This is a genomic window from Geobacillus sp. YF-1, assembly GCF_052692335.1.
The window spans coordinates 570,001-626,233 of record NZ_CP199850.1; the positions used below are offsets into that span (position 1 = coordinate 570,001).

Sequence of the window (56,233 nt, forward strand, 5' to 3'; positions counted from 1 at the left end):
CCCGGTGCTGGAAGGTTAAGGGGAGCGCTTAGCGGAAGCGAAGGTGCGAACCGAAGCCCCAGTAAACGGCGGCCGTAACTATAACGGTCCTAAGGTAGCGAAATTCCTTGTCGGGTAAGTTCCGACCCGCACGAAAGGTGTAACGACTTGGGCGCTGTCTCAACGAGAGACCCGGTGAAATTATACTACCTGTGAAGATGCAGGTTTCCCGCGACAGGACGGAAAGACCCCGTGGAGCTTTACTGCAGCCTGATATGGAATTTTGGTATCGCTTGTACAGGATAGGTGGGAGCCTGAGAAGCCGGAGCGCCAGCTTCGGTGGAGGCGCCGGTGGGATACCACCCTGGCGGTATTGAAATTCTAACCCGCACCCCTGAGCGGGGTGGGAGACAGTGTCAGGTGGGCAGTTTGACTGGGGCGGTCGCCTCCCAAAAGGTAACGGAGGCGCCCAAAGGTTCCCTCAGAATGGTTGGAAATCATTCGGAGAGTGCAAAGGCACAAGGGAGCTTGACTGCGAGACGGACAGGTCGAGCAGGGACGAAAGTCGGGCTTAGTGATCCGGTGGTTCCGCATGGAAGGGCCATCGCTCAACGGATAAAAGTTACCCCGGGGATAACAGGCTGATCTCCCCCAAGAGTCCACATCGACGGGGAGGTTTGGCACCTCGATGTCGGCTCATCGCATCCTGGGGCTGTAGTCGGTCCCAAGGGTTGGGCTGTTCGCCCATTAAAGCGGTACGCGAGCTGGGTTCAGAACGTCGTGAGACAGTTCGGTCCCTATCCGTCGCGGGCGCAGGAAATTTGCGAGGAGCTGTCCTTAGTACGAGAGGACCGGGATGGACGCACCGCTGGTGTACCAGTTGTCCCGCCAGGGGCACCGCTGGGTAGCTATGTGCGGACGGGATAAGCGCTGAAAGCATCTAAGCGTGAAGCCCCCCTCAAGATGAGATTTCCCATCGCGTTAGGCGAGTAAGATCCCTCGAAGATGACGAGGTCGATAGGTCCGAGGTGGAAGCGTGGCGACACGTGGAGCTGACGGATACTAATCGATCGAGGGCTTAACCTAGAAAAGCGGAGGCCGCCCGCCGATCGGCGAAACGCGCTGGAGGGCCTGCGAGGAGGCTATACCGCCACAGCAGGACCGAAGCGTCGCGAGCCGATGGCGGCCGGAGCTAGACAGTACGACACGCGGCTTCTTCCGACGGTTATCTAGTTTTGAAGGAATGAAAAAGCCCTTGACAATCCGCTTACTTTCCTTATAATAAAATGTGTCGATAATAGCCTAGTGGTGATAGCGGAGGGGAAACACCCGTTCCCATCCCGAACACGGAAGTTAAGCCCTCCAGCGCCGATGGTAGTTGGGGCCAGCGCCCCTGCAAGAGTAGGTCGCTGCTAGGCGGATATTTATGGAGGATTAGCTCAGCTGGGAGAGCACTTGCCTTACAAGCAAGGGGTCGGCGGTTCGATCCCGTCATCCTCCACCACTTTCAAACATACAAAATTCAGCGCATCATTGAAATAAGTTCATCTTCTATCGTCGCGGGGTGGAGCAACGAGCATTTGCTTCATCGAATACGCTGCGAGTTGCCTCGACGCATCGAACATCTTTGAATCAGCTGGTAGAGGAAGAGGCAACAAATATTTCAATGATACTGCTCTTCTTATCGTCGCGGGGTGGAGCAGTCCGGTAGCTCGTCGGGCTCATAACCCGAAGGTCGCAGGTTCAAATCCTGCCCCCGCAACCAACAAGGTCCCGTAGTGTAGTGGTTAACATGCCTGCCTGTCACGCAGGAGATCGCGGGTTCGAGTCCCGTCGGGACCGTCTTTGTTTAAAAATTATGACAACCCTATATATTTTGGTTGCTTTCTTGGTAGAGACGAGCATCAGCATCATCGAGTTTGCTGCGAGTTGCCTCGACGCATCAAGCATCTTTGAATCAGCTGGTAGAGGAAGAGGCATAGGGCAATCAATGAGCGAGTTAAAAAATAACATATGGCTCGGTAGCTCAGTCGGTAGAGACGAGCATCAGCATCATCGAGTTTGCTGCGAGTTGCCTCGACGCATCAAGCATCTTTGAATCAGCTGGTAGAGGAAGAGGCATAGGCAATCAATGAGCGAGTTAAAAAATAACATATGGCTCGGTAGCTCAGTCGGTAGAGCAAAGGACTGAAAATCCTTGTGTCGGCGGTTCGATTCCGTCCCGAGCCACCATTCGCCGGCTTAGCTCAATTGGTAGAGCAACTGACTTGTAATCAGTAGGTTGCGGGTTCAAGTCCTGCAGCCGGCATCTTTTCTTTTGCTTGAGAGTATGCAAGTGTGTGCTTCACTAAGGACCACCATGAGTCATTCGCTCAGTAACGAGCAATACATCTTCGAGTTTACTGCGAGTTGCCTCGACGCACTCGGCATCTTTGAGTCGGCTGGTAGAGGAAGGGGCATCGTCAAATATTTGGGTGTATACCAAACCATGAGCCATTAGCTCAGTAGGTAGAGCATCTGACTTTTAATCAGAGGGTCGGAGGTTCGAGTCCTCCATGGCTCATCATGTTGCGGAAGTAGTTCAGCGGTAGAACACCACCTTGCCAAGGTGGGGGTCGCGGGTTCGAACCCCGTCTTCCGCTCCACTGCCGCCGGGGTGGCGGAATTGGCAGACGCACAGGACTTAAAATCCTGGGGTAGGTGACTACCGTGCCGGTTCGAGTCCGGCCCTCGGCACTTGCGCTCGTAGCTCAATTGGATAGAGCATCTGACTACGGATCAGAAGGTTAGGGGTTCGAATCCTCTCGAGCGCGTTTTATCGGGAAGTAGCTCAGCTTGGTAGAGCACACGGTTCGGGTCCGTGAGGTCGCAGGTTCAAATCCTGTCTTCCCGACCACTTTGGGGCCTTAGCTCAGCTGGGAGAGCGCCTGCCCCGCACGCAGGAGGTCATCGGTTCGAATCCGATAGGCTCCACTTTTTCATCCGTTTTGGCGGTGTAGCTCAGCTGGCTAGAGCGTACGGTTCATACCCGTGAGGTCGGGGGTTCGATCCCCTCCACCGCCACTCTTATCGGACCTTTAGCTCAGCTGGTTAGAGCAGACGGCTCATAACCGTCCGGTCGTAGGTTCGAATCCTACAAGGTCCACCATTATTGTTGTTTTTTTGGAGGAGTACCCAAGTGGTTGAAGGGGTCGGTCTTGAAAACCGAGAGGCGCCGCAAGGCGCGCGGGGGTTCGAATCCCTCCTCCTCCGCCATAAATAATCGTCTCATTTAGCTCCGTTGGCACAAATAGAATGAGACGGCATCAACTCGGTTTGAGCGTTCCGCTTTTTTCGACCAGTTGACTATTAGGAAAAACGATAAGCATTGCATAATATGGATTTATGCCGGCTTAGCTCAATTGGTAGAGCAACTGACTTGTAATCAGTAGGTTGCGGGTTCAAGTCCTGCAGCCGGCATCAACATCATGGCGACTATGGCGAAGTGGTTAACGCACCAGATTGTGGCTCTGGCATGCGTGGGTTCGATTCCCACTAGTCGCCCTTTTTCTTCTTAAAACCAGTAAGCTCTTGGTAAAATTGCAGCCACGAGCCTTAGCTTCACCGAATAGGCTGCGAGTAGCCTCGACGCATTCCGCTTCTTTGAATGTGCTGGTAGAGGAAGAGGCGCGAAATTGCGTGGTGAATGGTTGAAGAAATCGATGTGCGGGTGTAGTTTAGTGGTAAAACCTCAGCCACGAGCCTTAGCTTCACCGAATAGGCTGCGAGTAGCCTCGACGCATTCCGCTTCTTTGAATGCGCTGGTAGAGGAAGAGGCGCGAAATTGCGTGGTGAATGGTTGAAGAAATCGATGTGCGGGTGTAGTTTAGTGGTAAAACCTCAGCCTTCCAAGCTGATGTCGTGGGTTCGATTCCCATCACCCGCTTTTGGATGGGCCTATAGCTCAGCTGGTCAGAGCGCACGCCTGATAAGCGTGAGGTCGGTGGTTCAAGTCCACTTAGGCCCACTATTTCCCATTGCATATTGTCGGATGATTCGCTATAATAACGGTGAACCGTTGTCCCACCATTGCCGGATGGAGCAACGGTATGGTAGCCCGTAGGAAAACGGACATGGTGTTGAATCGTTCCGCAATAGCTCAGCGGTAGAGCAACCGGCTGTTAACCGGTAGGTCGTAGGTTCGAATCCTACTTGCGGAGCCATTTTCTCTGGAGAAGTACCCAAGTGGCTGAAGGGGACGGTTTGCTAAACCGTTAGGTCGCAGTTTTGCGGCGCGCGGGTTCAAATCCCGCCTTCTCCGCCATGCATGGCCCGTTGGTCAAGTGGTTAAGACACCGCCCTTTCACGGCGGTAACACGGGTTCGAATCCCGTACGGGTCACTGCTTATGGCACCAGGTTGCCTGGTGCCATTTTATCAAACTTGTTTTTGTCGAAAATTGCGCTTTTTCTTGCCGAATAGGCCATCATGAGGTATAATGGGTTCCATAGCAGAAAGATTGGGGACAACGCAGTGTTTCGTTTCGTCGATGAACGAGGCATTGCGTTTTTTTATTGCGATCCCCTCCCGCCTGCGATTCACCGAAGCGGGAGGAACATGTCATTCAAGCAGTTGAACATCCGCTTCGCCGCCATGGATTTGCGTGAACATCGCTTGCATGGCTTCGAGCTGGCGATGGGCGACGTCTTTGGCGATGGAAGGTGGAAAGTATACAATCTGTAAGGCGTTTTTGGTGTCACGAGTGACGGCCGTCCGTTCCGAATCGACGATCGGACTGCCGAATGGACCGTATGCATCTTTGCTGACAAGTTTGTTGGCAAAGTTGACCGTTCGGCCGTTTAAAGCGACATATTCGTCTTGTTCAGCACCGATGGTTACGGTCACGGTCCCGTGTATGCGGTCAAGGTCGTAGATGCCGAGCGGAATCTTATAATAGAGTGAAAAGAAATTGTTGACATCCACTGCTGAATGAATGGAAGGAAGAAAGTGCTTCTTTTGAATGCGCCGATACAGACTTTCACTCGATGGGCGATAACGAGCGGGATCCGTCCCGATTTGCTTGAATACGTGACGCCATTCGGCCAGTTCAGGAATGTCATGGATCGTTTTTTCCTGCAGTTCGATATAAATTGATTCCTGAAACAGTTGCAACCGTCCTTTTAGCATTTGGGGCGAATCTCCTACTTCGATGTGCCGGTAGCAGATGATTCCGAACTTTCCGGAAGGGAGACGCCGTTTCAGCTCTTCTGATACGATATAGTTCATGTCAATCACCTCGCGCTTTATTTTATCATAGGAGTCGAAAGGAGGGAAAACAATGGATGTTGTCGCCTTAAAACAAGAGTTGATTGCGTACAGCCGGACGATCGGTATTGATAAAATTGGATTTGCCAGCGCCGATCCGTTTGTGGAACTAAAAGAACGATTGCGACGCCAGCAAGAGCTTGGCTACCAGTCCGGATTTGAGGAAAAGGATATTGAAAAACGAACGAATCCCGATTTGCTGCTTTCTGAGGCCAAATCAATCATTGCCATTGCGCTCGCTTATCCGTCGAAAATGAAGCAGGCGCCGCGGGGGACAAAGACGGAGCGGCGCGGCCTTTTTTGCCGTGCATCGTGGGGCAAAGATTATCATGTTGTATTGCGGGATCGTTTACGGCAGCTTGAGGAGTTTTTGCTTGCCAAAGTGCCGCACGCCCGCGTTCGTTCGATGGTCGATACTGGAGAGCTGGCCGATCGCGCTGTGGCTGAGCGGGCCGGGATCGGTTGGAGCGGGAAAAACTGCTCGATCATTACGCCGGAATTTGGCTCGTACGTCTATTTAGGGGAAATGATCACAACCATTCCGTTTCCCCCTGATGAGCCGATTGAAAATCGATGTGGCACATGTACGAAATGCATCGATGCGTGTCCGACCGGAGCGCTCGTGCAAGGAGGGCAGCTAAACGCGCAACGGTGCATCTCGTTTTTAACACAAACAAAAGACTTTTTGGCCGATGAATTTCGCGAGAAAATCGGCAACCGGTTGTACGGCTGCGACACGTGCCAGTTAGTCTGTCCGGAAAACAAAGGGAAAGATTTTCATTTCCATCCGGAATTTGAACCCGATCCGGAGGCGGTCAAACCGAAGCTGATTCCGCTTCTTCAAATGAGCAATCGTGAGTTTCAAGAAAAATTCGGCGCCATGGCTGGTTCATGGCGCGGAAAAAAACCGATTCAGCGCAATGCCATCTTGGCGCTTGCCCATTACAAAGACCGAACGGCGGTGCCGCATTTGTTGCGGCTGTTGAAAGAAGACAGCCGCCCGGTCATCCGTGGGACGGCCGCATGGGCGCTCGGAAAAATCGGCGATGCCAGCGTGCGACCGCATCTCGATGAAGCTAGACGGACGGAGACGGATGAGGTGGTGCTTGCTGAAATTGAAAAAGGGCTGAAACTGTTGGAAGACAGCGTCAGAAGAGAAAGCTGATTCTGCAAGGTTTCTCTAATTGAGAAACTGGTGGGATAGTAGCATTTTACACGAAATCCCCGCCCTCCTAAAGTAACGGGAAGGCTGGTGAAAACGAGCTTCCGCTTCCCCTAGATGGCTGGTGAAAAACGGTTGTTTCTTTTGAACAATGGGGGAGAGTTTGAAAGACGATCCTGATGCGACAAGGCTCTTCTATTTGATAAACAAGCTTGATAAGCGGCTTGCTCCCTTAAATCCCCGCCCTCCTAAGCGATGAGGGAAACGGGTAAAGGGCGGGACGGATGCCGCAAAGAAGCGGGAAAGAACAGCCGCTTCCCCACATAAGGTAGTAACAAAAACGAAAGTGGGGAACGGCATGAAACAACGATTGCGCGAGCGGCTGAACGAGCGGGCCCGCTCGTTTGTGTCAGGAAACGGGTTAAAGGATGAAGAGATCACGAGAAAACAGAAGCTCTGCCAAAAACGAGGAGTGGAAATCGTTCGCTGTTCGATTCGTGGGCAAATCGTCGGACGACAGACGGTCGAACGGGAAACCAAACTGGTGTATGTGGCCCATCATCAGTTTTTGCTGAAACAAGGAGACGTTTTATATGTGGAAGAGCAAGTCGAGGAGCGGTGCGCGCGGTTTGTAAACGGCGAATGGGTTGCCGACGATCGGATCAGCCGGACGGGAGGGAATGTCGAGGCGCCGCGGGTGGAGCGTGAGCAATGGCGGGGAGAGCGGCTTTCCTATCAATATGACCGCGCTCAGGCGGTGCGGTACGCGGAAACATGGTGGAATCGTCACAACCCGGCGTTCCCGTCTTTTCCTGTTGATTGCACCAATTTTGTCTCCCAATGCCTGTACGCAGGTGGGGTGCCTATGACGGGTTACCCGAATCGGGCGCGGGGGTGGTGGTGCCAAAACGGGAGCTGGAGCTACAGCTGGGCCGTCGCTCATTCCCTGCGCTGGTACTTAAGCGGGTCGCGCATCGGCTTGCAGGCGGTGGAAGTTTCCGAACCGGGACAATTGATGGCAGGCGATGTCATTTGTTATGATTTTCAAGGGGACGGGCGCTTTGACCATTCGGCGATCGTAGTGGCCAAAGACCAAGAGGGGATGCCGCTTGTGAACGCCCATACTACCAACAGTCGGATGCGTTATTGGTCCTACGAAGATTCGAGCGCTTACACCCCAAACATCCGGTATAAATTTTTTCATATCATGGATCGCAAATAAACGATGTTGTTGAGGTGAAGAACATGCCGCTTCATGTTGTACTATACCAACCAGAAATTCCAGCCAACACCGGGAACATCGCCCGTACGTGCGCGGCGACGGATACGGCGCTCCATCTCATCCGTCCGCTCGGATTTTCGACGGACGATAAAATGTTAAAGCGCGCTGGCCTTGACTACTGGCCTTATGTCAATCTTTCCTATTACGATTCGCTTGACGAGTTGTTTGCCCGATTTCCGGGAGGCGAGTTTTACTTCATTACGAAATTCGGCCGGCAGTATTATGATTCGTTTGACTTTAGCGATACAACCAAGGATATTTTCTTTGTGTTCGGCCGCGAGACGACCGGATTGCCAAAAGACTTGCTCGAGGCCAATATGGATCGCTGCCTTCGCATCCCGATGAACGACAAAGTCCGTTCCCTGAACTTATCAAATACGGCGGCCATTTTAGTGTATGAAGCGCTGCGCCAGCAACGGTTTCACGGGTTGTCGTAGGCGCAAAACAAAAAAACGACCTTCGCGACGGAGGTCGTTTTTTTGGGCTTTATTTCACGCCGGGTTTGTCCTCATAGCCGGCGGTGAAAATGGCCGTTAAGAAAGCAATGATCACTCCGAGCACAAGCAAGGTGCGCATCGTTTGCCCCTCCTTCAAGGCGTTTTCCCCTTTATTATAGCGGATATGGCCAAGCATGTGAATGACCGCGTTTGGCCGTCAGGAGACAAAATTTTTTTGCGGCGAATGATACAGGACATCCTCGCATAAATTGTAATAATCTTTCTGTTAGACATCCGAGGGTGAGGAGGTCCTTTATGGATATTTTGCAAAAAATCGCTCGATATCGGGAAGAAGAAGAGAAGCTGAAATGGGAAGGGACGTTTGCCGAGTATTTAGAGATTTTAAAAGAAAAGCCGTGGGTGGCCCAGTCGGCTCATTCGCGCGTTTATCATATGATCAAAGACGCTGGAGTTGAGGTGGTGAACGGCCGAAAGCGGTATAAGTTTTTCAGCCAGCATCTGTTCGGGCTGGAAGAAGCGCTGGAACGGTTAGTTGAAGAATATTTCCACCCGGCGGCGAAGCGGTTGGATGTACGCAAGCGGATTTTGCTGCTGATGGGCCCGGTCGGCGGCGGGAAGTCAACGCTAGTGACGCTCTTGAAACGCGGGCTCGAGGAATATTCGAAAACGGACCGCGGCGCCGTTTATGCGATCAAAGGGTGCCCGATGCATGAAGATCCGCTTCACCTCATTCCCCACCATTTGCGCGACGATTTTTACCGCGAATACGGCATTCGCATTGAAGGGGAGCTGTCGCCGCTCAATATGATGCGGTTGGAGAAAGAATACGGCGGCCGAATCGAAGACGTGATGGTGGAGCGCATTTTCTTTTCGGAAAATCGGCGCGTTGGCATCGGGACGTTCAGCCCGTCCGATCCGAAGTCGCAAGATATTGCTGACTTGACGGGAAGCATCGATTTCTCGACCATCGCTGAGTATGGCTCGGAGTCCGACCCGCGGGCATATCGGTTTGACGGCGAGTTGAACAAGGCGAACCGCGGCATTATGGAATTTCAGGAAATGTTAAAATGCGATGAAAAATTTCTTTGGCATTTGCTGTCGCTGACGCAAGAGGGCAACTTCAAAGCCGGCCGGTTTGCGTTGATCAGCGCTGATGAGTTGATCGTCGCCCATACGAACGAAACCGAGTACCGGTCATTTATCGCCAACAAAAAGAACGAAGCGCTCCATTCCCGCATTATCGTAATGCCGATTCCATATAACTTGCGCGTCTCGGAAGAAGAGCGCATTTATGAAAAGATGATTCGCGAAAGCGATGTCGCTAACGTGCATATTGCCCCGCACACGCTGCGCATTGCGGCCATGTTTACGATTTTGACGCGGCTGAAAGAATCAAAACGACCGGATGTGGACTTGTTGAAGAAAATGCGCTTGTATGACGGAGAGATGATCGAAGGGTTCAACGAAGTCGATGTCGAGGAGTTGAAAAAAGAGCATCCGGACGAAGGAATGAGCGGCATCGATCCGCGCTATGTCATCAACCGCATTTCGGCCTGCATCATCCGTAAAGAAGTGCCGTCGATCAACGCGCTCGATGTGCTTCGTTCGCTGAAAGAAGGGTTGGATCAGCACCCATCCATCTCTAAAGAAGACCGTGAACGGTATTTGAACTTCATCTCACTCGTGCGCAAAGAATATGATGAAATCGCCAAGCAAGAAGTGCAAAAGGCGTTCGTCTATTCGTATGAAGAATCGGCGAAAACGTTGATGGACAACTATTTGGACAACGTCGAAGCGTATTGCAACAAAACGAAGCTGCGCGACCCGCTCACCGGTGAGGAAATGAACCCGGATGAGAAGCTGATGCGCTCCATTGAAGAACAAATCGGCATTTCCGAAAATGCCAAAAAGGCGTTCCGCGAAGAAATTTTGATTCGGATCTCCGCCTATGCGCGCAAAGGGCAGCGGTTTGACTACAATTCCCACGAACGGCTGCGCGAAGCGATTCAGAAAAAGCTGTTCGCGGATCTAAAAGATATCGTAAAAATTACAACATCGACGAAAACGCCGGATGAGCAGCAGCTGAAAAAAATTAATGAGGTTGTCGCCCGCTTGATTGATGAGTACGGATATAACTCCACATCGGCCAACGAATTGCTCCGCTATGTCGGCAGCTTGTTGAACCGATAGGCATGCCTCAAGCGCTGAGGCATGCTTTTTTATCACCGCGAAGAGTCGGGATGGAAGAAGCGAGACGCTTCCCGGCCTTATTTCTCAAATAAAGAAACTTTGTCGCATCAGGCATGCTTTGTGCACGTTCCCTCATGGATCAAGGGAGAGCTTGTTTTCATTAGAGGTCAGGGCGCTGCATCACAACGCGAGAGCAAACAAGCAATCGGGCTTGTCCGATCCCACTATTTTCCGCATTCATTTGGCAATTATTTTGAATTTTTGCATAGGATAAAATAAACCAAACCTAGTATCCGTGCTGCGTTTGTTTTGATGACGCCAACATAAGTATATGCGGGAAAGCGAAAAGTGTGAAACCATTTTGACAAAGGAGGGAAAAATTATGAAGGGGAATTTTGTTGTATCGAAAGAAGACTGGTCCCTCCACCGCAAAGGGCATGACGATCAAAAGCGTCACCAAGAAAAAGTCAAAGAAGCGATCAAAAATAACTTGCCGGATTTAATCACTGAAGAAAGCATCATTATGTCTAACGGACGTGATGTGATTAAAATTCCGATCCGTTCGCTTGATGAGTATAAAATTCGCTACAACTACGAGAAAAACAAGCACGTCGGTCAAGGAAACGGAGACAGCCAAGTCGGCGATGTCGTGGCCAAGGACGGAAGCGGGGAAGGACAGGGGCCAGGAAAAGGCCAAGGGGCCGGTGACCTGCCAGGCCAAGATTATTACGAAGCTGAAGTGTCGCTGATGGAAATTGAAGAGGCGCTCTTCAGCCAGTTGGAGCTTCCGAATTTGCAGCGGAAAGAGCTCGACCAACACGTTGTCCAACAGATTGAGTTTAATGATATTCGCCGCACCGGGCTGATGGGCAACATCGATAAAAAGCGGACGATGCTCGCCGCGTTCAAACGCAACGCCATGAGCGGCAAGCCGAGCTTTTACCCGATTTATCGCGAAGATTTGAAATTTAAAACGTGGAACGAAGTCATTAAACCGGAATCGAAAGCGGTCGTCCTAGCGATGATGGACACAAGCGGTTCGATGGGCATGTGGGAAAAATATATGGCGCGCAGTTTCTTCTTTTGGATGACGCGCTTTTTGCGCACGAAGTATGAGACGGTCGACATCGCCTTCATCGCCCACCATACCGAAGCGAAAGTCGTCAGTGAGGAAGAATTTTTCACCAAAGGGGAAAGCGGCGGAACGATTTGTTCGTCGGCCTACCGCAAAGCCCTTGAACTAATTGAAACAAAATATTCTCCGTCACGCTATAACATTTATCCGTTCCATTTCTCCGACGGCGACAACTTGACGTCCGACAACGCCCGCTGCGTCAAGCTTGTTCAAGAGTTGCTGAAAGTGTCAAACATGTTTGGATATGGGGAAGTGAATCAGTACAACCGCCATTCCACCTTAATGTCTGCTTACAAAAACATTAAAGACGAAAAATTCCGGTATTATATCCTTAGGCAAAAATCGGACGTTTTCCATGCGATGAAAACGTTTTTTCGCAAAGAAGAAAGCATACAGCTAGTTTGACCCTCTTCGCTGGCAAAGGGGGTTTTTCTTTTGGCGGCGGGAGGGCGATGGCCTCCCGCCAAACGATTATTGTCGTTGCAACGTGGCGACCATGGCAAGGACAGCGCCGAGCGCATCTTCGCCATCAGGAGCATGAACCGTAAGCAGCAGTGGCGATGGCTGAGCGCTGGCGATGACGTGGACGGTGACACCATCGGCTTGGGCGGTGTACCAAACGGCGTCTTGAAATGGGACAGGGAGCTGCGCGGCTTGCCGGCGCGCGGCGCTGATGTTGACCGCTTGGGCGTGTTCCTTGGCCAATTGTTCGTAGTCGATCTCCTTGTCATGAAGGAGACGGATGCGGGCGAATGTCTTGCCATGAAGGAGAACGTCGGCGTTCGGTTCCTCTGCATCAAGCGTCCAGCCGTCCAGGACATAGAGCGAGAAATGCTGGTTGTCGCTGACGGTCAACGTGGCTGTTCCGGTGACGATTTGCTTCCCTTTTTGGTAGGAAAGGGAAGTGGTTGGTCGGGAAGATGCCGGTTCACCCCCCGCCGTTTTGCCTTGTCCATTCCCGGTTGAGTGCTGCCCGCTAGCAGCGGTGGAGTTTTGGTTCGCAGGCTCTGTTGCTTGCGGATGAGTGCGGTGTTCGCCGGAACTTGCCGTTTGTTTGGTTTTTGCTTCGGCTTTGTCGGGCGGCGAGGAGTCCGCGCCGCAGCCGGCAAGCAAGATAGCGGCGGCAACGATGGAAATGAGCGATTGCCAATATCGAAACATCTTGATTCCTCCTTGCTTTCCATATACCATTCATTATAGCAGTTGAAACAGCGGAAACAAACGGGTTCACTTCCTTATTTTTTATGGTGGTTTGGCTTCTGTTTCTCTTTGGCGCTGAGAGCGACATGGGCTCCTCCCCAAATGATCGCGACAAGCAAGACAAGCAAGGCCAATCCATTGAGCATTGGCGTTCCACCTCCTGTATACTGAATGGCGAGACCAGCATAATGGATGAAACGCGTTTCAAGTCAAGCTGTTTTTCGGAAGGAGTGGAATTGTGGCGAACATCCGCGATTTGGCAAAAGAAGCGGGCGTGTCGGTGGCTACGGTATCAAGGGTGTTAAACGGGTATCCGTACGTGAGCGAGGAAAAGCGGAAAGCGGTTTGGGAAGCGGTCGAGAAGCTGAACTATACGAAAAACATTCAGGCTGTCCATTTGGCGAAAGGGAAGACGAGAATCGTTGGCGTGATGCTTCCGTACATTCATCATCCTTATTTTTCGGCGGTCATTGAAGGAATTTCCAAGGAGGCGCTTCGCTGCGGTTATCAGCTACTTTTGTTCCAAACAAACTACGAGGTAAAGAGGGAGTTAGAAGCGTTAGAGCGGTTGCGGATGAAGCAAATGGACGGGCTGATCGTCTGTTCTCACGAGGCCGACTGGGAGGTGTTTGCCGCTTACCGTGAAGACGGTCCGATCGTTTTATGTGAACGAGCCGTTGGACACGATTTTTTCACGGTGTATATCGATCATTACCAAGCGTTTGCGCAGGCGCTTCGCTATTTGTTGGACAAGGGGCACCGGCGGATCGGCTATTGCATCGGAAGAACGACGGGACCGAACAGCCAAGCGCGGGCAGCGGCGTATCGGGATGTGCTGGGCAGCGTCGGCGTGATTCCGCAACCGCAGTGGATTTTTGACGGCTGTCTATTTCTTGAAGATGGCAAGCGTGTGATTGAGCGGTGGATGGACATGAAAGAACGGCCGAGCGCCTTGCTTGTGACGAGCGACCAAGTGGCGGCTGGCATCGTGCTGCATGCGCAGCGCGTCGGCGTGCACATTCCCGAGGAGCTGGCTGTCATTGGATTTGATAACGATCCGTTGGCCGAAATGCTCGGCATGACGACCGTGGCGCTTCCCCACTTGGCGCTTGGGGAAAAAGCGTTTCGCCTTCTCCATCATTGGCTTGAAACAGGAAATGTGCCGCGAACGCAAGAAGAGTTGCCGGCGCGGCTGATTGTGCGAATGACGGGCTGAGCTACGTCCGCTTTAGCTGATAGCGGTTGACGGGGCGGCCGACGCCGCCATACTGCACATCGAGCATAACGTTTCCGCTTTTTTCGAGATACTCCAAATAGCGGCGGGCGGTGACACGGGCGATGCCGACTCCCTCGGCCACTTCTTCAGCGGAGACGGGGAAGCGGTGCTGGCGCAAATAAGCGATCACTTTTTCCAATGTCACTTCGTTTAATCCTTTCGGAAGTTCTGTCGTTGAGACGGCCGGCTGCTTTGGTGTTTGCCGCAGCGCATCAAGCTCCGCTTGGGTGAGCGACTCTTTTTCCGCCAATGATTGACGGAAGGCGCGGTAATTTTCTAACGCCTGTTTGAGCCGTTCGAATTTGAACGGTTTGACAATATAGTCAAAGGCGCCGTTTTGCAGGATGCGGCGCACCGTTTCGATGTCGCTGGCCGCGGTGATGGCGATCAGATCGACTTCATAGCCTTGAGCCCGGATTTGTTTTACGGTTTCAAGACCATCCAACTGCGGCATATAAATATCGATCATCGCGATATCAGGTTGAAGTTCACGGATGAGGCGAAGCCCTTCCTCCCCGTTTCCGGCGAGGCCGACAACGGTGAACCCGTCCACTTGTTCGATCATTTGCCGGTTGACTTCTTGCACCATAGGGTCATCTTCGATCAACAACACGCGGTACATCGCTTTTTCCTCCTTTGTTTTGGGCAGGTCACGTACGGCGGTCGCCCATGCATCAAGCCGGTGCCATCTCAAAGGTCATCGTGAAGACGGTGCCTTCGCCCTGCGCTGATTTGACATCGATCTGTCCGTTTCCTTTCTCGACAATTTGTTTTACCAAGTAGAGACCGATGCCGCGACCGTTCTTGCCTTTTGTTGAAAAGCCTTCGTCAAAAATGCGGTCGATATGCTCGCGGGCGATGCCTTGGCCGTTATCTTCAACCGAAAGCGAACAAATTTCGTCGTTTTGTTCGATGCTGATGTAGATTTCTTTCTCCCGGCCGGTGACTCCTTGGAACGCGTCGAAGGCGTTTTCAATTAAATTGCCAAGAAGAACGACAAAATCATGGTGATCAAGGTGCGGCGGGAGGCGGTGCAGCCGGCTGTGCCGATCGATCGTCACCCGAATGCCGAGCTCCTTGCCGCGGCGGATTTTGCTTAACAATAGCCCGGAAATGCTCTCATCCTTGATGTTGCGGCTTAAAAACTGCGTGAGTTCCGCTTGCTCTTCGGTCACTTGAAAGACGTATTCGAGCGCCTTTTCAATATGGCCGAGCTGGATCAGGCCGGCAATCGTATGGAGCTTGTTCATGTATTCATGGTTTTGCACGCGCAAGGCGTGGACGAACGCTTTGACCCCCGTCAGTTCTTCAGCGAGCCGTTTCACTTCGGTGCGGTCTTGGAAAATGGCGATGGCGCCAACCGTCTTCCCGTTGACTTTGATGGGGATGCGATTGCTCCAAATCGTTAAGTTGCCAAGCTGCAGTTCTTTGTTGTAAATCGGTTTGTTCACTTCCAAGATTTCCGGAAGGTACGTATCCGGAATGACGGAACGAATTGGCCGCCCGATCACGTTCCCTTCGACGCCCAGCATTTGCTTCGCCCGGTCATTAAAAATGGTGATGTTTTCATTGCTGTCGATGGCGATGACGCCTTCGTGCATGGCGTTAAACGCTTCCGTCCGCTCCACGAGCAGCTTGGCGATTTCATGCGGCTCAAGCTCAAACATTTGTCGCTTGATGTGGGAGGCGAGCAGCCAAGCTCCGCTCCCGCCGGCGGCGAGCGACAGAACGACCGCCATGGCGATTTCTTCTTTTAACGTATCGATCGCTTCCCAAAACGTTGGCAATCGGTAAGCGGCGATGGTGACGCCAATTTGTTCATGATCGCGATTCATGATGGGGACGAAGGCGCGCACCACTGTCCCGATTTCTCCGCGCGCTTTTGATGTGTACGTATGCTCCGCGAACGCCGGCCCTTCATCGGCTCCGCGGGAGACGGTGCCAATCATGGCCGGAAGCGGATGGGAAAGGCGGATTTTGTTCATGTCAAGCACAACAATATAATCGGCGTTATGAACGACCCTTACCCGCTCGACGATGGGATTCACGAGCGCCCGGCTTTGCTTGGACCCAACGATGTGCTGTCTCACTTCCGGCAATTCAGACACCGTGCGCGCCGTCAATAAGGCGCGCTGCCGCAATTCGTCTTCTTTGGTCTGGAAAAAATCACCGATAATGAACAACCCGCTTAGCGACATTGAAAAAGTGACAATGACAAAAATGAAAATGGTAATCTTCCAACGAATCGGCAGCCGGTTCATAGCATGGCCCTCTTTCTCGAACAAACGTGGATGATGATTTATTTTAGCATGTTTACGGTGTATGATAAAAAGGAACAACGATCGAAAAAAGGAAATGGTGTTGAGCATGAAGCGAAAATGGAAGTGGTGGAGCCTGTTTTTCCTTCTCCTTGTCGTTCTTGTCGGCTGGGTTGTCAGCCGCCAGGCCGTAAAGGAGCAAGTCGTGTATGACGATGAGCAAAAAGGGCTTGAAAAGCAAATTATCGTTTATTTCAGCCACGTGGTTGCTGAAAATACACCGAAAGGGCTGGCGGCGCAAAAGTTTGCCGAGCTTGTTGAGCAAAAGACAAACGGCCGCGTCAAAGTGGAGGTGTTCGCGAACGGTTCGCTTTATTCGGATGGAGAAGAGCTGGACGCCTTATTGCGCGGCGATGTGCAAATGATTGCTCCGTCGTTTTCGAAAGTGACGGAGCTCATCCCGGAATGGCAAGTGCTTGATTTGCCGTTTTTGTTCCGCGATGATGACCATGTGCGCCGCGTCTTGACCGGCGAGGTGGGAGAGGAATTGCTGCGATTGCTCGAGACAAAGGGGATCAAAGGGCTGGCGTTTTGGAGCAACGGATTCAAGCAAATGATGAGTACGGCACGCCCGCTCATCAAGCCCGATGACTTTCGCGGGCTGCGCTTTCGCATTATGCCGAGCGAAGTGATCGAGAAGCAGTTTCGCTTGCTTGGCGGCGAACCGGTCGCTGTTTCGTTTGATCACGTGTACCGGGCGTTGGAGCAACATGAGTTTGACGGGCAAGAAAACACCATTTCCAATTTATATTCCAAGGGGTTCTATAAGTTTCAGCCATATCTCACCATTAGCAATCATGGCTATCTCGGCTATGTGGTGATGGTGAACGAGTCATTTTGGGATCATTTGCCTGCGGACATTCAGCGAAACATCATGGAAGCGATGCGGGAAGCGACCGAATGGAACTGGCAAAAGGCAAAAGAGCAAAACGAGAAGGAGCTCGCCCAGCTGCGAAGACGCCAAGATGTTCATGTCTACTGGTTGACGGCACAAGAAAAAGAGGAATGGGAGAAGAAATTTTCCCCGCTGTACGAGGCGTATACACGACAGTTTGGCTCGCGGTGGCTCGATGACATTCGCGAGCCGAAATAAGGCTTGGCCGACGATGCTTTTTTCGAAGGCTGATGGCGGGAGAGGAAATTCTGTGCTCCAACAGGGGTGTCCCGAGGATCGGGGCACCCTCGCTTATCGCTTATCCATCAGCACCGGCCGCTTCCCTGTCACGGGATAGGTTGTGTCTTTCTTGAGGGGGGATCGCCTTTTGGGTCAGCTCCTCGCTTATCGTTTATCCATCAGCACTGGCCGCTTCTCTACCACACCTAAGGGAGGGATCCTCTCTCTTATTTGCTCTATCTACGCGCTGGCGGCTGCTGTCACACCGTATGCTGTGCCGGCTTTTGCAGATAGGCAAACTTTCCGGTCGACCCGTGAAACCTCACATCTTGTCAATCGAGCGAACTGGTTTTTCGCCAGCTTTTTGCGCTTCAAGACCAAAATGACCAAAACGACCATTATCACCATAATATTTTTATTTCCCTGACTTTTCTTTATTATAATGTTGAAAACGTTATCAAAAAGGGGAAGGAGCGAGGGGAATGCGGGGCAAACTGAAAAATTTGACCGTGCAAGTCATTCTTGGCATTGTTTTCGGGATTATTGTCGGATTTTTATTTCCAGAGTTCGGAACGAAATTAAAAGTGCTGGCCGATGGCTTTATTAAGCTGATCAAAATGGTGATTACCCCGATCATTTTCTTTACCGTTGTCATCGGAATCGGCAATATGGGCGACTTGAAAAAGGTGGGCCGCATCGGCGGCAAGGCGCTCATTTATTTTGAAATTGTCACTACGTTTGCGTTGGCGATTGGGATTGTGGTCGTCAATCTTATCAAGCCAGGGGTTGGGTTTAACACTGACGCGGTAAAAGGCGGCGACATTTCCCAATATACGAAGCAAGCGGAAGAGACGAGCCACGGGTTTGTCGATTTCGTGCTCAGCATCATCCCGGACAACGTCGTTGCCGCAATGGCGAGCGGCCAATTGCTCCCGGTGCTGTTTTTCGCCGTCCTGTTTGGGTTGGCAGCGGCCGGTTTAGGGGAAAAAGCCAAACCGGTGCTTTCACTCTTTGAACGAATCGCTGACATTTTCTTTGGTGTGGTCAACCTAGTGATGAAAGTGTCGCCAATCGCAGCGTTCGGCGCTATGGCGTACACGATCGGCACGTTCGGCCTTGGTTCGCTCGTGTCGCTCGGCAAACTGATGGGGTCTGTTTACATTACGATGGCGCTCTTTATTTTCGTCGTGCTCGGCGGGATTGCCAAGCTTTACGGATTTAACATCTTCAAGTTCCTTGCTTATATCAAAGAAGAGCTGCTGCTTGTCCTTGGCACTTCTTCGTCTGAATCGGCGCTACCGCGGCTGATGGAACGCCTTGAAAAATACGGCTGCTCGAAGTCGGTCGTTGGTCTTGTCGTTCCAACCGGATATTCGTTTAACTTGGATGGCACATCGATTTATTTGTCGATGGCGGCCATTTTCATCGCCCAAGCTTATGGCATTGATTTGAGCATCTGGCAAGAATTAACCTTGCTCGGTGTACTGATGCTTACTTCGAAAGGAGCAGCTGGAGTTACGGGGTCCGGATTTATCACGTTGGCAGCGACTTTGGCTGCGTTTCCGATGATTCCAGTTGAAGGCATCGCCTTGCTGCTTGGGGTCGACCGCTTCATGTCGGAAGCGCGGGCGATTACGAACATTATTGGCAACGCTGTAGCTACGGTCGTTGTGTCGAAAATGGAAAATGAATTTCACCCGAATCGGAATGAAGCCGAGTCTGCCCGTATGACCGCCGTCCAATAAGCGGGGCAGTAGCCAAAGGAAAAAATGTCAGGCATCCCATCCCGGGGCGCCTTGGAAGACTGGTGAAAAAAACCGCTCATTCCCTTCCAATAGGGGAACGCGGGAAAAGCAGAACTGATCAAACAACGTTTTTCTCGTATTGCCAAGCGGTATTTACGATTAAATCACTAGCCTCTCCGACCGATGCTCAAAACGAGCGTTCCCCCCGTCCGCCAAAGGCGGGGAAGGGGCAGCAAGGAGCTGGGCTCGTTTGGAGAGGGGAAGATGGGCGCTTTCTTGCCGCAAATGAACCGAGCGCGGCAGGGAAGCGTTTTTTTGGGAAACGAGCGGCCGAGCTCCGGTTCCTTTTGATGGTGAAGAATGAAATAAGGTGAAGCGGAAACTGTAATAGGGAGCGAGGGAGCGCGTCCTCGCTTTTTTGGCGGCAGCGGATCAGGAATGTTTGGGTGCATATATTTTGCGTTTTCTTCACCGTTTTTCCATAATAAAACTATACCGATGTTGGAGGGGGAAGCGACGTGAACCATTTGCAAGATTGCGCGGTATTACATAACGGCGTGCGCATGCCGTGGGTTGGCCTTGGCGTCTACAAAGTCAAAGAGGGCGAGGAAGTGAAACGCGCGGTGCGCACCGCGTTGGAAATGGGCTATCGCCATATTGACACGGCTGCTTTTTACGAAAACGAAGAAGGGGTCGGGCAAGCGATCCGCGAATCCGGCATCCCACGTGAGCAAGTGTTTGTGACGACGAAAGTATGGAACACCGACCAAGGGTACGAAACGACGCTAAAGGCGTTTGACAAAAGCTTGAAAAAGCTCGGTTTCGATTATGTGGATTTGTATTTGGTCCATTGGCCGGTGAAAGGGAAATACAAAGAGACGTACAAGGCGCTTGAAAAGCTATATAAAGACGGGTATGTGCGCGCCATTGGCGTCAGCAATTTTCAAATCCATCATTTGCAAGATGTGTTGGCTGATTGCGAAATCAAGCCGATGGTCAACCAAGTCGAGTACCATCCGCGCCTGACGCAAAAAGAGCTGCACGCGTTTTGCCGGGAAAACGGCATCCAGCTTGAAGCATGGTCGCCGCTCATGCGCGGAGAAATTTTAAACGAACCGACGATCGTGGAGATTGGGAAGAAATACGGGAAAACGCCGGCACAAGTCGTGCTGCGCTGGGATTTGCAAAACAGCGTTGTCACGATTCCGAAATCGGTGACGCCGGCGCGCATAAAGGAAAACGCGGATCTCTTCGATTTCTCACTGTCCGATGAGGAAATGAAACGAATCGATGCATTGAACGCGAACAAGCGGATTGGCCCTGACCCGGACCATTTCAATTTTTAACGAAATGATCGTCTACACAGCGCCCGTGCCGGCGCTGTTTTTTTGGTGAGGAACGAAACCAAAGCGGCATGTTTGACGTATGAATTGATGAACAAGTACAATAAATAATAGTATACACATTTGATCATCATTGAAAAAACGGAGGGGCTGCGATGCTATTCCATCCGATGGATATTTTCATTTTTATCGCTTTCTTGATCTCGCTTTGGGCGCAGTGGAAAGTGTCGAGCAACTTCAATGCTTGGTCCGAAGTCCCGGCCTCATCGGGCTTAACAGGGGCAGAAGTGGCGCGCCTGATTTTAGACCGTCACGGCTTGCACCATGTGCCGGTGGAGGTCGTGCCGGGGCGGCTTTCCGACCATTACGATCCGATCTCTCGCACCGTCCGTCTCTCGGAACCGGTGTTTTACGGGCGATCGATCGCTTCCATTTCGGTGGCCGCCCATGAAGTCGGGCATGCCGTTCAGCATCAGCAAGGGTACGCGGCGCTTGTTCTCCGCCACCGGATGTTTCCCGTTGTGAACTTGGCTTCCGGCGTGGCTCCGTTTTTGCTGCTCGTTGGGTTTTTGCTCCATCAATTTTCATTGATCGGTCTCGGCATTTTGTTCTTCTCGCTGGCGGTGGCGTTCCAAGTCGTTACGCTGCCGGTCGAGTTTAATGCGAGCGCGCGGGCGAAACGGTTTATGCTCGCTGAAGGGATCATCGCTCCAAACGAAACGCGCGGCGTGAACAAAGTGCTCGGCGCGGCGGCGTTGACGTATGTGGCGGCAACATTGATCTCGGTATTTGAGCTGTTGAAGTATGTGCTGATTTTTACCCAAGGGAGCAATAATGAAGAGTCGTAAGTGATGGGCCGCCTGTTGTTGGCGGCCTAACGTGGCATCAGTGTGCTGTAGAAACTTTACTGTGCAGGAGGTGTAATCTGGGCGCTTCATCCGCGCTCGGAGACGAATTGGACATAGCCAGTTTGCTGTTGGTGGCATTGCTGATCGCTTGCACCGCCTTTTTTGTCGCTTCCGAATTCGCGATTGTCAAAGTGCGCAGTTCGCGCATTGATCAGTTGGTCAATGAAGGGAACAAACGGGCGGTTGCGGCGAAAAAGGTGATTTCGAACTTGGACGGCTATTTATCGGCGAACCAGCTGGGCATTACCCTTACTTCACTTGGCCTTGGCTGGTTGGGGGAGCCGACGGTGGCGCGGATGTTGCTGCCGCTGTTTGAACGCCTCCACTTATCGGAATCTGTATCGCATTTTTTAGCATTCATCATTTCCTTTTCGCTCATCACCTTTTTGCATGTCGTCGTTGGCGAATTGGCGCCGAAAACGTTCGCCATTCACAAAGCGGAAGCGATTACGCTGTTTACGGCTAAGCCGCTCATCTGGTTTTATAACATCATGTATCCGTTCATTTGGACGCTCAATCATTCGGCGCGGCTGGTGACGCGTCTGTTCGGCCTCAAGCCGGTGGCGGAGCATGAACTGGCCCACTCGGAAGAGGAGCTGCGTCTCATTTTGTCGGAAAGCTACAAAAGCGGGGAGATCAATCAGTCGGAGTACCGCTACGTCAGCAACATTTTCCGCTTTGATGACCGCGTGGCGAAAGAAATCATGGTGCCGCGCAAGGAAATTGTCGCATTAGATCTTAACAAAAGCGTCAAGGAAAACTTGGAGATCATCCGCGAGGAAAAATATACGCGTTATCCCGTCATTGATGGCGATAAGGATCACGTACTCGGCCTTATTAACGTGAAAGAAGTATTTACGGACTTTATCGCCAATCCGTCAAACGAAAAACAAATGAAAGATTACATCCGCCCGATCATTCAAGTCATTGAATCGATTGCGATTCATGATTTGCTTGTGAAAATGCAAAAAGAGCGCATCCATATGGCGATTTTAGTGGACGAATATGGCGGTACGTCCGGACTTGTAACAGTCGAGGACATCTTGGAAGAGATTGTTGGGGAAATTCAGGATGAGTTCGACATTGATGAGACGCCATTGATTCAAAAAATGGATGAGGGATTTGTGCTCGATGGCAAGGTATTGATTAGTGAAGTCAATGATTTGCTGGGCTTGGAGATCGACGATGATGACGTGGATACGATCGGCGGCTGGATTTTGACGAAGCATTATGACATTCAAACCGGCGACAGCGTGGAAATCGATGGTTATTTGTTTACAGTGAAAGAAATGGACGGCCATCATGTGAAGACACTGGAAGTGGTAAAAAAAGAGCCTGAGCAGCCAGAGCCGGGTCAGGAAAACGGGGAGCCGGCACGGGCGGAAGAAGAGCCATTGCATTGGTAAGGCAGAAAAGGCAGACGGAAACGCCGTCTGCCTTTTGCCGTTCTGCCGTGCAAGCGAAATCTAGAAGGGCGGTGATTTCGTGCAAAATACCGCTGAGTTCCACCCATTTCTCAATGAGAGAAACCTCGCAGAATCAGCTTTCTTCTCTGAATGAAAATGCCGCCAATTGGTGTGTGACAGCAGTTTCTCACCAGCCTTCTAGAGGGGCGGTGATTGACTCGCGCAACCGCTTCTCAGCATCATTTTTCAAATAGAAAAGCCTTGCAATAATGCATATTTTTATTCATCGACCAAAGGAGACCAATCGCTTTCATCGACCTTATAGAAGGCGAGCCGGCCGTGATGGAAAGAGCTGCTTCGCCGTTCCCCTCAATTTGTGAACGCTTTGGGGAGCGGCTCTCGTTTTATGGCCTCCGCCGGCGGTGAGGTCCCATCGCCGCTTTTTCACCGCTCTATTCGCGAGCGAGGGGCGAGAGATCAACCGGAAAGTCGCTCGTCGGCGCGAGGCAAACGACTTCTTCGTTGGTAAACGGGTGGCGGAATGTCAGTTTAACAGCATGGAGCGCATGGCGATGGAACGATGGCTGACCGCCATACAGCACGTCGCCGACAAGCGGGTGGCCAAGATGCGCCAAATGGACGCGAATTTGGTGCGTCCGCCCGGTGTCGAGGCTCAGCTCAACGAGCGAGGTCGACGGGAACGTTTTGAGCACGCGATAGTGGGTCACCGCCACGGCTCCGGTTTTTGAGACGCACCGGCGCGTCGGATGATGGCGGTCGCGGCCGATTGGGGCGGAAATAGTCCCCGATGTTGGTGACAAATGGCCGTGAACAAGGGCGACGTACGTCCGCTTAATGGCGCGGCGGGCGAGCAGTCGATCGAGCGTCGCTCCGGCAAGCGGATGTTTGGCAAATAAAATCGCTCCGGAAGTGTCGCGGTCAAGCCGATGGATATGGCGGACTTTGGTCAAGATTCCTTGCGATTGCAAATAAAAAGCAACGGCGTTGGCGAGCGTGCCTGTCTGTCCCGGTTCGGACGGATGAACGTCTAGGCCGGCTTCCTTGTTCAAGACGAGCAAATGGTCGTCCTCCCATAACACGGAAAGCTCCCGGTATTCTGGAATGAGAAAAGACGGCTCCGGTTCGTAGGCGTAAAGCTGCAGGCGGTCGCGCTCTTTCAGTTCCGTCCGCCATGAAACCGCTTGGCCGTTCAGTTTGACTCCCTGTTCCATTCGCCACCGATGGGCGAGTTTTTTCGAGGCAGCCCATACCTCTTTCAGCAACTGTTCAATGGTCAACCCGCTCCAGAAACGCGGGATCATGCATTCGAGCCAGTCCCCTTTTCGTTTCCACAAACGTTGTCGCACCTCCCAGTTCCCTGTAGTCGTGGAAACACTTTCTACCTCAATCCCCGCAGCGAATATGATACACTCATAGTATCCGTCTGAACGATGGAAAACGCAAGCATGGCGGCGAGAAAAGGTGGGATGAACGTTGAAAATGATGTATGCGGTAACTCCAGAGCAAGAAAACTACATGCATTATTTGCTCAACTACTTTTACAGCGGGATTTTCCCTTATTACTTTGATGACGAACAAATCCGGCAATTCGAGGAATGGGGCATTCTTTCGCTGGACCACGAGCGTGTTACATACAACGGGACGATGAAGGAAGCGTTCCACATCATCTCGGCATTGCAGTCGCTCATTACGGTGATCGAGTGGATCGGGGAGCGAGGGAAATGTGAGCCGTATGAATGGTTGTTTGTCCGCAATCAAACCATTCTGGCCCGTTATGGCATCACGTTCCCTTTTCAAGCGAACCAATTCGCCAAAAAGCGCGCGTTCCCGTGCAGCCAGTACGTTCCTGCGGCCAGCGAGTGGGTGATGTAAACGGACAAGGAGCTTAGCCGAAAGGCGCAGCTCCTCTTTATTTTGACCGGGAAATGGAGGAGAAAAACTCACGGAACGTTTGCTCATCATGGTACCCTTCGATTCGCTTCGTCTCTTTGCCGCCCTCGTAGTGGACGATCGTCGGGGTCGCTTCAATGCGGTAGTCGTCCCAACCTTCTTCGAATTCAAGCAAGTTGAACAGTTGCAAATCAATGCCGAGTTGTTTGGCCAACGGCACGACAATGGGAGTCGTCCGCTGGCAATGCGGACATAACGGGCTGTAAAAGTAGACGGTCAGCGACTTGCCCGCGGCCAACTCCCGTTTGAGCTCGGCGGGCAAAATGATGTTGCGGTAGTTTGGGTCATCAAGCTGATCGACGGTGGCCGGATGCAAACGGCTTTTATGGAATGGATTTCCTTCTGCTTCTTCTTTTTGCTCCAGCTTTGTCATCCAAGCAATAACAGCAAACAAAATAGCGATCAACCCACCCCAGATCACCAGTTTTTTCAAACGTTGTTCCTCCTTTTTTGCTGGCGCATCACGGCAACGCTTAGCAATGCGATGATCAAAAAAGCGGTAAGGGCCAGAAACGGGATGGTAATGAAACCTAGCCAGTTCATGTATTGCCCTGTGCACGGGATGCGGCCGCATTGGATGGCGTAATGCTGAAAAACAGGTATTTTTTGTAAAGCGTAATGATAGAGCGAAATCAAGCCACCGATCACCGATAACGCCAAACTGTAACGGGCGGTGGAAAACTCCTTGCGGACGATGGCGATCCCTAAAATGATGACTTGCGGATACATGAATATGCGCTGAAACCAACATAAGTCACACGGAATAAAGCCGAGCACTTCGGAAAAATACAAACTCCCTAGCGTGGCGACCAGCGCTGTCACCCAAGCGGCCAGCAGCAAGTTTTCCGCGCGTGTCTCCTTTTTCACTCCCGTTCACCTTCTTTCGTTCGCGCGCAAGAAATGCGGTTCACCTTTTCCTTTGCGATTGCGGCTCAGCTTCATTATAATCGACCGAAATCGACGCGTCCATCAACAAGAAAGGGGAGAACGGCATTATTTTCTACCTATATCGTTCGGCAAACGAGCCATACTAATCGGTGAAAGGGGAGGATCACATTGACGAACAACAGCGGAACGAAAGTGCAAGACATTATGACGAAAAACGTCGCGACCATTTCGCCGAATCAAACGGTGCAAGAAGCAGCGCAAATTATGAGCCAAAAAAATATCGGCGCGCTTCCGGTTGTGGAAAACGGGCAAGTGAAAGGGATGATCACCGACCGCGACATTACGTTGCGCGTATCGTCCCAAGGGAAAAACCCGGCGACCGTCAAAGTCGCTGAGGTGATGACGAATCAAGTCGTCACCGGCACGCCGAACATGAGTGTTCAAGATGCCGCTAACGTCATGGCGCAGCATCAAGTTCGTCGCTTGCCGATCGTTGAAAACAACCAGCTTCAAGGCATCGTTGCTTTAGGGGACATCGCGACGAACAGCGTTTCGAATGAAGCGGCGGAACAAGCGTTGACCAACATTTCTGAGCCGTCGCAGCCACAAGGATAGCCGTAGAAAAAGGATGCCTTTATTGTCGAGGCATCCTTTTCCTTTTGGCAGGTATATTGTATGATGGGAACGAATACATAAACAGGAGAAAGAAAAGCGGGAGGGAAAATGGATGGAATGGAGACAAAAATACGAACAGTGGCTCCGCGAACCGCAGTTGCATCCGGAATTGCGGCAACGCCTAGAGCAGCGTCGCGACGATGAACGGTGGCTTGAAGATTGCTTTTACAAAAATCTCGAGTTTGGCACCGGCGGCATGCGCGGGGAACTTGGCCCCGGAACGAATCGCATGAACATCTATACGGTCCGGAAAGCATCGGAAGGATTGGCCCGATACATACAATCGTTTGGCGATGAAGCGAAGCGGCGCGGTGTCGTGATCGCTTATGATTCGCGGCATCAATCGCCGGAATTCGCGATGGAGGCGGCGAAAACGTTGGCCACAAACGGCATTCAAGCGTATGTGTTTGACGAATTGCGCCCGACGCCGGAGCTGTCGTTTGCCGTTCGCCATTTGCGGGCGTTTGCCGGCATCGTCATCACCGCGAGTCATAATCCGCCGGAATACAACGGCTATAAAGTGTACGGCGAAGACGGCGGACAACTGCCGCCCGCTGTCGCCGATGAGGTCATCCGTTATGTCAATGAAGTCGAGAATGAGCTCGCTGTTTGTGTTGAGGATGAGGAAGTATTAAAGCAAAAAGGACTGATTCGGATTATCGGCAAAGAAATCGATGACGCGTACATTGACGCTGTCAAAACGATTTCGCTGCATCCGGAGCTGGCCAAAGAAACAAAGATGACGATCGTGTTTACGCCCCTTCACGGCACGGCAAACAAGCCGGTGCGTCGCGCGCTCGCCGAGCTCGGTTACCAAAACGTCTTTGTCGTCAAGGAACAAGAACAGCCGGATCCGAACTTTTCAACCGTCGCTTCGCCCAATCCGGAAGAGCATGCAGCGTTTGCCATGGCGATCGAGCTTGGCGAACAAGTGAACGCCGATCTGCTCATCGCCACTGATCCGGACGCGGATCGGCTCGGTATTGCGGTAAAAAATGGGGAAGGGGAGTACATCGTCTTAACCGGCAACCAAACGGGCGCGCTGCTGCTTCATTATTTACTGTCGCAGCGCAAAGAAAAGGGGTTGCTTCCACCCAATGGGGTCGTCTTAAAGACGATTGTCACGTCCGAGTTTGGGCGGGCGATCGCCGCCTCGTTCGGTTTGGAGACGGTCGATACGCTGACCGGGTTCAAATTCATTGGGGAAAAAATCAAGGAATACGAACAGACGGGACAGTATGTGTTCCAGTTCGGGTATGAAGAAAGCTACGGGTATTTGATCGGCGACTTCGTTCGCGATAAAGATGCCGTGCAGGCGGCTGTTCTGGCGGCGGAAGTGTGCGCCTTTTACAAGCAGCAAGGGCTGTCGTTGTATGAAGGGCTTCTTCAATTGTTTGCCAAATACGGCTACTATCGTGAAGGGCAACAATCGCTCACGTTAAAGGGGAAAGAAGGAGCGGAGGCGATCGCCGCGATTTTGGCTTCGTTCCGGCAGCAGCCGCCGGTGGAGGTCGCGGGGAAAAAGGTGACGGTGATCGAGGATTACAAAACAAGGGAGCGGACGAACACAGTCACCGGAGAGAAAACGGCGCTCACCCTTCCGGCTTCGAACGTGTTGAAATACGTATTGGAGGATGGCTCGTGGTTTTGTTTGCGTCCGTCAGGGACGGAACCGAAAATGAAAGCGTACTTTGGTGTGAAAGGGACATCGCTCCAAGACAGCGAGGAGAAGTTGGCCGCGCTGACGGGTGCCGTCATGCGGCGAGTGCACGACGTCTTGCGCGCGGTGTCGCCTTCTTACGCTCCGTAACGGGCGGACAAACAGCGGCGGGGAATTGGACGAAAAACCAATTCCCCGCTTGCTTTAGGAGTAAAAATGGGCGTACGCCTCCGTCCCCATTTGTTGTTCGCTGACTTCAAGGGCATGATCGATGTAGCGCAACAGAGCGTGGAGCCGCTCTTGAATGATCGAGTAATCATGCTCGAAATTATAAGCGTGAAGGAACTTTTCGATTTTTTTGGATAGCATATCATCGGGCGTGCGCACCATTAAAATCAGCAAATTATCCCACTCCGAGCGATGCGTGTAATAGAGCGCTTTATCGTAGTCGACGGTGTTCAAGCGGCATGCCTCCTTTATCGGGAAGGAGTCATTGTTAGTGTATGACGCCCTCCGTTTTTGTTGCCCTGTAAATGTTGTGACAGAAGGCAAAATATAAATTATACCCGAAACGGAGGAGAAAAAAGAAAAGAAAATATTGCAATTTTGTGACAAGAATAGTATCCTCTAAGTAAGGGGATGATGAGATGAATCAACGACATGAAGGACAACAAATGACCAACATGTGCAAATGGATGGCGTCCGTCGGCTTAACGGTCGGAACAGCGCTTTTTTTGCTCAGTTTTATCGCAAACGCTTACAACAAAGACTTTTTTCTTACCATTGTCAGCCTTGGAATTATCGGCGCTTCGATGGTGATGTTCGGGTTCGGCTTGTTCATGGGCCTGCTCATGGAAACGTATCGCCGTGATTCGACTAAACACGTATAGCAGGAGCCGAAAAACGAAAAACACCGGCGTTCAGTCCGGTGTTTTTCGTTTTTGCTGCGCCCGCCACCAGAAGAGGGCGAAGCTGAAAGCGATCACGAAGGCGAGAAGAAAAAACGGGCGATAGGCGTGGAGGTATTGTTTGACGGCCGTCCAGCGGCTTTCAAAATAAGCGCCAATCGTCAAAAACACCGCCACCCACACCATGGCTCCGCTGTAGGCAAATAGGGCAAACTTTCGCCATTGGTAGGCGTTCGTCCCGGCCCAAAAAGCGGCGAGATGCCGAACGCCGGGGATGAAATAGCAAATGAACAGGACAGTTGGACCGAGTTTCACAAACAGCGCTTTCGTTTGCTCGAGCCGTTTTTCCGTTACGTGGAGCTTAGGACCAAATCGGTGTAAAAACGGTAACCCAAGCGTAATTCCGAGCGTGTAGCTGAGCGAGATGCCTATAACGGCGCCAAGCCAGCAAAAAAGGAAAGCGAGCGGATAGGAAAACGAACCGGTCGATACGCGGTAGCCGGCATAGGTCAGCAGCAATTCATCAGGAATCGGCAGCCCTACGATGCCAAGCATGAGCGCGATCATAATGCCGATATAGCCGAAATGGTCGATGAGATGGTGCAAATAATGTTGCAAATAACCACCACGCTTTGCCGCAATTTCTTGTATATGACCATTATAAGCCAACGGTCCCCAAATGAAAATGGGGCGCTGCGCGTTCATGCCAAACGATCGAACGTATCAAACCGCCGTTTCCCTCATACATTGTGGTAAGAAGAAAAGGGGGGATTGGATGCGGCAGGACGAGCTGAAAGAGCTGGAGCGGGCGATTGCGGAGATTACGGAAATTGCCGAAGGATTTGGCCTTGATTTTTATCCAATGCGCTATGAAATTTGCCCGGCGGACATTATTTACACGTTTGGCGCCTACGGCATGCCAACGCGATTTTCCCATTGGAGCTTTGGCAAACAGTTTTACAAAATGAAACTGCATTACGACTTAGGGTTAAGCAAAATTTACGAACTCGTCATCAACTCGGACCCTTGCTACGCGTTTTTGCTTGATACGAATACGCTGATCCAAAACAAACTGATCGTCGCCCATGTGTTGGCGCATAGCGACTTTTTCAAAAACAACGTCCGCTTCAGCAACACAAAGCGCGATATGGTGGAAAGCATGGCGGCGACAGCAGAGCGAATCAAGCATTACGAACATCAATACGGAAAACTGGAAGTGGAGAAATTTTTAGACGCCGTCTTGGCGATTCAAGAGCATATCGATCCCTCGCTCTTGCGGCCGAAACTGTCGTGGACGTGGGAAGATACGGAAGTGTACGAAGAGGAAGAGGAGGCGAAAGCGTCAACGCCGTATGACGATCTCTGGTCGCTTGATGAACGAAACAAGCCAAAAACGCCGCCGCGCAAAAAACGGCGCAAGTTTCCGCCGCAGCCGGAAAAAGATGTGCTGTTGTTCATTGAAGAATACAGCCGTGAGCTGGAGGACTGGCAGCGCGACATTTTGACGATGATGCGCGAAGAAATGTTGTATTTCTGGCCGCAGCTCGAGACGAAAATCATGAACGAAGGCTGGGCGACGTATTGGCATCAGCGCATTTTGCGCGAGATGGACTTGACGAGCGATGAGGCGATTGAATTTGCGAAACTGAATGCCAACGTCGTGCAGCCGTCGCGCACCGGCATTAACCCGTACTATTTAGGGTTGAAAATTTTCGAAGACATTGAAGAACGTTGGAACAACCCGACCGAGGAGATGAAAAAATACGGTGTCAAACCCGGATCGGGGCGGGCGAAAATTTTTGAAGTGCGCGAACTGGAGTCGGACATTTCGTTTCTGCGCAACTATTTGACGAAAGAGCTCGTCATGCGCGAAGATATGTATTTGTTCCAGAAACAAGGAAAAGAATATAAAATCGTCGACAAAAACTGGGAGACTATCCGCGATCAACTCGTCAGCATGCGAGTCAACGGCGGATTCCCGTATATCACAGTCAATGACGGCGATTATATGCGCAACGGCGAGTTGTATTTAAAACATTGGTATGAAGGGATCGAACTCGACTTGAAGTATTTGGAAAAGGTGCTCCCGTACATTTATCAGTTGTGGGGCCGTCCAGTTCATATGGAGACGGTCGTCGAGGAAAAGTCGATGTTGTTTACGTATGACGGGAAAACGGTGCATCGAAAATATTTGTGACAAAGGCAGGGGCATCCTGCTTTTTTGTTTGTCACGATGAATATGTGAAAAACGACACAAATTATTCGAAATTAGTTCATACAGTGCCCATCATTTTATGAAATAATAAGCAGTAGATGATTTTGTGAAACTTATCACAAATTCTTTATTCATTGATGGTTTGTCGGGAGGATGGATATGTGGAAGCGACACGAAAAAACGCTTGCGTTCGTTAGCTTTGCTGTTGCAGCTGTTGTCTTGCTTTCCTTGATTGGCCGTTTGTTTTCGTAAGGGGGGATAAATCGTGAACGGCTACGATCCGGTGCTGCTTAGCCGTATTTTGACGGAATTGACGCTGACGATTCATATCATTTATGCCACGATTGGTGTTGGAGTTCCGCTGATGATCGCGATTGCCCAATGGATTGGGATTCGCAAAAACGATATGCATTACATTTTGCTCGCTCGCCGCTGGACGCGCGGCTTTGTCATCACCGTAGCGGTCGGCGTGGTGACAGGAACCGCGATCGGTTTGCAGCTGTCGCTTTTATGGCCGAACTTTATGCAGCTGGCTGGCCAAGTGATCAGCTTGCCGCTGTTTATGGAGACGTTCGCCTTCTTTTTTGAAGCGATTTTCCTCGGTATTTATTTGTATACATGGGATCGGTTTGAAAATCAGAAAAAACATTTGCTTTTGCTTATCCCGGTGGCGATCGGCTCTTCGGCATCAGCGATGTTTATTACGATAGTGAATGCCTTTATGAATACGCCGCAAGGGTTTGAGGTGAAAAACGGCGAGCTTGTCAACATCGATCCGATCGCGGCGATGTTCAACCCAGCGATGCCGACGAAAGTCGCCCATGTGCTGGCGACGGCGTATATGACGTCAGCATTCGTGCTTGCTTCGCTCGCCGCTTGGCATTTATGGAAAGGCAATTGTCACATTTATCATCGCAAGGCGCTTCATTTAACGATGAAAACGGCGTTTATTTTTTCGGTAGCCAGTGCATTGGTTGGTGACTTATCGGGCAAATTTTTAGCCGAATACCAGCCGGAAAAGCTGGCGGCCGCCGAATGGCATTTTGAAACGGGCTCCCATGCGCCGTTGATCCTGTTCGGTGCGCTTGGAGAAGACGGGGAAGTGAAATATGCCTTGAAAATTCCATACGCCCTTAGCATTTTGGCTCATAACCATCCCGCGGCGGTTGTGACTGGGTTGAATGATATTCCGGAAGATGAGCGTCCGCCGCTATCCATTCATTATTTATTCGATGTGATGGTCACGATCGGGGTGTTTTTAATGGTGGTCGCAGCCGCATATTGGCTCGGATCGATGTTTCGCTGGAAATGGACAGTGAAAAAATGGTTTTTTGGACTGTTGGTGGCGGGAGGGCCACTGGCGATGGTCGCGATTGAGGCGGGATGGTACTTAGCGGAAGTCGGGCGGCAGCCGTGGATTTTGCGCGGCTATATGAAAACGGCGGAAGGAGCGACATCGTCTGCGCATGTTGATACGATGCTTGTGTTGTTTTGCCTTTTGTATACCGTGTTGGTGATTGCAAGCGCAACAGTGCTCGTCCGTATGTTCCGCCGCAACCCGGTTGAGCGGGAGCTGGCAGAGCGGGCCAATAACGGGGAGGTGGCGCCATGACGCTCGAAGTCATTGGCATCTCGGTGTTATGGCTGTTTTTGTTCGGGTACATTCTCGTTGCTTCGATTGATTTCGGGGCTGGGTTTTTTAGCGCCTATAGTCATTGGGCAAACAAACAGCATCTTTTGCACCGCATCATTCAGCGCTATCTTTCCCCTGTCTGGGAAGTGACGAACGTCTTTCTTGTCTTTTTCTTTGTCGGCATGGTCGGCTTTTTTCCGAAAACGGCGTATTATTACGGTTCTATTTTGCTTGTCCCGGCGAGCATCTCGATCATTTTGTTAGCTATTCGCGGCTCGTACTACGCGTTTCATACGTATGGGGGGACGGAACGGAACTGGTATTTAATCGCTTATGGATTGACAGGGCTGTTGATCCCGGCCTCGCTGTCTATCGTGCTGACGATTTCCGAAGGCGGGTTTGTAGAGGCAGGCGCTTCAGGTGTTGCGCTTGATTATGGGAAGCTGTTTGCAAGCCCGTTGTCATGGAGCATTGTGCTGTTAAGCGTGACGAGCGTTCTTTACATTTCTGCCGTTTTCTTAACGTATTATGCGGACGCGGCCAAGGATGAACGAGCGCGGGCGCTGTTGCGCCGCTACGCTCTTCTTTGGAGCGGGCCGACGATGTTGTCAGCGCTGCTCATTATTTATCAGCTCCGCTACCATAATCCCGAACATTACGCCAACCTATGGAACGTGGCGTGGATGCTGGTCATTTCCTTTTTGTTTTTTGTCATGACCGTTTGGCTCCTTTGGCGGCAAAGGCGATTCGGCTGGGCGTTTATTGCGTTGTTGTTTCAATACGCGTTCGCCTTTTACGCCTATGGCATTTCACATTATCCGTATTTGCTATACCCGTATTTGACCATTTATGACGGGTTTACGAATGAGACGATGGCTATGGCGTTGATCGTTGCGTTTCTTGCCGGTCTATTGTTGTTAATTCCGTCACTTTATTTGCTTATGCGTCTCTTTTTGTTTAACAAGGCATACGTGAAAGGAAAATGGGAAGGAGGGAAAGGATGATGGAAACATTTTTGCTCATGTATGCGCCGATGATCATCGTCGCCCTGTCGATCGTTGCTGCGTTTTGGGCTGGTTTGAAAGATGGGCACGTAAACGAGTAAACACCATTTTTTCGTTCATGCATAGTTTGCCGCCGATCGCCCACACTAGCGGATGACAAGACATCAAGAAAGGATGGGCGATCATGAAAGAAGTGTTGCAACGGGTAAAAGAGCAGCTGGAACAATCGTTTCACGAACCGCAATCGACAAGCCTTGACGGGGCGATTCATGAGCTTGAACGGTTAAAAGCGAGCGCCGGGGACAAGCGGCAAATGATCGAAGATGTCATCCGCGCGGTGACTCACGCGCGCAATGCGCGAATGGAGCTCGCCGCGGCAGGAGATGAATCGGCGACGAACGCTTTCGCTGAAGCCTATCGGGCGCTCGACCAAGCGATTGAGTCGTACAGCGATGTGGATAACGATCCGGTATGAGGCAGGTGGGCATGTCCCATCTGCTTTCTTGCTATAAGGGAGGTCCGATCGGTTCAATCAGTGGCGGATTGGCCGCAAACATGGTACAATAACAGGCGGAAAAAACGAAGAAACAGGTTTTCTAGGGTTCCGCGGCTGCTTTGCGGCCGGCCTGCGACCGAGAGAAAACGCGCGGCATCGCCGCGTACACGGAGGGACAAAAGCCCGGGAGGAGTATCAGTGGATATTTCTCACGGCTTTTTTCTTTTTCGAAAGGAGGAATGAAACATGGCGTGGATATACTTAGTTGTCGCCGGCGTGTTTGAAGTTGTCTGGGCCATTGCGCTGAAATATACGGAGGGGTTCACTCGCCTTTGGCCTTCTGTCGTCACCGTTTTAGGAATGGCTGCCAGCTTTTACTTTTTATCGATGGCCACTAAAACATTGCCGATCGGCACCGCCTACGCGGTATGGACAGGAATCGGGGCGCTTGGGGCGGTCGTCATTGGCATGATGTTTTTAAACGAACCTGTCAACGCGCCGCGGATCCTCTTTTTATTATTGATTCTCGTCGGGATGATAGGGCTGAAATTCACCGCTGGGCAGTAAGGCGACAAACGGGGGTGGCAAACGCACATCGCCATGTTGGCGCTTGATCGGTGCGGAAACGTCGCCTTTTTGTGTGATGTTTCGGCACAAATGGATTGACAGGTCATATCAATATTGATTATGATAAGATTAGACAACGCGATATCGTTTTGTTAAAGGGGAGTAGCTTTAACAGCAAAGTCGTCAGTTCAGGGCGCAGTTCCCGCCCTCGGCTTTGTTGGCAACGGTGACGTTGTTAGCGAGACCTTTACCTGCGACGGTAAAGGTCTGTTTTTGTTTTAAGACCTTTACCAACCATGGTAAAGGTCTTTTTTCATGGGCGGAAACGAAAGGGGGAAGATAATCGTAAACGAAAATGGACGGGGAGTTGCTCCGAAAATAACGAGAGATGGAGGGGATGGAATGCGCAACGTTTGGAAGCGGCTTCGCTTAGTGGTTCGAATCCGTCGGTTTCTTCCGTTTTTGGTGGAGTTTTTTACGTCGCGCGAAGTGCCGATACGAAAAAAAGTGTTTTCCATCGGCCTGCTGCTGTTGTATGTGGCGCTGCCGTTTGACCTCATTCCCGATTGGCTGGCAGTAGTGGGTTTGATCGATGATTTCGCTGTTTTGCTGTTCGTTTTGCAGCGCATCATCGCGATCGCTCCTGCTTCCTTAAGAGAAAAATATCAATTGTAGGGGAGGAAGGATACAGATGGAATGGGTTTCACCTGAGTTTTGGACCGCGTTGCTGTCGATTATCATCATTGACCTTTTGCTGGCAGGAGATAATGCGATTGTCATCGGACTTGCGGCCCGCAATTTGCCGAAGCACCAACAGAAGAAGGCGGTGGTGTGGGGGACGGTCGGCGCCGTCGTTATTCGGGCGTTGGCGACGATGTTTGTCCTCTGGCTGCTGAAAATTCCGGGCCTTTTGCTAGTCGGGGGTGTGCTGCTTGTCTGGATCGCGTATAAGCTGCTGATCGAGGGAAAAAGCCACGACGATGTCGAAGCCGGGGGAAGTTTATGGGGGGCGATCCGCACGATCATTATCGCCGATGCGTTGATGGGGCTTGATAACGTGTTGGCGGTCGCCGGTGCCGCTCATGGAAGTTTTCTCCTTGTTGTCCTTGGGCTGCTCATTTCTGTTCCGATCATGGTGTGGGGCAGCACGCTCATTTTAAAATGGATTGAGCGCTTCCCGATTATCATTACGATCGGCGCTGGTGTCCTTGCTTGGACGGCGGCGAAAATGATCGTTGGCGAGCCGTTTTTGAAAGAGTACTTTGCCAACCCTGTGATCAAATACGGATTTGAGTTGCTCGTCGTTGCCGCTGTCATTGCCTTTGGAACGTGGAAAAAACAAAAAACCGCCAAAGAACCGCAGCCCAAAGCCGCCAACGAATGATTGGCGGCTTTTCCGATGGAACGATTATCGAGTAGACGGCCGCCTCCATTTCAACAGAACGACTTGCAGCAATCGTCCAACGGCCCATCCAGGAATGACCGATAAAATGGGCAGCCAAATCGGCCCGAAAAAGATGCCCGCAACTTTGACATCGAACGAATACATTAAACCGACGGTCACAAAGTAAGCGGAGAAAACAAACGGCAAAAACGAATACGGTGTTTGGCCGCCGCCGGCATCCTTAAACGCGTCCCACATCGCAAAAAAGTACAAGCAAGGATAAAACATGAGCCAGCCGATGTCCACCATGGCCGCCGCTTCATTGGTGCGCCCTAAAAAGCTGAGCCGAATGGCTTCGTTAAACCGCGATTGCGTGTTAATGAGCAGCTCTAAAAAAATCATGGCGATTCCTTTGACATACTTTTTGTTTAACAGTTGCCCGAAACCGGGCAAGGCGATGCTCCATAACAATGCTTCGATGGCTTTCACTTTCTCGACCCTTTGCTAAAATAATGTTTTGTGACCGCTGTGTTGGTTGTTTCGCGATGAAGCAGAACAAGGAAGAGCGAGCGTAAGCAGAAGGATCAGCCCAGCGGCGTGCAATTACATTTTTCGCTTTCCTCTTTGATTTTATGCTTTTTTGCAATAGTGGAATGGAGATCCTTCCCTATTAGGCCAAATAGGTCATGCGTACGGAAAAAAACTTCTTTCAATTTTTCAGAATAATGAATATAATAAGAATGGGAACAATTTTAATTGCATCAAAGGGGGAAAACGTGTGAAGGGGCTGAAATCGATTTTGTTATGGGGCCTGATCTCGGTTCTAGGGGCCGCAGGGTTCGCTATTTTGGCTTTAAGCCGCGGCGAATCGGTCAACGCCATGTGGCTGATTGTCGCTGCCGTTTGTACGTATGCGGTCGCCTATCGCTTTTACAGCCGGTTTATCGCCCGCAACGTGTTTGGTCTCGATGATAGCCGGAAAACGCCGGCGGAAGTGTTCAATGACGGAAAAGACTACGTTCCGACCAACAAATGGGTGTTGTTCGGGCATCACTTCGCCGCCATCGCCGGCGCCGGGCCGCTTGTCGGGCCGATTTTGGCCGCGCAGATGGGGTATTTGCCGGGAACGCTTTGGATTGTCATTGGCGTCGTTCTTGGCGGAGCGGTGCAAGACTTTGTCATTTTGTTTGCTTCGATGCGCCGCAACGGGAAGTCGCTCGGCGAAATGATTAAGGAAGAAATGGGGCCGGTCACGGGGCTTATCGCTGCGTTTGGTATTTTGGGCATTATGATTATTTTATTGGCGGTGTTGGCGCTCGTGGTTGTGAAAGCGCTTGTCGGAAGCCCGTGGGGGATGTTTACGATCGCTGCGACGATTCCGATTGCGATTTTGATGGGCATTTACATGCGCTTCATCCGTCCGGGACGCGTCGCGGAGGCATCGCTTGGTGGATTTGTGCTGCTCATTGTATCGATTGTAGCGGGGCAATATGTCGCGGAGCATCCGACGCTTTCCGCCATGTTCACGTTAAAAGGGGAAACGATCGCCATTTTAATGATCATTTATGGCTTTGTCGCCTCGGCTTTGCCGGTGTGGCTCTTGTTGGCGCCGCGCGACTATTTGAGCACGTTTTTGAAAATTGGCACGATCATTGGTCTGGCGCTCGGTATTTTGGTCGTGATGCCGGATTTGCAAATGCCGGCGGTGACGAAATTTATCGATGGCACCGGACCGGTGTTTGCCGGTAATCTGTTCCCGTTCTTGTTCATTACGATCGCTTGCGGCGCGGTGTCTGGATTCCACGCGCTCGTGTCGTCCGGCACAACGCCGAAGATGATTGAGCGGGAAAGCCATGCGCGCCCGATCGGCTACGGCGCGATGCTGATGGAGTCGTTCGTGGCGGTGATGGCGATGGTGGCGGCTTGCGTCTTGACGCCGGGAGCCTATTTTGCCATCAACAGCCCGGCGGCTGTGATCGGAACCGATGTGGCGCAGGCGGCAAAAGTGGTATCGTCATGGGGGTTCACCGTCACGCCGGATATGCTTGCGCAGCTGGCGAAAGACGTCGGCGAGCAAACGGTGTTGTCGCGCACGGGCGGGGCGCCGACGTTGGCGATCGGGATGGCGCACATTTTATCAAGCGTCATCGGTGGCAAGACGCTCATGGCGTTCTGGTACCACTTTGCGATTTTGTTCGAAGCGCTGTTCATCTTGACGACCATTGACGCTGGCACGCGCGTCGGCCGTTTCATGATCCAAGACATTATGGGGACGTTCTACAAACCGCTCGGCAAAACGGATTCGCTCGTCTCGAACTTGATCGCCACGACCCTTTGCGTACTGGCGTGGGGCTACTTCTTGTACCAAGGCGTCGTCGACCCACTCGGCGGCATCAACACGCTCTGGCCGCTGTTTGGCATCGCCAACCAAATGTTGGCCGGCATCGCTTTGCTGTTTGCTACGACGGTGCTGTTTAAAATGGGGAAAAAAGCGTATGTCTGGGTGACGCTCGTGCCGACGACGTGGCTGCTTGTCGTCACGCTGACGGCCGGGTATCAAAAACTGTTCCATGAAAATGTCAAAATTGGTTTCTTATCGCATGCGAAACTGTTCCAAGACAGCTTGAGCCAAGGCAAAATTTTAGCGCCGGCAACGAATGAGGCGCAAATGCGGCAAATTATTATGAACGACTACATTGATGCGACATTGTGCGCGATTTTCATGCTCGTTGTCATTGCTATGCTGATTTCCGCGCTCAATATTTGGATCAAGGTGCTGCAAAACAAACACGTGCCGCTCAAAGAAGCGCCGTACGTGCCGCGCGACGGAGAGGGAGCGAAGCACTATGCCTAAATGGCTGAAAAACGCTTTGGCTTATCGCCGCCAGTTTCTAGATTTGCTTGTCGGCGTGCCAAGCTATGAAAAATATGTCGAACATATGAAAACCCATCATCCTGGCGAGCCGATCAAGTCGCGAAAAGAGTTTTTCTGCGAGGCGCAAGAGGCGCGCTACAATGCCAAAGGCGGCAAAGTGTCGCGCTGCTGCTAGCGGCCTCGAAGGAAGAAGAGGCACGTCCTCTTCTTCCTTTTTTCTTCTTGACAACGGTCATGGCGTTTCCATGGACGTGTGGCAGGCTACGAGATCGCTTGGGGAAGGAAGGAGTGAGGGATACGATGCGCGTTCTCGTTGTTGGAGCGGGGGCTGTCGGCGGCTATTTCGGCGGACGGCTGCTGGAAAAAGGGGTGGATGTTGCCTTTCTTGTTCGCGAGAGGAGAAAACGAGAGTTGGAAGAACGGGGGCTTGTCATCCGTAGCGTGCACGGTGACGCCGTGTTGAGGCCCAAACTGATCGTTGCGGGGGAGGCCGATGGACCGTTTGACGTTGTCGTGTTTGCAAGCAAAGCCTATCATTTGACCGGCGCGATCGCTGATGCCAAACCGTATGTCGGAGAGGCGACGATGGTGTTGCCGCTCCTAAATGGCATCGCTCATATGGAGTCGTTATGGGCGGTCTTCGGGCGTGAGAACGTCCTTGGCGGGCTTTGCTTTATTGAAACGACACTGAATGAAAAAGGCGAGATTGTGCAAACAAGCTCCGCGCATGACGTTCGTTTCGGCGAGTGGCCGAGCGGGCGGACGGAGCGAGTGGCTGCGCTTGAAGCCCTGTTTTCTGGCGCTAACGCCCGCTTTCGTTTGAGTGAACAAATCGCCGCTGATATGTGGAACAAATATTTGTTCATTGCCACTATGTCGGGGGTGACTACCTTGTTCCGCGCCCCGATTGGCCCGATCCGCTCCGGAGGAGAGTATGGAACGGTAATCATCGATCGGCTGTTTCAGGAAATTGAGACGATCATCAAGGCGCACGGAGCCCCGTTAACGGACGAGATGGCGAAACGGCAGCGCGCCCAGCTCGAACAAATCGCTCCGACAATGAAATCATCGATGCAGCGTGACATGGAAAAAGGGTTGCCGATCGAAGCCGCCCATCTGCAAGGGTATTTGCTGAAGCTGGCGAGGCAGCACGGCATTGCCGCGCCGATGCTGGAGGCGGTGTATCATAATTTGTTCCTTTATGAAGAAAGCCTGGCTGCTCGGCGGTGAAATGGGAAAACGTCGTCCGCTTGGCGGGAGTCGGTCTGCTCTCGCCAAGCGGCTGTTTTTTTGGAAAAGAGAGTTGTGCACGGCGGAGATGTGTTGTACAGTTAATAGTGAAAACGTGTGCACAAAGGAGGAGCAGCCTTGAAGAAAACGTGGTGGAAAGAGGGCGTCGCCTATCAAATTTATCCGCGCAGTTTTATGGATTCCAACGGCGACGGCATTGGCGATCTTCGCGGCATCATTGAGAAGCTCGATTATCTTGTCGAGCTTGGGGTCGACATTATTTGGATTTGCCCGATTTACCGCTCGCCGAATGCCGATAATGGATATGATATTAGCGATTATCAAGCGATTATGGATGAATTCGGAACGATGGCCGACTTTGATGAGCTGCTCGCCGAAGCCCATCGGCGCGGGTTGAAAATCATTTTGGATTTGGTCATCAACCATACGAGCGATGAGCACCCGTGGTTCATCGAATCGCGCTCATCGCGGAACAGCCCGAAGCGCGATTGGTATATTTGGCGCGACGGCAAAGACGGGCGCGAGCCGAACAATTGGGAGAGCATCTTCGGCGGCTCGGCATGGCAATACGATGAACAAACGGGACAGTATTATTTGCACATTTTCGATGTCAAGCAGCCGGATTTGAATTGGGAAAACGATGAGGTGCGTCGGGCGCTGTATGACATGGTCAATTGGTGGTTGGAGAAAGGGATCGATGGTTTCCGCGTCGATGCCATTTCCCATATTAAGAAAAAACCAGGGCTTCCCGATTTGCCGAATCCGAAAGGGCTGAAATACGTGCCGTCGTTTGCCGGCCATATGAATCAGCCGGGGATTATGGACTATTTGCGAGAGCTTAAGGAGCAAACGTTTGCACGTTACGATGTAATGACCGTCGGGGAGGCGAACGGCGTGACGGTTGAGGAAGCCGAACAATGGGTCGGAGAAGAGCATGGTGTGTTCAATATGATTTTTCAGTTTGAACATTTAGGGTTATGGCAACGCCAAGCTGATGGATCGATCGATGTTCGGCGGTTGAAGCGAACATTGACGAAGTGGCAAAAAGGGCTGGAAAACCGGGGCTGGAATGCGCTCTTTTTGGAAAATCACGATGTGCCCCGCTCCGTGTCGACATGGGGGAATGACCGCGAGTATTGGGCGGAAAGCGCGAAGGCGCTCGGCGCGCTGTACTTTTTCATGCAAGGAACGCCGTTCATTTATCAAGGCCAAGAAATTGGCATGACCAATGTTCAGTTTCCTCATATTCACGATTATCGCGATGTCGCGATTTTGCGGATGTATGAACTGGAGCGGGCCAAGGGGCGCGCGCATGACGAGATCATGCGCACGATTTGGAAAACAGGTCGCGACAATTCACGCACACCGATGCAATGGTCTGCCGAGCCGAACGCTGGATTCACCACGGGCACCCCGTGGATTCAGGTGAACGATAATTATCGGGCGATCAATGTCGAAGCTGAACGGCGCGACCCCCATTCGGTCTGGTCGTTTTACCGGCGAATGATCGAGCTTCGTAAACAACATGAACTGCTTGTTTACGGAACGTATGATTTGCTGCTGGAACATCACCGTTCGATTTATGCATATACAAGGACGCTTGGCAGCGAGCGAGCGCTTGTCATTGTCAACTTGTCGGAGCGGCCGGCTCTGTATCGTTATGACCCGATTCGCCTCCAATCGGACCATTTGGCGCTGAGCAATTATCCGGTTCGGCCGCATAAAAACGCCACTCGTTTTATGATGAAGCCGTATGAAGCGCGGGTTTATCTCTGGAAAGAATGAGAAGGAATTGGTTCGGTCGGCGTCGAATGGATGTCTATAGGGCTGGTGAAAAACGGTTGTTTCTCTTGAACATGGGGGAGCGTGTGAAAGGCGATCCGGATGCGACAGGGCTTTTCTATTTGAGAAACGAGGCTGGTAAGCGGCCTGTTTCCTTAAATCACCGGCCTTCTTAGAAAGGAGAGGAGAAAGATGACGACCATCGACCCGATCCGTTATCCTATCGGAACGTTTCAACCGCCGGCGGCATTTTGCGGCCAAGAGGTAGAAGAGTGGATCAAAGCGATCCGTGAACACCCCGGTGCTTTGCGGGAGGCGGTGAGCGGATTGAATGAAGAGCAGTTGAACACTCCCTACCGCGACGGCGGGTGGACGATCGCCCAAGTCGTCCACCATTTGGCCGACGCGAGCATGAACGCGTTTTTGCGCACGAAATGGGGGCTGACGGAGGAAAACCCGCTGGTAAAACCATTTGCCGAAAGCGAATGGGCTAAAACGGCGGAGGCGCGCTCGCTGGCTATCGAACCTTCGCTCGTATTGCTTGACGGGCTTCACGCTCGGTGGGCAGCGCTGCTGGAAGCGATGACCGAAGCCGATTTTCACCGCACCGTTCGGCCGGAAGGAGCGGCGAAGGAGATGCCGCTTTACGTATTGACGGCGTTGTATGCATGGCATGGGAAGCATCATACGGCGCAAATTTTGGCGTTGCGCCAACGGAAAGGATGGTAAAACGCCGCTGCGGTCGAAGGAACGGAGGCCTCATTTTGGTTCGTTGGATTCAAAGCGTTGCGAGGCGTTTGCGGCCGGCACCTGCAATGGCAAGCAAGGAAACGTAATGGGTTCGGATCAACGGTTTAGCCGTTGTTTAGGATCTGTTTTTCCACAGATCCTTTTTGTTTTTTTCGGGGAAAGGGGATGTCAAGGAATATGTCGCTTGGCAATATCGTTTCGCCAATTGAAAAGTTTGGTCACATCGGTTCTTCTTTTCCTATGTTCCTCCTTGATCAAGCAGGGAAGCTTTTTTCCGCCTTTTTAGAAGGCTGTGATCTCCGAGCGCATACACGTTCCCCGCATCGTTTTTCAAGCGGAAACCCCTTATGGCATCGGCTTCATTTTTCACACGTTCCCCGATGGCGATCAGGGGAAGCGCGGTTTTTCTCCGCCTTTTTCGAAAACAGAAAGGAACCGATCATTTCCCTTACACAAACGCATACAGTATGTTATACTGACAAATATTGAGGGACACGAAAGATAGGAAGGGGAGAGATATGGGTGCGCAACAACAACCGGTGGTGACGGAGCAGAAAGAGAAAATTTGGACGCGCAATTTCCTGTTCATTTGCCTCGCCAACTTTTTTGTTTTCCTCGGATTTCAAATGACGCTGCCGACCATCCCGCTTTTTGTCGAGCATTTAGGTGGCAATGATCAGCTCATTGGCCTCGTTGTTGGGATTTTTACTTTTTCGGCGCTCGTCGTTCGGCCTTTCGCTGGCCATGCGCTGGAGACGCAAGGGCGGCGGTTTGTGTTTTTGCTCGGATTGCTCATTTTTGTCATTTCTGTCGGATCCTACAGTCTGATCTCGAGCATTTTCTTTCTCTTTTTCATGCGGGTGATCCAAGGAATTGGCTGGGGGTTTTCGACAACGGCATCCGGCACGGTAGCGACCGATATCATTCCGGCGAGCCGCCGCGGGGAAGGGATGGGGTATTACGGGCTGTCGGGAAATATCGCCCTCGCCTTTGGCCCGTCGCTTGGACTTGCGTTGGCGGCCTCTATTCCGTTCAACCGCTTATTTCTGATTTGTGCGGCGCTTGGTGTGGCTTCTTTGGCGTTTGCCGCGGCGATTACATATAAAAAAGCGGAGGCCAAGCATGGCCAAAAGGAAAGCAAATGGGATCTTTATGAAAAGACGGCTTTGATTCCGTCCGTGCTGCTTTTCTTTTTAACGGTGACCTTTGGCGGCATCGCTTCCTTTTTGCCTTTGTATACGGCGCAAAAAAACATCGGCGGCTTGCAGCTATATTTTTTGCTTTACGCGCTCGCTTTAATGGTAACGCGGACGTTCGCCGGTCAGTGGTATGACCGGAAAGGGCATCGGGCTGTCTTTCTCCCCGGTACCGGGCTCATTTTGTTGGCGATGCTGTTGCTCGCTTGGCTGCCGGGGGAATGGGCGTTATTGGCTGCGGCGGTGCTGTACGGTTTTGGGTTTGGCATGGTGCAGCCGGGGCTGCAGGCGTGGTCGGTGGAGCGGGCGCCTGTTCATCGGAAAGGGATGGCGAACGCGACGTTTTTCTCGTTTTTTGATTTAGGAGTTGGCATTGGGGCGATGGTGTTCGGCCAGATCAGCCATTGGTTTGGTTATCCGGCCATTTACTTATCAGCGGCTTGTTCCGTGCTCGTTTCGATGTTCGTTTATTTGGCTGTGCTGCGCAAAGAGCAGCCGTTTCCGCCGCGCCAAGGAAACAAGGCGTAGGGAAGGGGCGCCGAGGGGAGCAACGGCTTCTAGGAGGCTGGTGAAAAACGGTTGTTTCTCTTGAGCATGAAAGGCGCTCCTGATGCGACTAGGCTGATCCATTTGAGAAACGGGTTTGATCAGCGGCTTGCCCCCTTAAATCACCAGCCTTCTAGAAGGCCGGTGAAAAATCGCTGTCACACACGAATCGGCGGCATTTTCATTCAGAAAAGAAACTTGATTTTGCAAGGCTTCTCTAATTGAGAAACGGATGGAATCAGTAGTATTTTGCACTAAATCACCAGCCTTCTAGGTGCTGCCTCGTTTCCCCCCAACCCCTGTGCTCAGTCTGTGAGCTGGGCTATGAGGAGGAAGCTCGTTTCGGAGAAGGCCATGGTTATTGTTCGTAATAAAGAAATTCCGCTCTCCATGTCCCGTCTTGATCACCTGACAAGCAGGCACGGTGACAAGAAGAGCGAACAATGCTGCGGAAAATAAAATGACACTGATATCGTTATCGCCGGGAGCGGACTTCGTAAATAGCGAATTTTAAATAATCTCCTTCTTCAGCGGCGAGCAGTTTTGGATGATCGTAGCCGGCGCCGCCCCAATACACTTGGCGGAGCACTTTTTTGGCGTCAAACGCCGCAGCGGCGATCATCTCTTGAAACAGGTGCGGGCGGACGTGGTATGAGCAGCTCGAAGTGACAAAAAAGCCGCCGTCTTTGACGAGTTTGAGCCCGTTTAAATTAATATCCTTATAGCCGCGCAGCGCCTTTGGAACGGCATAGGCCGATTTGGCGAACGCGGGCGGGTCGATGATGACGACATCCCACTGTCGGCCGGCGCGCACGGATTCGCGCAAATAGTCGAAGGCGTTGGCGACGACAAAGTCGATGTTTGTAAAGCCGTTTAAGGCCGCATTGCGTTTCGCCGTCTCGATAGCGTGTTCGGAAATATCGACAGCGGTGGCATGTTTCGCGCCGTACAGGCAGGCGTTCAACATGAACGACCCGGTATGGGTGAAGCAATCGAGCACAGTCGTTTCCGGACCGATCAGCGGGCGGAGCGCGGCGCGGTTTTGCCGCTGATCGAAGAAAAAGCCGGTTTTTTGGCCGTTTTCAATATCGACGATGTATTGAACGCCGTTTTCTTCGATCACGACCTCGGTTTCCGCTTGTTGATACCAAAAGCCTTTTTCTTGTTTGAGCCCTTCAAGCTCGCGAACGGACACATCGTTGCGCAAATAGACGGCTTTGGGGGAAAACACTTCCAGCAAGCCGCGTAAAATCCAGTCTTTGCGCCGCTCCATTCCAAGCGTCAATATTTGCACGACAAGGATTTCTTCGTATTTGTCGACGATCAGCCCCGGCAGAAAATCGGCTTCGCCGTAGATGGCGCGGCAGGAGCGAACGCCGGGGATCATCCGCTCACGATACGCCCACGCTTGGCGAATGCGCTCGACAAAAAAGCGCTCATCCAATTCGTCATCGGGGTTTTGCGTCAGCACACGGACGATGATTTGCGAGGCGGGGTTGATGTATCCTTTCGCCAGCCAATAGCCTTGGTGGTTATAAACGTCAACGAAGTCGCCCGGCGTGATGTCGCCTTCGATGCGGTCGACTTCGCTTTGGAAAATCCATGGATGGCCTTGTTCAAGCCGTTTTTTTCGCTGCCGTTTCAAAATGACGTTTGCCACTCTGTTCACTCCTATCCGGTAGTCAATCGTTGCGCTTTTATCATAGCGAATGGCGGTGGCTGACGCAACGTTGGCCGGAAAAAACGGTTGACAACGGGAACGGCCGTGATATGATAAATGTAAACAAGGAAATAGCATCATTGCGATCCACTAGGGGGGCCTTTAGAAAGGCTGAGATCAAAGTGTACCTTTGAGACCCTTAGCACCTGATCTGGGTAATGCCAGCGTAGGGAAGTGGAGGAGCTGCACGAAGGCGGGCTATGTCCTTTTTGCCTAGCCAAACGGTGAGCCCACGCCGCTTTCTTTACGCCAATTCGTAAAGGAAGCGGCGTTTTTATTTCGATGAAAAAGGGGGAGAAACCATGTCTTTTGCCAAGCGAGTGCGCGCAGCGGCCGACCCGATCTGGCAGGCGAGCTTTCGCCATCCGTTCGTTCAGGAGCTCGGCCAAGGAACGCTTGAGCGTGAAAAATTCCGTTATTATGTGATGCAAGATGCGTATTACTTGCGCCATTTTGCCCGTGTGCAGGCGCTCGGAGCCGCCAAGGCGCCGGATCTGGCCGCGACCGCCCGGCTCGCCCATCACGCGCAGAGCACCTGCGAGGCGGAGTTGTCGCTGCATGAAACGTTCGCTGAGCTGCTTAACATTACGGAAGCGGAGCGGGCAGCATTCGTTCCCGCGCCGACGGCGTACGCGTATACTTCCCATATGTACCGGGCGGCGTACGAAGGGCACTTAGGCGATGTCATCGCCGCCATTTTGCCTTGCTATTGGCTGTACTATGAAATCGGTGAACGCTTAAAAACGTGCCAGCCGAACGATCCGATTTACGAAAAATGGATTGGCACATACAGTTCCGACTGGTTCCGTTCGCTTGTCGAAGAACAGATCGCGCGCTTGGATGCCATCGCTGAGGCGGTCACCGAGGAGGAGCGCTCCCGGATGGAGCGGCATTTCTTAATCAGCAGCGAATATGAGTATGAATTTTGGGACATGGCGTACCGGCTCGAACGCTGGCCGTCTGCGCGGCTGACGGCAAGCCGTTGACGTGGGCAAAACGAACAAAGGAGGGACATTGAGATGGAACGGAAGGCAAAAGGGTTGAAGCTGGCCGACATTTTAACAACGATTGTGATTGCGATTGTGTTCGGGGTGATTTACAAAGTATGGGGGCCGCTGTACGATATGGTGAAAGTGTTTGGCTTCCATGCCGATCAATTGATGTATGGGATGTGGTTTATCGCCTCATCGCTCGCCTATTTGCTCATCCGCAAGCCCGGGGTGGCGCTGCTTGCCGAAACGGCGGCTTCGTCCGGCGAGCTGATCATGGGGTCGCAATGGGGACTTGAAGTGCTCATTTATGGAGTCATTCAAGGGTTGTTTGCCGAGCTTGTGTTTGCGGCGTTCCGCTATCGGCGGTTTGACGTGTTCGTCGTCTCGCTAAGCGCGGTCGGCGCGACGGTCGGTTCGCTCATCATGGACTTTTACAAAGGCTACATTGACGCGCTCGCCCCATGGAACATGGCGCTCTTTTTGCTGGCGCGCTTTATCGGTGCCATCGTGATTGCCGGCGCGTTCGCTGTCTCGTTGGCCAAGGCGCTTGAGAAAACCGGGGTCACGCAAATGTGGCGGCCGGCTTCCCAAGACGACTATGACGCATTGAATCGATAAGGCGGCGAAGAAAGATGAAAGAAGCGGTATCGATCGAGCGGCTGCGCCTGAAATTTCCCGGGCGCGCCGGGCTATTGTTTTGCGATTTGTCGCTTTCGATCGCTCAAGGGGAAAAAGTGCTCCTCCTTGGCCCGTCGGGATGCGGCAAATCCACGCTATTGCAAGTGATGGCCGGCCTTATTCCCAATTCGATTGACGTGCCGATGAAAGCCGAGCGTCTCGAGCGGCCGGAACGCTGGGGGTACGTGTTTCAAGACCCGGATGCTCAGTTTTGTATGCCGTATGCGGATGAGGAGATCGCGTTTGCCTTGGAAAATCGAAACGTGCCGCGCGAGCAGATGCCGGAGCGCATTCGCGCGCTGTTGGATCAAGTCGGCTTGGCCATTGCGCCGCACACCGACATTCATACGCTTTCGGGAGGAATGAAACAGCGTCTTGCTTTGGCGTCTGTATTGGCGCTGGAGCCGGATGTGCTGTTTTTGGACGAACCGACGGCTTTGCTTGACGAGGAAGGAACGAAAGCGGTGTGGCAAACGGTCAAACAAGTCGGTCGGGAGAAGACGGTCATCATCGTCGAACATAAAATTGACCATGTGCTCGATTTTATTGACCGTATCATTTTGCTGGGGCGCGATGGTCAAATTATCGCCGATGGTGAGGCGAAAACGGTGTTTTCCCGCTATAAGCACGCCATTGGCGCCCACGGCATTTGGTATCCAGGCATCTGGGACGACTACGGATGGCCGGAGCGGCGCGCGGTCAGCGAAGAGGGCGAGGAGCTGCTTCGCCTTTCTCAGTTTCGCGGCTTTAGGGGGAAAGAGGCGAAGATTGAGGTTTCCGAGGCGGCGGTGAGAGCCGGCGAGTGGATCGCTGTCACGGGAAAAAACGGCGCCGGCAAAAGCACGTTGCTGCATGCTTTGATGCAACTCATTCGCACCGAAGGACGCTATCAGCTGTTTGGAGACGACATCAGCGAGCGGCAGCCGCTGCATCGCGATATCGCGTTTGTGTTTCAAAATCCCGAATGGCAGTTTGTCACCCATTCTGTCCGCGATGAACTCGCTTATTCCCTTAAGCTCCAAGGGCGCCCGGCGGCGGAAATCGAAGCGTTGGTTCACCGCTTTTTGGTCGAGTTTGACCTGATCGAGCAACAGGATAGGCACCCGTACCAATTATCGGTCGGGCAAAAGCGGCGGCTGAGCGTAGCGGCTTCCGTCATCGCCGGCCAGCGCCTTCTTTTGCTTGACGAGCCGACCTTCGGACAGGATGCGAAAAATACGTTCGCTTTGCTCGAACGGCTCGAATCGCAGCGCCAGCAAGGAGCGGCGGTCATCATGGTGACGCACGATGAGCACATTGTCCGCCGTTTTGCCACAAGGCGCTGGGTGATTGAAGACGGGGCGCTTGTCCGCGACGAGCCGTTGGACGTTTGCCGGTTGGCGATTGCCAAGAGGGGGATGGGACGATGAAGTGGGAAATCTCGCATCGGGAAACATGGCTTTATGAGGCGAATCCGACGCTGAAGCTCGCGGTGCTTGTCGTGCTCTTTTTGGCCGTGCTGTTGATTCACAATCCGAATGTGCTCATTAACTTGTCGCTAGCTCTTTTCCTTTTGTTTTGTTTTGGCACGGGGTATCCGGCGAACGTTTTATTCTGGATGTTTTTGCCGTTTTTCTTAATCTTTTTTTCCAGCGCCTCATCGATGATGATGTTCGGGGAAGGGACGACCACATGGTTCCGCTGGGGGCTGATCCATATTACAGCGGAGAGTTTTTGGCGCGGGCTGCATCTAGGATTTCGCGCCTTGGCGCTCGGGCTGCTTGGGCTCATCTTTTCGTTGACCACCCGGCCCGTGCCGTTGTTTTACTCCTTGATGCAGCAGCTGAAACTGAAACCAAAGTATGCCTACAGCTTTTTGGCGGCGGTGCGGCTGTTGCCGATCATGCTCGAGGAGCTGCAAACGATTCGCTATGCGTTAAAGGTGCGAGGGGTGCCGCGCCAGGGCGGACTTGGCAAAGTGAAGCGCTACGCCATTCCGCTGTTGTCGCAAAGCATCCGCCGCGCCCAACGCATCGCGGTGGCGATGGAAGCGAAACAGTTTTCCGGAAGCGGTCCGCGCACGTTTTATTATGAGATCGGGTTTAGCAAATACGATGGTTGGTTTGTCGCGCTGTTCGCCGTGTTCCTGTTTGCCGCTTATTACGTCGGGATCCACTATCCGTATATTCCTATCCGCGATGTGCGGTAGAAAGACAGGGATGAAGATGGGTGTCCTTCATTTGATTTCCACGGGCCGGCAGACAGCAGCGCAATTGGCTGCTATTTGTGCACGCGTTCATCCGTATGCCGATGCCATTCACGTCCGCGAAAAGGGAAAAACGGCGCGCGAGGTGGCAGAGTTTGTGATCGCGCTGTTGCGGGCAGGGGTGCCGGCGCAAAAAATTATCGTCAATGACCGGGTTGATGTGGCCGCGGTCTACGGCGTCAAAGGGGTGCAACTCGCTTATCACAGCCTGCCGGTGCGCGCCGTTCGCCGCACGTTCTCGGATTTGGCGATCGGCTGTTCAGTGCATGGACCGATCGAGGCGAAACAAGCCCAACAGGCTGGTGCTCATTTTTGCTTGTACGGCCATGTGTTTCCGACGGAAAGCAAGCCGGGTCTAGCGCCGCGCGGGTTGGATGGGGTGGCGGACGTCGTTCGGGCTGTGCAAATTCCGATCATTGCGATCGGCGGCATTCATGCCGGCAACGCGCGTTCCGTTCTGAAAGCCGGCGCGGCGGGAGTGGCGGTATTGTCGGCGGTTTTTTTGGCGGAAGATCCTGTGTGGGAAGCGAAACAGCTCGCTGAGATCGTAAAGGGGGAGAGGATCGAGTGACAGCGTCTTCGTATGATGTCATTGTGATCGGCGGCGGAGTGATTGGGGCCGCTGTCGGATGGGAGCTCGCTAAGCGGAGGCATCGCGTTGCCATATTTGACGTAGGGAAGGCGGGCAAAGAGGCATCAAGCGCCGCTGCTGGCATGCTCGGAGCGCAATCGGAATTTTCCGCGCCAAGCCCGCTCGTCCCGCTCGCTTTACAAAGCCGGGCGCTCATGCCGTCATTGGCTGCCGAGCTGAAAGAGCGGACCGGGATGGACATTGAATTGGTGGAAAAAGGGTTGATCAAAGCGGCGACAACGGAGGAAGAGGCGGACGATTTGCGCCGTCACTACGCGTTTTGGCGCGAGAGGGGCGAACCGGTGCACTGGCTTACCAACGAGGAAGTGCGGGAGATCGAGCCGCAGCTTCATGCCGAGGCGCTGACGGGGGCGATGTGGATTCCGGGCGATGGGCAGGTGAGCGCACCCAACCTAGCCGCCGCCCTTGTGTCGGCGTCCGTTTCCGCTGGCGTTCATCTATATGAATATGCGGAAGTGCTGGATATTCGCTCCGGATGCGGCGGTCATCTCGTCGATACGGCTGTCGGCACATTCGCCGCCGAGGCGGTCGTCATTGCTTCTGGAGCGTGGGCGGCTCGGCTCGGCGCCAAGGCGGGGCTTTCACTCTCCATGTTCCCCGTTAAGGGAGAGTGTCTCATGGTGCGGGCGCACGTCCCTTTGTTGCGAACGACAGTGTTTGCGAAAAACGGCTGTTATATCGTCCCGAAGGCGGGGAACCGCTTGCTGATCGGGGCCACATCCACCCCCGGCACGTATGATCGCCGCATCTTGGCTGGCGGTCTGGCTCGCTTGTTGCTTCAAGCCGCTCATTTGCTTCCGGCCGTTGAACAAGCGGAATGGGTCGATGCATGGAGCGGAATTCGGCCGCAGACGAAAGATGGATTGCCGTATATTGGAGAACATCCTGAGCGGCCAGGAATATTCGTGGCTGCCGGTCATTACCGCAACGGCATTTTGCTTAGCGCCATCACCGGAGCGATTGTGGCTGACTTGGTCGAGCGAAAGAAGCCGGCGTTTGATTTGTCGCCGTTCGCGCTGACGCGTCATGCCGAAGAAACGGAGGGGGTCAAATGACGTTAACGATCAACGGGGAAACGGTCACGGTGCCCGATGAAGTCAAAACCGTGAGCGATTTGCTCTCCTATTTCCAGCTTACCAATAAGCTGGCGATTGTTGAAGTCAATGTGCGCATCATTGAAAAACATGAGTACGGTACAACCGCGCTCGCCGATGGCGATCGCATCGAAATTGTTCATTTTGTAGGAGGCGGTTGAGATGCTGAACATTGGCCCATATTCGTTTTCTTCGCGGCTATTGCTTGGCACTGGCAAGTATCCGAGTTTGGAAGTGCAAAAAGCGGCGGTGGAAGCGTCAGGAGCGGAAATTTTGACGTTCGCCGTTCGGCGGATGAACATTTTTTCTCCGGAGCAGCCGAATGTATTGGAACAGCTCGATGTCACCCGCTACAAGCTGCTCCCGAATACCGCTGGGGCAAAAACGGCGGAAGAGGCGGTGCGCATCGCGCGGCTGGCCAAAGCATCGGGGTTATGTGATATGATTAAGGTGGAAGTGATCGGCTGCGACAAAACGTTGCTTCCTGATCCGGTCGAAACGTTGAAGGCGGCAGAGAAGCTGTTGGAAGAAGGGTTTATCGTGCTGCCGTACACATCAGATGACGTCGTGCTGGCTAGGCGGCTCGAGGAGCTCGGCTGCCATGCGATTATGCCGGGAGCGTCGCCGATCGGGTCAGGGCAAGGCATCGTCAATCCGCTCAACTTGAGTTTCATTATCGAACAAGCGACGGTGCCGGTGATCGTTGACGCCGGGATCGGCAGCCCGGCGGATGCGGCGCTGGCAATGGAGCTTGGTGCGGATGGGGTGTTGCTCAACACGGCCGTTTCTGGCGCGGCGGATCCTGTGAAAATGGCGAGGGCCATGAAGCTGGCGGTGGAGGCGGGACGGCTCGGCTATGAAGCCGGACGCATCCCGAAAAAGCGATACGCGTCAGCAAGCAGCCCGATGGAAGGAATGAGCATTGTTTGAATGGACGCTATTCCCGACAACAGTTGTTTGCGCCCATCGGCGAGGAAGGGCAAACCAACATTCGGAGGAAGCATGTGGTAATAGTCGGCGCCGGCGCGCTCGGGGCAGGCAACGCCGAGGCGCTCGTGCGCGCCGGCATCGGCAAATTGACGATCATTGACCGCGATTATGTGGAATGGAGCAATTTGCAGCGCCAGCAGCTCTACAGCGAAGCCGATGCGATCGCACGGCTGCCGAAGGCGATCGCCGCGAAGCGGAGGCTTGAACAGATCAACAGCGAGGTCGAGATCGAGGCGATCGTTGGCGACGCCGGCCCGGAAGAGCTCGAAGCGATCGCGGCTGAACAGCGCCCGGATGTATGGATTGACGCGACCGACAATTTTGATACGCGCCTTGTGCTCAACGATGTCGCTTATAAATATCGCATCCCGTGGGTTTACGGCGCTTGCGTCGGCAGCTATGGCCTCAGTTGCGCGTTCATCCCGGGCCGCACCCCTTGTCTGTACTGTTTGCTTGAAACGGTGCCGCAAGGAGGGTTGACGTGCGACACGGCGGGGATCATCGGTCCAGCAGTGCAAATGGTGGTCAGCTATCAAGTGGCGGAAGCGTTGAAAATGTTGGTGGAGGATTGGGCGGCGCTTCGCGGCAAACTTGTTTCCTTTGACCTTTGGACGAATGAATACGCCGCCGTTCGCATTGACGCGGTGAAAAAGGAGGATTGCCCGACATGTGGACGCCACCCATCGTACCCGTTTCTTTCCTACGACCAGCGGACAAAGGCGGCAGTGTTGTGCGGGCGCGATTCGGTACAAATCCGCCCGCCTGTCCGGCGCGAGTACGAGATCGATGAGCTGGCGGAGGTGTTTCGCCGCCAAGGGCTGCAGACGGAAGCGAATCCGTATCTTGTGGCCGTGTCGCTTGGCGGCGGCAAACGGCTTGTCGTGTTCGCCGACGGCCGCGCGCTCGTGCATGGCACGAAAGACGTGCACGAGGCGAAAACGATCTATTATCGCTACTTAGGATGAACAGGGGCGGCGACTGGTCAGCCGCCCCGTTAGTTTTGGATGGACATGGAAGTTTCGTGCCCTCTCTATAGTCAGTTGGCAAAAAATTTGTTATATTTAAAGGGAAGGATGTTTTGATTGCTTCAGCGCTGCGAATGGTGTTTGCGCAAGCATGTTTCGGCCAAAAAATGGGTATGAATGAACATAGTCATGTTTCCGTTAGGAGTGTGAAGATTCATTGGAAGAGTGGCCGTTAAGGTTATTCGGATGGTTTTTCCTGTTCTTGTTCGCAAACGTCCTGTTTGCCTCAGCGGAAGCTGCGTTTTCTCAAGCAAGCAAAGCCCGATTGCGCCAGTACGTGGAAGACAATCCGCAAAATAAACGCTTGCAAGCGGTGTTCGGCCAGCTTGACCGCGTGTTGTTGGCGCTGGCCGTTGCCAACCGGTTGACGGGTGTAGTAGCCATCACGTTGTTTCTTGATATCGCCGTTTCCCTTTTTGGGGAACGGATCGGTTTGCTTAGTGGAATTGCGATAATGACGGTGTTATCGGTGGTCTTCGGTGAAATTTTGCCAAAATCGATGGCGAAAGAGCAGGCAGAATCGCTGGCGGTTCGGTACGCGAGCCTCGCTTACGGGTTGATGAAATGGATGACGCCGGTTACCGCTTCCTTTCACGTTTTAAAAGAGCGGATCGCTCGGCGCTTTGCCAACGGGGTCGCCGTGCCAGCGGTTACGGAGGAAGATATTAAAGTGATGGTTGAGTTGAGCGAAGAGGAAGGGGTTATTGACAATAAAGAAAAAGAGCTCATTCAACGTTCGCTCGATTTTGATGAAATTTTAGTCGAAGAAATTTTTACGCCGCGCGCCGATATGGTCGCGGTGGAAGTGAACCAGTCGATTGAAGAAATTCGCGACGTGTTTTTGGAGGAAAAATATTCGCGCATCCCGGTGTACGAGGGCGACATTGACAATGTGATCGGGATTTTGTCGGAAAGCGACTTTTTCGGCGAACTGGTGCGGAAGCGGGAAGTGCGCATCCGCGATTTGCTCCGTCAACCGTTGTTTGTCGTTGAGTCGATGAAAGTGTCCGACTTGTTGCCGGAGCTGCAAAAAAGCAAGGTGCATATGGCCATCGTCGTTGATGAGTTTGGCGGCACGGCCGGCCTGATCACGCTTGAAGATATCATCGAGCAAATCGTCGGCGAAATATGGGATGAACATGATGAAGCGGTGAAAACGGTGCGCCAAATCGATGAGCACAGCTTTGAGTTCAACGCTGAGCTGCCGTTGGATGAATTTTGCGAGGTAATGAACATCGAGGTGCCTGAAAGCGAATCCCATACGTTGGGCGGTTGGATTTTCGAGATGTTTGAGCGCATTCCGTCCGTTGGCGAAACGCTGCAGTACGGGCCGTTGACGTTCACCGTTCGTCAAGTGGACAATCGGCGCATCCGCAAAGTGCTCGTCTCCATGAGCCCACCGCTCGCCGAACAAGCGGGAGGCGTTTAATCCGCTGTTTTTCGCAAAGTTCTTTTCGTCGAGCGAGAAAGATAAGGCCAACGAACCGCGCCAGCCGGAACGGAATCGGTTGCCATAAAGGAACATAGCAACGAAAGAGGGTGTCCCGATCTTGGGACACCCTCGTTTGCCATCTATATCAAGTTGTTGGCCGTGCTGTTATTGAATGTGGCCGAATTGGCCGCCAAGCTGTTGTTGAGCCATGGCAACAAGGCGTTTCGTAATTTCGCCGCCGACCGAACCGTTCGCGCGAGAAGTCGTGTCAGCGCCAAGGTTTACACCGAATTCTTGGGCGATTTCATACTTCATTTGATCGATCGCTTGTTGAGCACCAGCGACTAACAGTTGGTTGTTGTTATTGTTGCGTGCCATAGTTAGATCATCTCCTCGTGAAAGAATTTTGATGGCTGGGTTGGCTGGATTTGCACCAGCGTTGCACGCCGTAAAGCGCGCTGCCAAGCTTGGCTGAACCCACCGCCCATCTGTTGTTTCGCCAGCTGTCCCGTTGCAACGGATTTGGCTGTTCCGCTGGCGGTACTCATAGTTTGGGACGTTTTTGTCTCGTTATTCGTTCAAAAGATATGGGAATTTTTTACGTTTTATCATCGCCGCGATTAGGGAATAGATAGGTTGTAATCAACCATTTCCGATCTCCGTGTTCCATCTTGATCACCTGACAAGCTGGCGCGGTGACAGAAGAGTGAACCATGCCATGGAAAACAAAATGGCAGCTTATTATAGGGGAAAATAAAGGAACAGCTGGTAGCGTCAAACGGGTG

53 protein-coding genes, 21 tRNA genes, 2 rRNA genes and 2 riboswitches (1 of these 78 cut by a window edge) are annotated in these 56,233 nt (G+C 52.4%); of the genes, 63 read left to right on the forward strand and 13 right to left on the reverse strand.

Annotated features, from left to right (window positions below):
• The 23 genes from ACTVIM_RS02780 to ACTVIM_RS02890 all read left to right on the forward strand — a co-directional run.
• Positions 1-1,065: ribosomal RNA gene (locus ACTVIM_RS02780) — 23S ribosomal RNA — on the forward strand (it extends 1,865 nt beyond the left edge of the window).
• Positions 1,066-1,280: 215 nt separating this feature from the next.
• Positions 1,281-1,397: ribosomal RNA gene (rrf, locus tag ACTVIM_RS02785) — 5S ribosomal RNA — on the forward strand.
• Between the two features lie 10 nt (positions 1,398-1,407).
• A tRNA-Val gene (locus tag ACTVIM_RS02790) sits at positions 1,408-1,483 on the forward strand.
• Between the two features lie 184 nt (positions 1,484-1,667).
• Positions 1,668-1,744: transfer RNA gene (locus tag ACTVIM_RS02795), tRNA-Met, on the forward strand.
• A gap of 4 nt (positions 1,745-1,748) precedes the next feature.
• Positions 1,749-1,821, forward strand: a tRNA-Asp gene (locus ACTVIM_RS02800).
• Positions 1,822-2,135: 314 nt separating this feature from the next.
• Positions 2,136-2,211 (forward strand) — tRNA-Phe (locus tag ACTVIM_RS02805).
• Positions 2,212-2,214: 3 nt separating this feature from the next.
• Positions 2,215-2,287: transfer RNA gene (locus ACTVIM_RS02810), tRNA-Thr, on the forward strand.
• A 182-nt stretch (positions 2,288-2,469) separates the two neighbouring features.
• Positions 2,470-2,542 (forward strand) — tRNA-Lys (locus ACTVIM_RS02815).
• Between the two features lie 7 nt (positions 2,543-2,549).
• A tRNA-Gly gene (locus ACTVIM_RS02820) sits at positions 2,550-2,624 on the forward strand.
• Positions 2,625-2,629: 5 nt separating this feature from the next.
• A tRNA-Leu gene (locus ACTVIM_RS02825) sits at positions 2,630-2,715 on the forward strand.
• Positions 2,716-2,718: 3 nt separating this feature from the next.
• Positions 2,719-2,792, forward strand: a tRNA-Arg gene (locus ACTVIM_RS02830).
• Between the two features lie 6 nt (positions 2,793-2,798).
• Positions 2,799-2,875, forward strand: a tRNA-Pro gene (locus ACTVIM_RS02835).
• A gap of 4 nt (positions 2,876-2,879) precedes the next feature.
• A tRNA-Ala gene (locus tag ACTVIM_RS02840) sits at positions 2,880-2,952 on the forward strand.
• 16 nt (positions 2,953-2,968) lie between these two features.
• Positions 2,969-3,042: transfer RNA gene (locus ACTVIM_RS02845), tRNA-Met, on the forward strand.
• Between the two features lie 8 nt (positions 3,043-3,050).
• Positions 3,051-3,127 (forward strand) — tRNA-Ile (locus tag ACTVIM_RS02850).
• Between the two features lie 16 nt (positions 3,128-3,143).
• Positions 3,144-3,234: transfer RNA gene (locus tag ACTVIM_RS02855), tRNA-Ser, on the forward strand.
• A 131-nt stretch (positions 3,235-3,365) separates the two neighbouring features.
• Positions 3,366-3,438: transfer RNA gene (locus ACTVIM_RS02860), tRNA-Thr, on the forward strand.
• 11 nt (positions 3,439-3,449) lie between these two features.
• Positions 3,450-3,522 (forward strand) — tRNA-His (locus ACTVIM_RS02865).
• A 311-nt stretch (positions 3,523-3,833) separates the two neighbouring features.
• Positions 3,834-3,904: transfer RNA gene (locus ACTVIM_RS02870), tRNA-Gly, on the forward strand.
• 7 nt (positions 3,905-3,911) lie between these two features.
• Positions 3,912-3,985: transfer RNA gene (locus tag ACTVIM_RS02875), tRNA-Ile, on the forward strand.
• Positions 3,986-4,106: 121 nt separating this feature from the next.
• Positions 4,107-4,181: transfer RNA gene (locus tag ACTVIM_RS02880), tRNA-Asn, on the forward strand.
• An 8-nt stretch (positions 4,182-4,189) separates the two neighbouring features.
• Positions 4,190-4,282: transfer RNA gene (locus ACTVIM_RS02885), tRNA-Ser, on the forward strand.
• Positions 4,283-4,287: 5 nt separating this feature from the next.
• A tRNA-Glu gene (locus ACTVIM_RS02890) sits at positions 4,288-4,359 on the forward strand.
• Between the two features lie 218 nt (positions 4,360-4,577).
• On the opposite strand, the gene ACTVIM_RS02895 is transcribed toward ACTVIM_RS02890, so the two are convergent.
• Positions 4,578-5,243 (reverse strand): B3/B4 domain-containing protein, encoded by a 666-nt coding sequence (locus ACTVIM_RS02895; protein WP_033018535.1) that lies wholly within the window; start codon positions 5,241-5,243, stop codon positions 4,578-4,580.
• A gap of 52 nt (positions 5,244-5,295) precedes the next feature.
• Here ACTVIM_RS02895 and queG point away from each other — a divergent pair, with 52 nt between their 5' ends.
• The 3 genes from queG to trmL all read left to right on the forward strand — a co-directional run bounded on the left by queG (position 5,296) and on the right by trmL (position 8,163).
• Positions 5,296-6,447: a tRNA epoxyqueuosine(34) reductase QueG gene (gene queG, locus ACTVIM_RS02900; RefSeq protein WP_445613573.1), complete on the forward strand. Its 1,152-nt coding sequence runs from the start codon at positions 5,296-5,298 to the stop codon at positions 6,445-6,447.
• 355 nt (positions 6,448-6,802) lie between these two features.
• Positions 6,803-7,666, forward strand: a complete 864-nt coding sequence (locus ACTVIM_RS02905) for an amidase domain-containing protein (protein WP_445613574.1) — start codon at positions 6,803-6,805, stop codon at positions 7,664-7,666.
• Positions 7,667-7,689: 23 nt separating this feature from the next.
• The gene (gene trmL, locus ACTVIM_RS02910) at positions 7,690-8,163 is read left to right on the forward strand and encodes a tRNA (uridine(34)/cytosine(34)/5-carboxymethylaminomethyluridine(34)-2'-O)-methyltransferase TrmL (protein WP_033018532.1); all 474 of its coding nucleotides are present in this window, start codon (positions 7,690-7,692) and stop codon (positions 8,161-8,163) included.
• A gap of 49 nt (positions 8,164-8,212) precedes the next feature.
• On the opposite strand, the gene ACTVIM_RS02915 is transcribed toward trmL, so the two are convergent.
• Positions 8,213-8,359 carry a hypothetical protein gene (locus ACTVIM_RS02915; RefSeq protein ID WP_156102749.1) on the reverse strand — a complete coding sequence of 49 codons (147 nt, stop codon included), beginning with the start codon at positions 8,357-8,359 and terminating at the stop codon, positions 8,213-8,215.
• 119 nt (positions 8,360-8,478) lie between these two features.
• Here ACTVIM_RS02915 and ACTVIM_RS02920 point away from each other — a divergent pair, with 119 nt between their 5' ends.
• Positions 8,479-10,374 carry a PrkA family serine protein kinase gene (locus ACTVIM_RS02920; protein WP_033018531.1) on the forward strand — a complete coding sequence of 632 codons (1,896 nt, stop codon included), beginning with the start codon at positions 8,479-8,481 and terminating at the stop codon, positions 10,372-10,374.
• Between the two features lie 382 nt (positions 10,375-10,756).
• Entirely contained in the window at positions 10,757-11,914 is a 1,158-nt protein-coding gene (yhbH, locus tag ACTVIM_RS02925; protein ID WP_445613575.1) for a sporulation protein YhbH, read from the forward strand.
• A 66-nt stretch (positions 11,915-11,980) separates the two neighbouring features.
• Here yhbH and ACTVIM_RS02930 read toward each other — a convergent pair whose 3' ends face one another.
• Positions 11,981-12,670 carry a hypothetical protein gene (locus tag ACTVIM_RS02930; protein ID WP_445613576.1) on the reverse strand — a complete coding sequence of 230 codons (690 nt, stop codon included), beginning with the start codon at positions 12,668-12,670 and terminating at the stop codon, positions 11,981-11,983.
• A 277-nt stretch (positions 12,671-12,947) separates the two neighbouring features.
• Between ACTVIM_RS02930 and ACTVIM_RS02935 the strand changes: the two genes are divergently transcribed.
• Positions 12,948-13,925: a LacI family DNA-binding transcriptional regulator gene (locus ACTVIM_RS02935; RefSeq protein WP_445613577.1), complete on the forward strand. Its 978-nt coding sequence runs from the start codon at positions 12,948-12,950 to the stop codon at positions 13,923-13,925.
• A gap of 1 nt (position 13,926) precedes the next feature.
• Here ACTVIM_RS02935 and ACTVIM_RS02940 read toward each other — a convergent pair whose 3' ends face one another.
• Together ACTVIM_RS02940 and ACTVIM_RS02945 are read right to left on the reverse strand one after the other, a co-directional pair.
• Positions 13,927-14,607, reverse strand: coding sequence for a response regulator (locus tag ACTVIM_RS02940; protein WP_445613578.1), 681 nt, complete (start codon positions 14,605-14,607; stop codon positions 13,927-13,929).
• Between the two features lie 52 nt (positions 14,608-14,659).
• Positions 14,660-16,246, reverse strand: coding sequence for an ATP-binding protein (locus ACTVIM_RS02945; RefSeq protein ID WP_445613579.1), 1,587 nt, complete (start codon positions 16,244-16,246; stop codon positions 14,660-14,662).
• Between the two features lie 106 nt (positions 16,247-16,352).
• On the opposite strand from ACTVIM_RS02945, the gene ACTVIM_RS02950 reads away from it, so the two are divergent.
• The 6 genes from ACTVIM_RS02950 (at position 16,353) to ACTVIM_RS02975 (ending at position 22,819) form a co-directional block, all read left to right on the forward strand.
• Entirely contained in the window at positions 16,353-17,396 is a 1,044-nt protein-coding gene (locus ACTVIM_RS02950; protein ID WP_339232364.1) for a TRAP transporter substrate-binding protein, read from the forward strand.
• 169 nt (positions 17,397-17,565) lie between these two features.
• A complete protein-coding gene (locus tag ACTVIM_RS02955; protein WP_445613580.1) occupies positions 17,566-17,844 on the forward strand; it encodes a hypothetical protein in 279 nt (92 codons plus the stop codon).
• A 55-nt stretch (positions 17,845-17,899) separates the two neighbouring features.
• Complete coding sequence (locus ACTVIM_RS02960; RefSeq protein ID WP_339232362.1) at positions 17,900-19,162, forward strand: dicarboxylate/amino acid:cation symporter; 1,263 nt, start codon at positions 17,900-17,902, stop codon at positions 19,160-19,162.
• A 518-nt stretch (positions 19,163-19,680) separates the two neighbouring features.
• The gene (locus ACTVIM_RS02965; RefSeq protein WP_033018701.1) at positions 19,681-20,508 is read left to right on the forward strand and encodes an aldo/keto reductase; all 828 of its coding nucleotides are present in this window, start codon (positions 19,681-19,683) and stop codon (positions 20,506-20,508) included.
• A 152-nt stretch (positions 20,509-20,660) separates the two neighbouring features.
• Complete coding sequence (locus tag ACTVIM_RS02970) at positions 20,661-21,353, forward strand: zinc metallopeptidase (RefSeq protein ID WP_445613581.1); 693 nt, start codon at positions 20,661-20,663, stop codon at positions 21,351-21,353.
• A 107-nt stretch (positions 21,354-21,460) separates the two neighbouring features.
• A complete protein-coding gene (locus ACTVIM_RS02975; RefSeq protein WP_033018699.1) occupies positions 21,461-22,819 on the forward strand; it encodes a hemolysin family protein in 1,359 nt (452 codons plus the stop codon).
• A gap of 452 nt (positions 22,820-23,271) precedes the next feature.
• Here ACTVIM_RS02975 and ACTVIM_RS02980 read toward each other — a convergent pair whose 3' ends face one another.
• Positions 23,272-24,174, reverse strand: coding sequence for an RluA family pseudouridine synthase (locus tag ACTVIM_RS02980; protein WP_445613582.1), 903 nt, complete (start codon positions 24,172-24,174; stop codon positions 23,272-23,274).
• 139 nt (positions 24,175-24,313) lie between these two features.
• On the opposite strand from ACTVIM_RS02980, the gene ACTVIM_RS02985 reads away from it, so the two are divergent.
• Positions 24,314-24,712: a YhcU family protein gene (locus ACTVIM_RS02985; protein WP_033843192.1), complete on the forward strand. Its 399-nt coding sequence runs from the start codon at positions 24,314-24,316 to the stop codon at positions 24,710-24,712.
• Positions 24,713-24,749: 37 nt separating this feature from the next.
• On the opposite strand, the gene ACTVIM_RS02990 is transcribed toward ACTVIM_RS02985, so the two are convergent.
• Both ACTVIM_RS02990 and ACTVIM_RS02995 read right to left on the reverse strand, forming a co-directional pair.
• Positions 24,750-25,223, reverse strand: coding sequence for a thioredoxin domain-containing protein (locus ACTVIM_RS02990; protein WP_445613583.1), 474 nt, complete (start codon positions 25,221-25,223; stop codon positions 24,750-24,752).
• Positions 25,220-25,657 (reverse strand): disulfide formation protein C, encoded by a 438-nt coding sequence (locus tag ACTVIM_RS02995; RefSeq protein WP_033843194.1) that lies wholly within the window; start codon positions 25,655-25,657, stop codon positions 25,220-25,222. Before ACTVIM_RS02995 ends, ACTVIM_RS02990 begins: the two co-directional genes overlap by 4 nt.
• 189 nt (positions 25,658-25,846) lie before the next feature.
• Between ACTVIM_RS02995 and ACTVIM_RS03000 the strand changes: the two genes are divergently transcribed.
• Positions 25,847-26,293: a CBS domain-containing protein gene (locus ACTVIM_RS03000; RefSeq protein WP_445613584.1), complete on the forward strand. Its 447-nt coding sequence runs from the start codon at positions 25,847-25,849 to the stop codon at positions 26,291-26,293.
• A gap of 112 nt (positions 26,294-26,405) precedes the next feature.
• Entirely contained in the window at positions 26,406-28,163 is a 1,758-nt protein-coding gene (locus ACTVIM_RS03005) for a phospho-sugar mutase (protein ID WP_445613585.1), read from the forward strand.
• Positions 28,164-28,217: 54 nt separating this feature from the next.
• On the opposite strand, the gene ACTVIM_RS03010 is transcribed toward ACTVIM_RS03005, so the two are convergent.
• Positions 28,218-28,475 (reverse strand): YhdB family protein, encoded by a 258-nt coding sequence (locus tag ACTVIM_RS03010; RefSeq protein ID WP_144972942.1) that lies wholly within the window; start codon positions 28,473-28,475, stop codon positions 28,218-28,220.
• A 185-nt stretch (positions 28,476-28,660) separates the two neighbouring features.
• On the opposite strand from ACTVIM_RS03010, the gene ACTVIM_RS03015 reads away from it, so the two are divergent.
• Positions 28,661-28,903, forward strand: coding sequence for an MFS transporter (locus ACTVIM_RS03015; protein ID WP_445613586.1), 243 nt, complete (start codon positions 28,661-28,663; stop codon positions 28,901-28,903).
• A 30-nt stretch (positions 28,904-28,933) separates the two neighbouring features.
• Here the strand turns inward: ACTVIM_RS03015 and ACTVIM_RS03020 are convergent, their stop codons facing one another.
• Positions 28,934-29,539, reverse strand: coding sequence for a DedA family protein (locus ACTVIM_RS03020; protein ID WP_445613587.1), 606 nt, complete (start codon positions 29,537-29,539; stop codon positions 28,934-28,936).
• Between the two features lie 157 nt (positions 29,540-29,696).
• Between ACTVIM_RS03020 and ACTVIM_RS03025 the strand changes: the two genes are divergently transcribed.
• The 8 genes from ACTVIM_RS03025 to ACTVIM_RS03060 all read left to right on the forward strand — a co-directional run bounded on the left by ACTVIM_RS03025 (position 29,697) and on the right by ACTVIM_RS03060 (position 36,220).
• A complete protein-coding gene (locus ACTVIM_RS03025) occupies positions 29,697-31,118 on the forward strand; it encodes a SpoVR family protein (protein WP_033018685.1) in 1,422 nt (473 codons plus the stop codon).
• A 283-nt stretch (positions 31,119-31,401) separates the two neighbouring features.
• A complete protein-coding gene (locus ACTVIM_RS03030) occupies positions 31,402-32,748 on the forward strand; it encodes a cytochrome ubiquinol oxidase subunit I (RefSeq protein WP_445613588.1) in 1,347 nt (448 codons plus the stop codon).
• Positions 32,745-33,773 (forward strand): cytochrome d ubiquinol oxidase subunit II, encoded by a 1,029-nt coding sequence (locus ACTVIM_RS03035; RefSeq protein WP_445613589.1) that lies wholly within the window; start codon positions 32,745-32,747, stop codon positions 33,771-33,773. Before ACTVIM_RS03030 ends, ACTVIM_RS03035 begins: the two co-directional genes overlap by 4 nt.
• Positions 33,773-33,874: a cytochrome bd oxidase small subunit CydS gene (cydS, locus tag ACTVIM_RS03040; protein ID WP_407652276.1), complete on the forward strand. Its 102-nt coding sequence runs from the start codon at positions 33,773-33,775 to the stop codon at positions 33,872-33,874. The genes ACTVIM_RS03035 and cydS overlap by 1 nt, the downstream gene beginning before the upstream one ends.
• An 83-nt stretch (positions 33,875-33,957) precedes the next feature.
• On the forward strand, positions 33,958-34,248 hold the full coding sequence (locus ACTVIM_RS03045; RefSeq protein ID WP_445613590.1) for a hypothetical protein: 291 nt from the start codon (positions 33,958-33,960) through the stop codon (positions 34,246-34,248).
• A 110-nt stretch (positions 34,249-34,358) separates the two neighbouring features.
• Positions 34,359-34,461: riboswitch (guanidine-I (ykkC/yxkD leader) on the forward strand.
• A 54-nt stretch (positions 34,462-34,515) separates the two neighbouring features.
• On the forward strand, positions 34,516-34,836 hold the full coding sequence (gene sugE, locus ACTVIM_RS03050) for a quaternary ammonium compound efflux SMR transporter SugE (RefSeq protein ID WP_445613591.1): 321 nt from the start codon (positions 34,516-34,518) through the stop codon (positions 34,834-34,836).
• A 402-nt stretch (positions 34,837-35,238) separates the two neighbouring features.
• A complete protein-coding gene (locus ACTVIM_RS03055; RefSeq protein WP_033844793.1) occupies positions 35,239-35,511 on the forward strand; it encodes a YkvA family protein in 273 nt (90 codons plus the stop codon).
• 16 nt (positions 35,512-35,527) lie between these two features.
• The gene (locus ACTVIM_RS03060; protein ID WP_445613592.1) at positions 35,528-36,220 is read left to right on the forward strand and encodes a TerC family protein; all 693 of its coding nucleotides are present in this window, start codon (positions 35,528-35,530) and stop codon (positions 36,218-36,220) included.
• 24 nt (positions 36,221-36,244) lie between these two features.
• Here ACTVIM_RS03060 and ACTVIM_RS03065 read toward each other — a convergent pair whose 3' ends face one another.
• Entirely contained in the window at positions 36,245-36,709 is a 465-nt protein-coding gene (locus ACTVIM_RS03065) for a hypothetical protein (protein WP_445613593.1), read from the reverse strand.
• Between the two features lie 289 nt (positions 36,710-36,998).
• On the opposite strand from ACTVIM_RS03065, the gene ACTVIM_RS03070 reads away from it, so the two are divergent.
• The 6 genes from ACTVIM_RS03070 to ACTVIM_RS03095 all read left to right on the forward strand — a co-directional run bounded on the left by ACTVIM_RS03070 (position 36,999) and on the right by ACTVIM_RS03095 (position 44,602).
• Positions 36,999-39,074: a carbon starvation CstA family protein gene (locus ACTVIM_RS03070; RefSeq protein ID WP_445613594.1), complete on the forward strand. Its 2,076-nt coding sequence runs from the start codon at positions 36,999-37,001 to the stop codon at positions 39,072-39,074.
• Positions 39,067-39,270, forward strand: coding sequence for a YbdD/YjiX family protein (locus ACTVIM_RS03075; protein WP_445613595.1), 204 nt, complete (start codon positions 39,067-39,069; stop codon positions 39,268-39,270). Before ACTVIM_RS03070 ends, ACTVIM_RS03075 begins: the two co-directional genes overlap by 8 nt.
• Positions 39,271-39,395: 125 nt before the next feature.
• Complete coding sequence (locus tag ACTVIM_RS03080; RefSeq protein WP_445613596.1) at positions 39,396-40,325, forward strand: ketopantoate reductase family protein; 930 nt, start codon at positions 39,396-39,398, stop codon at positions 40,323-40,325.
• A gap of 138 nt (positions 40,326-40,463) precedes the next feature.
• Entirely contained in the window at positions 40,464-42,131 is a 1,668-nt protein-coding gene (locus ACTVIM_RS03085) for a glycoside hydrolase family 13 protein (protein ID WP_445613597.1), read from the forward strand.
• Between the two features lie 189 nt (positions 42,132-42,320).
• The gene (locus ACTVIM_RS03090; RefSeq protein WP_445613598.1) at positions 42,321-42,857 is read left to right on the forward strand and encodes a YfiT family bacillithiol transferase; all 537 of its coding nucleotides are present in this window, start codon (positions 42,321-42,323) and stop codon (positions 42,855-42,857) included.
• Positions 42,858-43,396: 539 nt separating this feature from the next.
• Positions 43,397-44,602 carry an MFS transporter gene (locus tag ACTVIM_RS03095; RefSeq protein WP_445613599.1) on the forward strand — a complete coding sequence of 402 codons (1,206 nt, stop codon included), beginning with the start codon at positions 43,397-43,399 and terminating at the stop codon, positions 44,600-44,602.
• A gap of 493 nt (positions 44,603-45,095) precedes the next feature.
• Here the strand turns inward: ACTVIM_RS03095 and ACTVIM_RS03100 are convergent, their stop codons facing one another.
• A complete protein-coding gene (locus tag ACTVIM_RS03100) occupies positions 45,096-46,280 on the reverse strand; it encodes a class I SAM-dependent rRNA methyltransferase (RefSeq protein WP_339232345.1) in 1,185 nt (394 codons plus the stop codon).
• A gap of 142 nt (positions 46,281-46,422) precedes the next feature.
• Positions 46,423-46,530: riboswitch (TPP riboswitch) on the forward strand.
• 112 nt (positions 46,531-46,642) lie between these two features.
• On the opposite strand from ACTVIM_RS03100, the gene tenA reads away from it, so the two are divergent.
• From tenA to ACTVIM_RS03150, 10 genes are all read left to right on the forward strand, one after another.
• Entirely contained in the window at positions 46,643-47,326 is a 684-nt protein-coding gene (gene tenA / locus ACTVIM_RS03105) for a thiaminase II (RefSeq protein WP_445613600.1), read from the forward strand.
• A gap of 33 nt (positions 47,327-47,359) precedes the next feature.
• Entirely contained in the window at positions 47,360-47,950 is a 591-nt protein-coding gene (locus ACTVIM_RS03110; RefSeq protein ID WP_445613601.1) for an ECF transporter S component, read from the forward strand.
• 14 nt (positions 47,951-47,964) lie between these two features.
• The gene (locus ACTVIM_RS03115) at positions 47,965-49,419 is read left to right on the forward strand and encodes an ABC transporter ATP-binding protein (RefSeq protein ID WP_445613602.1); all 1,455 of its coding nucleotides are present in this window, start codon (positions 47,965-47,967) and stop codon (positions 49,417-49,419) included.
• Entirely contained in the window at positions 49,416-50,198 is a 783-nt protein-coding gene (locus ACTVIM_RS03120) for an energy-coupling factor transporter transmembrane component T family protein (protein ID WP_445613603.1), read from the forward strand. The genes ACTVIM_RS03115 and ACTVIM_RS03120 overlap by 4 nt, the downstream gene beginning before the upstream one ends.
• Before the next feature lie 16 nt (positions 50,199-50,214).
• Positions 50,215-50,826, forward strand: a complete 612-nt coding sequence (gene tenI / locus ACTVIM_RS03125) for a thiazole tautomerase TenI (protein ID WP_445614292.1) — start codon at positions 50,215-50,217, stop codon at positions 50,824-50,826.
• On the forward strand, positions 50,823-51,962 hold the full coding sequence (gene thiO, locus ACTVIM_RS03130) for a glycine oxidase ThiO (RefSeq protein ID WP_445613604.1): 1,140 nt from the start codon (positions 50,823-50,825) through the stop codon (positions 51,960-51,962). Before tenI ends, thiO begins: the two co-directional genes overlap by 4 nt.
• On the forward strand, positions 51,959-52,162 hold the full coding sequence (gene thiS / locus ACTVIM_RS03135) for a sulfur carrier protein ThiS (protein ID WP_033018662.1): 204 nt from the start codon (positions 51,959-51,961) through the stop codon (positions 52,160-52,162). Before thiO ends, thiS begins: the two co-directional genes overlap by 4 nt.
• Position 52,163: 1 nt before the next feature.
• On the forward strand, positions 52,164-52,931 hold the full coding sequence (locus ACTVIM_RS03140; protein WP_033843208.1) for a thiazole synthase: 768 nt from the start codon (positions 52,164-52,166) through the stop codon (positions 52,929-52,931).
• The gene (locus ACTVIM_RS03145; RefSeq protein WP_445613605.1) at positions 52,928-53,956 is read left to right on the forward strand and encodes a thiazole biosynthesis adenylyltransferase ThiF; all 1,029 of its coding nucleotides are present in this window, start codon (positions 52,928-52,930) and stop codon (positions 53,954-53,956) included. The genes ACTVIM_RS03140 and ACTVIM_RS03145 overlap by 4 nt, the downstream gene beginning before the upstream one ends.
• A 217-nt stretch (positions 53,957-54,173) precedes the next feature.
• Positions 54,174-55,445: a hemolysin family protein gene (locus ACTVIM_RS03150; protein ID WP_445613606.1), complete on the forward strand. Its 1,272-nt coding sequence runs from the start codon at positions 54,174-54,176 to the stop codon at positions 55,443-55,445.
• Between the two features lie 168 nt (positions 55,446-55,613).
• On the opposite strand, the gene ACTVIM_RS03155 is transcribed toward ACTVIM_RS03150, so the two are convergent.
• The gene (locus ACTVIM_RS03155; RefSeq protein ID WP_445613607.1) at positions 55,614-55,826 is read right to left on the reverse strand and encodes a small, acid-soluble spore protein, alpha/beta type; all 213 of its coding nucleotides are present in this window, start codon (positions 55,824-55,826) and stop codon (positions 55,614-55,616) included.
• Between the last annotated feature and the right edge of the window lie 407 nt (positions 55,827-56,233).

Coding starts and splice junctions, on each gene's coding strand:
- ACTVIM_RS02895 (WP_033018535.1), bottom strand. CDS start 5,243: ATGAACTATATCGTATCAGAAGAGCTGAAACGGCGTCTCCCTTCCGGA.
- queG (WP_445613573.1), top strand. CDS start 5,296: ATGGATGTTGTCGCCTTAAAACAAGAGTTGATTGCGTACAGCCGGACG.
- ACTVIM_RS02905 (WP_445613574.1), top strand. CDS start 6,803: ATGAAACAACGATTGCGCGAGCGGCTGAACGAGCGGGCCCGCTCGTTT.
- trmL (WP_033018532.1), top strand. CDS start 7,690: ATGCCGCTTCATGTTGTACTATACCAACCAGAAATTCCAGCCAACACC.
- ACTVIM_RS02915 (WP_156102749.1), bottom strand. CDS start 8,359: ATGCTTGGCCATATCCGCTATAATAAAGGGGAAAACGCCTTGAAGGAG.
- ACTVIM_RS02920 (WP_033018531.1), top strand. CDS start 8,479: ATGGATATTTTGCAAAAAATCGCTCGATATCGGGAAGAAGAAGAGAAG.
- yhbH (WP_445613575.1), top strand. CDS start 10,757: ATGAAGGGGAATTTTGTTGTATCGAAAGAAGACTGGTCCCTCCACCGC.
- ACTVIM_RS02930 (WP_445613576.1), bottom strand. CDS start 12,670: ATGTTTCGATATTGGCAATCGCTCATTTCCATCGTTGCCGCCGCTATC.
- ACTVIM_RS02940 (WP_445613578.1), bottom strand. CDS start 14,607: ATGTACCGCGTGTTGTTGATCGAAGATGACCCTATGGTGCAAGAAGTC.
- ACTVIM_RS02945 (WP_445613579.1), bottom strand. CDS start 16,246: ATGAACCGGCTGCCGATTCGTTGGAAGATTACCATTTTCATTTTTGTC.
- ACTVIM_RS02950 (WP_339232364.1), top strand. CDS start 16,353: ATGAAGCGAAAATGGAAGTGGTGGAGCCTGTTTTTCCTTCTCCTTGTC.
- ACTVIM_RS02960 (WP_339232362.1), top strand. CDS start 17,900: ATGCGGGGCAAACTGAAAAATTTGACCGTGCAAGTCATTCTTGGCATT.
- ACTVIM_RS02970 (WP_445613581.1), top strand. CDS start 20,661: ATGCTATTCCATCCGATGGATATTTTCATTTTTATCGCTTTCTTGATC.
- ACTVIM_RS03005 (WP_445613585.1), top strand. CDS start 26,406: ATGGAATGGAGACAAAAATACGAACAGTGGCTCCGCGAACCGCAGTTG.
- ACTVIM_RS03015 (WP_445613586.1), top strand. CDS start 28,661: ATGAATCAACGACATGAAGGACAACAAATGACCAACATGTGCAAATGG.
- ACTVIM_RS03025 (WP_033018685.1), top strand. CDS start 29,697: ATGCGGCAGGACGAGCTGAAAGAGCTGGAGCGGGCGATTGCGGAGATT.
- ACTVIM_RS03035 (WP_445613589.1), top strand. CDS start 32,745: ATGACGCTCGAAGTCATTGGCATCTCGGTGTTATGGCTGTTTTTGTTC.
- cydS (WP_407652276.1), top strand. CDS start 33,773: ATGGAAACATTTTTGCTCATGTATGCGCCGATGATCATCGTCGCCCTG.
- ACTVIM_RS03045 (WP_445613590.1), top strand. CDS start 33,958: ATGAAAGAAGTGTTGCAACGGGTAAAAGAGCAGCTGGAACAATCGTTT.
- sugE (WP_445613591.1), top strand. CDS start 34,516: ATGGCGTGGATATACTTAGTTGTCGCCGGCGTGTTTGAAGTTGTCTGG.
- ACTVIM_RS03055 (WP_033844793.1), top strand. CDS start 35,239: ATGCGCAACGTTTGGAAGCGGCTTCGCTTAGTGGTTCGAATCCGTCGG.
- ACTVIM_RS03060 (WP_445613592.1), top strand. CDS start 35,528: ATGGAATGGGTTTCACCTGAGTTTTGGACCGCGTTGCTGTCGATTATC.
- ACTVIM_RS03075 (WP_445613595.1), top strand. CDS start 39,067: ATGCCTAAATGGCTGAAAAACGCTTTGGCTTATCGCCGCCAGTTTCTA.
- ACTVIM_RS03080 (WP_445613596.1), top strand. CDS start 39,396: ATGCGCGTTCTCGTTGTTGGAGCGGGGGCTGTCGGCGGCTATTTCGGC.
- ACTVIM_RS03090 (WP_445613598.1), top strand. CDS start 42,321: ATGACGACCATCGACCCGATCCGTTATCCTATCGGAACGTTTCAACCG.
- ACTVIM_RS03095 (WP_445613599.1), top strand. CDS start 43,397: ATGGGTGCGCAACAACAACCGGTGGTGACGGAGCAGAAAGAGAAAATT.
- tenA (WP_445613600.1), top strand. CDS start 46,643: ATGTCTTTTGCCAAGCGAGTGCGCGCAGCGGCCGACCCGATCTGGCAG.
- ACTVIM_RS03110 (WP_445613601.1), top strand. CDS start 47,360: ATGGAACGGAAGGCAAAAGGGTTGAAGCTGGCCGACATTTTAACAACG.
- ACTVIM_RS03115 (WP_445613602.1), top strand. CDS start 47,965: ATGAAAGAAGCGGTATCGATCGAGCGGCTGCGCCTGAAATTTCCCGGG.
- ACTVIM_RS03120 (WP_445613603.1), top strand. CDS start 49,416: ATGAAGTGGGAAATCTCGCATCGGGAAACATGGCTTTATGAGGCGAAT.
- tenI (WP_445614292.1), top strand. CDS start 50,215: ATGGGTGTCCTTCATTTGATTTCCACGGGCCGGCAGACAGCAGCGCAA.
- thiS (WP_033018662.1), top strand. CDS start 51,959: ATGACGTTAACGATCAACGGGGAAACGGTCACGGTGCCCGATGAAGTC.
- ACTVIM_RS03140 (WP_033843208.1), top strand. CDS start 52,164: ATGCTGAACATTGGCCCATATTCGTTTTCTTCGCGGCTATTGCTTGGC.
- ACTVIM_RS03155 (WP_445613607.1), bottom strand. CDS start 55,826: ATGGCACGCAACAATAACAACAACCAACTGTTAGTCGCTGGTGCTCAA.